57 protein-coding genes and 1 tRNA gene (1 of these 58 running past the window's edge) are annotated in these 57,671 nt (G+C 50.0%); 44 read left to right on the forward strand and 14 right to left on the reverse strand.

Features of this window, described 5'->3' with window-relative positions; all coding sequences use genetic code 11:
* Positions 1-32: 32 nt before the first annotated feature.
* From ACF8PK_RS02105 to nfsA, 4 genes are all read left to right on the forward strand, one after another.
* Positions 33-109: transfer RNA gene (locus ACF8PK_RS02105), tRNA-Trp, on the forward strand.
* Between the two features lie 176 nt (positions 110-285).
* Complete coding sequence (locus ACF8PK_RS02110) at positions 286-1,197, forward strand: dienelactone hydrolase family protein (RefSeq protein ID WP_238772257.1); 912 nt, start codon at positions 286-288, stop codon at positions 1,195-1,197.
* A 101-nt stretch (positions 1,198-1,298) separates the two neighbouring features.
* Positions 1,299-1,631: a DUF1904 domain-containing protein gene (locus ACF8PK_RS02115; RefSeq protein WP_004724990.1), complete on the forward strand. Its 333-nt coding sequence runs from the start codon at positions 1,299-1,301 to the stop codon at positions 1,629-1,631.
* A 16-nt stretch (positions 1,632-1,647) separates the two neighbouring features.
* Positions 1,648-2,370 (forward strand): oxygen-insensitive NADPH nitroreductase, encoded by a 723-nt coding sequence (gene nfsA / locus ACF8PK_RS02120; RefSeq protein WP_004724988.1) that lies wholly within the window; start codon positions 1,648-1,650, stop codon positions 2,368-2,370.
* Between the two features lie 39 nt (positions 2,371-2,409).
* Here nfsA and ACF8PK_RS02125 read toward each other — a convergent pair whose 3' ends face one another.
* From ACF8PK_RS02125 to ACF8PK_RS02140, 4 genes are read right to left on the reverse strand one after another with little or no spacing between them, the layout of a single operon-like run.
* Positions 2,410-3,795: an AmpG family muropeptide MFS transporter gene (locus ACF8PK_RS02125; protein ID WP_004724986.1), complete on the reverse strand. Its 1,386-nt coding sequence runs from the start codon at positions 3,793-3,795 to the stop codon at positions 2,410-2,412.
* A 52-nt stretch (positions 3,796-3,847) separates the two neighbouring features.
* Positions 3,848-4,393: a peptidylprolyl isomerase gene (locus ACF8PK_RS02130; RefSeq protein ID WP_004724984.1), complete on the reverse strand. Its 546-nt coding sequence runs from the start codon at positions 4,391-4,393 to the stop codon at positions 3,848-3,850.
* On the reverse strand, positions 4,386-4,961 hold the full coding sequence (locus ACF8PK_RS02135; protein ID WP_392439919.1) for a YajG family lipoprotein: 576 nt from the start codon (positions 4,959-4,961) through the stop codon (positions 4,386-4,388). Before ACF8PK_RS02135 ends, ACF8PK_RS02130 begins: the two co-directional genes overlap by 8 nt.
* 39 nt (positions 4,962-5,000) lie before the next feature.
* Positions 5,001-6,134: a class I SAM-dependent methyltransferase gene (locus ACF8PK_RS02140; protein WP_286279578.1), complete on the reverse strand. Its 1,134-nt coding sequence runs from the start codon at positions 6,132-6,134 to the stop codon at positions 5,001-5,003.
* Between the two features lie 153 nt (positions 6,135-6,287).
* Between ACF8PK_RS02140 and bolA the strand changes: the two genes are divergently transcribed.
* From bolA to ACF8PK_RS02210, 14 genes are all read left to right on the forward strand, one after another.
* Complete coding sequence (gene bolA, locus ACF8PK_RS02145) at positions 6,288-6,596, forward strand: transcriptional regulator BolA (RefSeq protein ID WP_004724973.1); 309 nt, start codon at positions 6,288-6,290, stop codon at positions 6,594-6,596.
* A gap of 495 nt (positions 6,597-7,091) precedes the next feature.
* Positions 7,092-8,432 carry a Na(+)-translocating NADH-quinone reductase subunit A gene (locus ACF8PK_RS02150; protein WP_081454213.1) on the forward strand — a complete coding sequence of 447 codons (1,341 nt, stop codon included), beginning with the start codon at positions 7,092-7,094 and terminating at the stop codon, positions 8,430-8,432.
* Between the two features lie 5 nt (positions 8,433-8,437).
* Complete coding sequence (locus tag ACF8PK_RS02155) at positions 8,438-9,682, forward strand: NADH:ubiquinone reductase (Na(+)-transporting) subunit B (RefSeq protein ID WP_004724969.1); 1,245 nt, start codon at positions 8,438-8,440, stop codon at positions 9,680-9,682.
* Entirely contained in the window at positions 9,672-10,439 is a 768-nt protein-coding gene (locus ACF8PK_RS02160) for a Na(+)-translocating NADH-quinone reductase subunit C (protein WP_004724967.1), read from the forward strand. The genes ACF8PK_RS02155 and ACF8PK_RS02160 overlap by 11 nt, the downstream gene beginning before the upstream one ends.
* Complete coding sequence (locus tag ACF8PK_RS02165; protein WP_004724965.1) at positions 10,439-11,071, forward strand: NADH:ubiquinone reductase (Na(+)-transporting) subunit D; 633 nt, start codon at positions 10,439-10,441, stop codon at positions 11,069-11,071. The genes ACF8PK_RS02160 and ACF8PK_RS02165 overlap by 1 nt, the downstream gene beginning before the upstream one ends.
* A 7-nt stretch (positions 11,072-11,078) precedes the next feature.
* Positions 11,079-11,675 (forward strand): NADH:ubiquinone reductase (Na(+)-transporting) subunit E, encoded by a 597-nt coding sequence (nqrE, locus tag ACF8PK_RS02170; RefSeq protein WP_004724963.1) that lies wholly within the window; start codon positions 11,079-11,081, stop codon positions 11,673-11,675.
* A 33-nt stretch (positions 11,676-11,708) separates the two neighbouring features.
* A complete protein-coding gene (nqrF, locus tag ACF8PK_RS02175; protein WP_004724962.1) occupies positions 11,709-12,932 on the forward strand; it encodes an NADH:ubiquinone reductase (Na(+)-transporting) subunit F in 1,224 nt (407 codons plus the stop codon).
* A gap of 155 nt (positions 12,933-13,087) precedes the next feature.
* The gene (locus ACF8PK_RS02180; protein ID WP_004724961.1) at positions 13,088-14,092 is read left to right on the forward strand and encodes an FAD:protein FMN transferase; all 1,005 of its coding nucleotides are present in this window, start codon (positions 13,088-13,090) and stop codon (positions 14,090-14,092) included.
* Positions 14,093-14,114: 22 nt separating this feature from the next.
* On the forward strand, positions 14,115-14,348 hold the full coding sequence (gene nqrM, locus ACF8PK_RS02185) for a (Na+)-NQR maturation NqrM (protein WP_004724959.1): 234 nt from the start codon (positions 14,115-14,117) through the stop codon (positions 14,346-14,348).
* Positions 14,349-14,469: 121 nt separating this feature from the next.
* Entirely contained in the window at positions 14,470-14,703 is a 234-nt protein-coding gene (locus ACF8PK_RS02190) for a DUF2789 domain-containing protein (RefSeq protein WP_004724957.1), read from the forward strand.
* A 75-nt stretch (positions 14,704-14,778) separates the two neighbouring features.
* Positions 14,779-15,843, forward strand: coding sequence for a DNA polymerase IV (gene dinB, locus ACF8PK_RS02195; RefSeq protein ID WP_041942489.1), 1,065 nt, complete (start codon positions 14,779-14,781; stop codon positions 15,841-15,843).
* A gap of 251 nt (positions 15,844-16,094) precedes the next feature.
* A complete protein-coding gene (locus ACF8PK_RS02200) occupies positions 16,095-16,841 on the forward strand; it encodes a YggN family protein (protein ID WP_038150868.1) in 747 nt (248 codons plus the stop codon).
* A gap of 57 nt (positions 16,842-16,898) precedes the next feature.
* Positions 16,899-18,416: a diguanylate cyclase domain-containing protein gene (locus ACF8PK_RS02205; RefSeq protein WP_392439926.1), complete on the forward strand. Its 1,518-nt coding sequence runs from the start codon at positions 16,899-16,901 to the stop codon at positions 18,414-18,416.
* Between the two features lie 157 nt (positions 18,417-18,573).
* Entirely contained in the window at positions 18,574-19,929 is a 1,356-nt protein-coding gene (locus tag ACF8PK_RS02210) for a sodium-dependent transporter (RefSeq protein ID WP_004724952.1), read from the forward strand.
* Positions 19,930-20,012: 83 nt separating this feature from the next.
* Here the strand turns inward: ACF8PK_RS02210 and ACF8PK_RS02215 are convergent, their stop codons facing one another.
* The 7 genes from ACF8PK_RS02215 to ACF8PK_RS02245 all read right to left on the reverse strand — a co-directional run bounded on the left by ACF8PK_RS02215 (position 20,013) and on the right by ACF8PK_RS02245 (position 29,464).
* Positions 20,013-21,113, reverse strand: a complete 1,101-nt coding sequence (locus ACF8PK_RS02215) for a succinylglutamate desuccinylase/aspartoacylase family protein (RefSeq protein ID WP_086027257.1) — start codon at positions 21,111-21,113, stop codon at positions 20,013-20,015.
* Positions 21,073-21,978: a 30S ribosomal protein S6--L-glutamate ligase gene (gene rimK / locus ACF8PK_RS02220; RefSeq protein WP_004724949.1), complete on the reverse strand. Its 906-nt coding sequence runs from the start codon at positions 21,976-21,978 to the stop codon at positions 21,073-21,075. Before rimK ends, ACF8PK_RS02215 begins: the two co-directional genes overlap by 41 nt.
* A complete protein-coding gene (locus ACF8PK_RS02225; RefSeq protein WP_014204542.1) occupies positions 21,978-22,418 on the reverse strand; it encodes an ATP-dependent zinc protease in 441 nt (146 codons plus the stop codon). The genes rimK and ACF8PK_RS02225 overlap by 1 nt, the downstream gene beginning before the upstream one ends.
* A gap of 260 nt (positions 22,419-22,678) precedes the next feature.
* A complete protein-coding gene (locus ACF8PK_RS02230) occupies positions 22,679-24,151 on the reverse strand; it encodes an aminoacyl-histidine dipeptidase (RefSeq protein ID WP_014204543.1) in 1,473 nt (490 codons plus the stop codon).
* A 696-nt stretch (positions 24,152-24,847) separates the two neighbouring features.
* The gene (locus ACF8PK_RS02235) at positions 24,848-26,632 is read right to left on the reverse strand and encodes a PLP-dependent aminotransferase family protein (protein ID WP_206980593.1); all 1,785 of its coding nucleotides are present in this window, start codon (positions 26,630-26,632) and stop codon (positions 24,848-24,850) included.
* 100 nt (positions 26,633-26,732) lie between these two features.
* Positions 26,733-28,004, reverse strand: coding sequence for a 4-aminobutyrate--2-oxoglutarate transaminase (gabT, locus tag ACF8PK_RS02240; RefSeq protein ID WP_392439930.1), 1,272 nt, complete (start codon positions 28,002-28,004; stop codon positions 26,733-26,735).
* A gap of 32 nt (positions 28,005-28,036) precedes the next feature.
* Positions 28,037-29,464 (reverse strand): NAD-dependent succinate-semialdehyde dehydrogenase, encoded by a 1,428-nt coding sequence (locus ACF8PK_RS02245; RefSeq protein WP_392439932.1) that lies wholly within the window; start codon positions 29,462-29,464, stop codon positions 28,037-28,039.
* Positions 29,465-29,683: 219 nt separating this feature from the next.
* Between ACF8PK_RS02245 and ACF8PK_RS02250 the strand changes: the two genes are divergently transcribed.
* The 17 genes from ACF8PK_RS02250 (at position 29,684) to pgpA (ending at position 45,281) form a co-directional block, all read left to right on the forward strand.
* Positions 29,684-30,700 carry a TRAP transporter substrate-binding protein gene (locus tag ACF8PK_RS02250; RefSeq protein ID WP_392439934.1) on the forward strand — a complete coding sequence of 339 codons (1,017 nt, stop codon included), beginning with the start codon at positions 29,684-29,686 and terminating at the stop codon, positions 30,698-30,700.
* 55 nt (positions 30,701-30,755) lie between these two features.
* Complete coding sequence (locus ACF8PK_RS02255) at positions 30,756-31,373, forward strand: TRAP transporter small permease subunit (protein WP_014204548.1); 618 nt, start codon at positions 30,756-30,758, stop codon at positions 31,371-31,373.
* On the forward strand, positions 31,363-32,685 hold the full coding sequence (locus ACF8PK_RS02260) for a TRAP transporter large permease subunit (protein ID WP_004724932.1): 1,323 nt from the start codon (positions 31,363-31,365) through the stop codon (positions 32,683-32,685). Before ACF8PK_RS02255 ends, ACF8PK_RS02260 begins: the two co-directional genes overlap by 11 nt.
* Before the next feature lie 270 nt (positions 32,686-32,955).
* Entirely contained in the window at positions 32,956-34,248 is a 1,293-nt protein-coding gene (locus tag ACF8PK_RS02265; protein WP_004724929.1) for an NCS2 family permease, read from the forward strand.
* A gap of 37 nt (positions 34,249-34,285) precedes the next feature.
* On the forward strand, positions 34,286-34,750 hold the full coding sequence (gpt, locus tag ACF8PK_RS02270) for a xanthine phosphoribosyltransferase (RefSeq protein ID WP_038150864.1): 465 nt from the start codon (positions 34,286-34,288) through the stop codon (positions 34,748-34,750).
* 90 nt (positions 34,751-34,840) lie between these two features.
* Positions 34,841-36,088: an esterase FrsA gene (frsA, locus tag ACF8PK_RS02275; protein ID WP_004724926.1), complete on the forward strand. Its 1,248-nt coding sequence runs from the start codon at positions 34,841-34,843 to the stop codon at positions 36,086-36,088.
* 100 nt (positions 36,089-36,188) lie between these two features.
* Positions 36,189-36,578 carry a sigma factor-binding protein Crl gene (gene crl, locus ACF8PK_RS02280; protein WP_392439938.1) on the forward strand — a complete coding sequence of 130 codons (390 nt, stop codon included), beginning with the start codon at positions 36,189-36,191 and terminating at the stop codon, positions 36,576-36,578.
* A gap of 98 nt (positions 36,579-36,676) precedes the next feature.
* Positions 36,677-37,834, forward strand: coding sequence for a glutamate 5-kinase (gene proB, locus ACF8PK_RS02285; protein ID WP_004724922.1), 1,158 nt, complete (start codon positions 36,677-36,679; stop codon positions 37,832-37,834).
* Between the two features lie 11 nt (positions 37,835-37,845).
* Positions 37,846-39,096, forward strand: a complete 1,251-nt coding sequence (locus ACF8PK_RS02290; RefSeq protein WP_392439940.1) for a glutamate-5-semialdehyde dehydrogenase — start codon at positions 37,846-37,848, stop codon at positions 39,094-39,096.
* Between the two features lie 102 nt (positions 39,097-39,198).
* Complete coding sequence (nrdR, locus tag ACF8PK_RS02295) at positions 39,199-39,648, forward strand: transcriptional regulator NrdR (protein ID WP_014204550.1); 450 nt, start codon at positions 39,199-39,201, stop codon at positions 39,646-39,648.
* Between the two features lie 13 nt (positions 39,649-39,661).
* Positions 39,662-40,771, forward strand: a complete 1,110-nt coding sequence (ribD, locus tag ACF8PK_RS02300; protein WP_143680673.1) for a bifunctional diaminohydroxyphosphoribosylaminopyrimidine deaminase/5-amino-6-(5-phosphoribosylamino)uracil reductase RibD — start codon at positions 39,662-39,664, stop codon at positions 40,769-40,771.
* A gap of 2 nt (positions 40,772-40,773) precedes the next feature.
* Positions 40,774-41,430: a riboflavin synthase gene (locus ACF8PK_RS02305; protein ID WP_014204552.1), complete on the forward strand. Its 657-nt coding sequence runs from the start codon at positions 40,774-40,776 to the stop codon at positions 41,428-41,430.
* Positions 41,431-41,471: 41 nt separating this feature from the next.
* Entirely contained in the window at positions 41,472-42,581 is a 1,110-nt protein-coding gene (gene ribBA / locus ACF8PK_RS02310) for a bifunctional 3,4-dihydroxy-2-butanone-4-phosphate synthase/GTP cyclohydrolase II (protein WP_004724911.1), read from the forward strand.
* A gap of 192 nt (positions 42,582-42,773) precedes the next feature.
* The gene (gene ribE / locus ACF8PK_RS02315; RefSeq protein ID WP_004724909.1) at positions 42,774-43,244 is read left to right on the forward strand and encodes a 6,7-dimethyl-8-ribityllumazine synthase; all 471 of its coding nucleotides are present in this window, start codon (positions 42,774-42,776) and stop codon (positions 43,242-43,244) included.
* Positions 43,244-43,714, forward strand: a complete 471-nt coding sequence (gene nusB / locus ACF8PK_RS02320; RefSeq protein WP_004724908.1) for a transcription antitermination factor NusB — start codon at positions 43,244-43,246, stop codon at positions 43,712-43,714. Before ribE ends, nusB begins: the two co-directional genes overlap by 1 nt.
* Before the next feature lie 89 nt (positions 43,715-43,803).
* Positions 43,804-44,778 carry a thiamine-phosphate kinase gene (thiL, locus tag ACF8PK_RS02325; protein WP_055466483.1) on the forward strand — a complete coding sequence of 325 codons (975 nt, stop codon included), beginning with the start codon at positions 43,804-43,806 and terminating at the stop codon, positions 44,776-44,778.
* Positions 44,775-45,281 carry a phosphatidylglycerophosphatase A gene (pgpA, locus tag ACF8PK_RS02330; protein ID WP_004724904.1) on the forward strand — a complete coding sequence of 169 codons (507 nt, stop codon included), beginning with the start codon at positions 44,775-44,777 and terminating at the stop codon, positions 45,279-45,281. Before thiL ends, pgpA begins: the two co-directional genes overlap by 4 nt.
* 45 nt (positions 45,282-45,326) lie before the next feature.
* Here the strand turns inward: pgpA and ACF8PK_RS02335 are convergent, their stop codons facing one another.
* The 3 genes from ACF8PK_RS02335 to map all read right to left on the reverse strand — a co-directional run bounded on the left by ACF8PK_RS02335 (position 45,327) and on the right by map (position 49,454).
* Positions 45,327-45,707, reverse strand: a complete 381-nt coding sequence (locus tag ACF8PK_RS02335; protein ID WP_004724902.1) for a DUF3461 family protein — start codon at positions 45,705-45,707, stop codon at positions 45,327-45,329.
* A 131-nt stretch (positions 45,708-45,838) separates the two neighbouring features.
* Positions 45,839-48,463, reverse strand: a complete 2,625-nt coding sequence (glnD, locus tag ACF8PK_RS02340) for a bifunctional uridylyltransferase/uridylyl-removing protein GlnD (RefSeq protein WP_158107709.1) — start codon at positions 48,461-48,463, stop codon at positions 45,839-45,841.
* A gap of 148 nt (positions 48,464-48,611) precedes the next feature.
* Positions 48,612-49,454 (reverse strand): type I methionyl aminopeptidase, encoded by an 843-nt coding sequence (map, locus tag ACF8PK_RS02345; RefSeq protein ID WP_014204556.1) that lies wholly within the window; start codon positions 49,452-49,454, stop codon positions 48,612-48,614.
* A 407-nt stretch (positions 49,455-49,861) separates the two neighbouring features.
* Here map and rpsB point away from each other — a divergent pair, with 407 nt between their 5' ends.
* The 9 genes from rpsB to bamA form a co-directional block, all read left to right on the forward strand.
* On the forward strand, positions 49,862-50,590 hold the full coding sequence (rpsB, locus tag ACF8PK_RS02350; RefSeq protein WP_004724897.1) for a 30S ribosomal protein S2: 729 nt from the start codon (positions 49,862-49,864) through the stop codon (positions 50,588-50,590).
* Between the two features lie 133 nt (positions 50,591-50,723).
* The gene (tsf, locus tag ACF8PK_RS02355) at positions 50,724-51,566 is read left to right on the forward strand and encodes a translation elongation factor Ts (protein WP_004724893.1); all 843 of its coding nucleotides are present in this window, start codon (positions 50,724-50,726) and stop codon (positions 51,564-51,566) included.
* 147 nt (positions 51,567-51,713) lie between these two features.
* Complete coding sequence (gene pyrH / locus ACF8PK_RS02360; RefSeq protein WP_004724892.1) at positions 51,714-52,445, forward strand: UMP kinase; 732 nt, start codon at positions 51,714-51,716, stop codon at positions 52,443-52,445.
* A gap of 36 nt (positions 52,446-52,481) precedes the next feature.
* The gene (gene frr / locus ACF8PK_RS02365; RefSeq protein ID WP_004724891.1) at positions 52,482-53,039 is read left to right on the forward strand and encodes a ribosome recycling factor; all 558 of its coding nucleotides are present in this window, start codon (positions 52,482-52,484) and stop codon (positions 53,037-53,039) included.
* A gap of 94 nt (positions 53,040-53,133) precedes the next feature.
* Positions 53,134-53,886 (forward strand): polyprenyl diphosphate synthase, encoded by a 753-nt coding sequence (gene uppS, locus ACF8PK_RS02370; RefSeq protein ID WP_004724890.1) that lies wholly within the window; start codon positions 53,134-53,136, stop codon positions 53,884-53,886.
* A gap of 16 nt (positions 53,887-53,902) precedes the next feature.
* Positions 53,903-54,745 (forward strand): phosphatidate cytidylyltransferase, encoded by an 843-nt coding sequence (locus ACF8PK_RS02375; protein WP_392439947.1) that lies wholly within the window; start codon positions 53,903-53,905, stop codon positions 54,743-54,745.
* Between the two features lie 51 nt (positions 54,746-54,796).
* Entirely contained in the window at positions 54,797-56,005 is a 1,209-nt protein-coding gene (gene ispC / locus ACF8PK_RS02380; RefSeq protein ID WP_154180326.1) for a 1-deoxy-D-xylulose-5-phosphate reductoisomerase, read from the forward strand.
* Positions 56,002-57,360, forward strand: coding sequence for a sigma E protease regulator RseP (rseP, locus tag ACF8PK_RS02385; RefSeq protein WP_004724884.1), 1,359 nt, complete (start codon positions 56,002-56,004; stop codon positions 57,358-57,360). Before ispC ends, rseP begins: the two co-directional genes overlap by 4 nt.
* Positions 57,361-57,408: 48 nt before the next feature.
* A protein-coding gene (gene bamA, locus ACF8PK_RS02390; protein WP_004724882.1) for an outer membrane protein assembly factor BamA crosses the window boundary here: on the forward strand, positions 57,409-57,671 show its 5' end (the start). The gene runs 2,146 nt beyond the window's last position; only the first 263 of its 2,409 coding nucleotides appear in the window; the start codon lies at positions 57,409-57,411; its stop codon lies beyond the right edge, outside the window.

Genomic DNA, 57,671 nt, shown 5'->3' on the forward strand with positions numbered 1-57,671 from the left:
ATTCGAGAGTCGTCTCATAAAATACGAACAACAGGGGTGTAGCTCCAATTGGCAGAGCAGCGGATTCCAAATCCGCGTGTTGGGAGTTCGAATCTCTCCACCCCTGCCATCTATTCTAAGCCTCAGTCGAAAGACTGAGGCTTTTTATTTATCTGCAATTCTTATTTCCACCGTTCTGATAGAAATCGTGACGAATTCTTCGTCGTTCAAGCATGCAACTTATCTGTGATCGCCTAAGCTTTTTGTGACCAAAGCACATTCGTTGCTGAACACAAGGATAGGGTTATGCAAACACAAATAGATCAGTCGTTGGAGCGGCAAGCACGAGAAATTCCTCAAGAAGCGTTTGATTGGTATGACGAATATGCTCACGGGGTGATAGACCGACGCGAATTTATGAAGCGGTTGTCCAGTTTAGTTGCGGTCGGTTTTACGATGTCGGTGTTGACGTCTGCGCTGCTCCCCAATTATGCATTTGCAGAGCAAGTGTCGTTCAATGATCCAAAAATCAAAGCCACGTATGTCGAGTTTGATTCCCCCAAAGGGCACGGTAAAGGACGAGGTTATTTGGTCGTGCCAACGCAAGTGCAAGGGAAACTCCCAGCCGTGTTGGTGGTGCACGAAAACCGAGGGTTAAATCCTTACATTGAAGATGTCGCCAGACGCTTGGCGATGAACGGATTTATCGCGTTTGCACCAGATGCGTTGTATCCATTAGGTGGGTATCCGGGCAATGATGATGAAGGACGCGCGTTGCAGAGCAGTATGGATAAAGCCAAGATTGAAGAAGATTTCATTGCTGCGGCACTGTTTCTGAAGTCCCATACTCAATGTTCTGGAAAACTTGGCGCAGTTGGTTTTTGCTTTGGTGGTTACATCGTCAATATGCTGGCCGCAACGATTCCCGAGCAGTTGGATGCAGGCGTGCCATTTTATGGAACACCGGCAGCGGAGAATTTGCGTCATCAGGTTAAAGGCCCATTACTCATTCACTTTGCTGAACTGGATCAGCGGGTCAATGCGACTTGGCCGGATTATGAAAAGGCCCTGCTTGCGAACAAAGTACCTTTTGAGACCGTGATCTATCCCGGCGTGAATCACGGATTCCATAATGATTCTACAGGGCGTTATAACGAAGAGGCAGCGGAATCGGCGTGGGGGAAAACGCTGATGTTCTTTGATTCTCATCTGATGTAGATGAGGGCGGTCCTCATGAATGAAGTAACAAATTGAGGGCCGTAAGGTCGAACCTCTTTTTTTAAGCTGTTATGATGCTTGGAAAAAGAGGAAGTCACGTTATGCCACATTTTCGTTTACGTGCGGTTGAGCCGCAGACCGTACAAGTTTTATCAAAAAGTCTCACTGACGAACTACAACCCTTAATGAAATCACCTCGTGAGGATTTCACGTTCGAGTACATTTACACCACGTTTTTCTTTGAGGGCGAAGTCTCTCCAGCGTACCCATTTGTGGAAGTGTTATGGTTTGACCGCGGTCAGGAGACTCAAGATCACGTTGCTGCCATCATTACGCGTCAGGTTCGAGAGGTGTTGGGTGAAGACGTGAACGTTGCTGTCATCTTTACCGCACTGAAACCAAACGAATATTACGATAACGGCGAACATTATTAAGTCAAAGGAAGTGTGAATGAACAGCGTCATCGACACCATTCAAGGACATCGCTCTATTCGAGCCTTTAAAGAAACACCGATCACGCCTGAGCAATTAGAAACGATCATTGCATCAGGGATCTCGGCATCGTCATCGAGTTTGCTACAAGTAGTCTCGATCATTCGCGTCACTGACAAGCAAAAGCGGGCTGAATTAGCCAAGTTGGCGGGCAATCAAGCATACGTCGAGAGTGCTGCGGAATTTTTGGTGTTCTGTATCGATTATCAACGTCACTATGCAATGAACCCCAACGTGAAGCCAGAGTTCATGGAATTGACGCTGATCGGTGCCGTGGATTCGGGAATTATGGCGCAAAACTGTTTACTGGCCGCTGAGTCTTTGGGGCTGGGCGGTGTGTATATTGGTGGTTTACGCAACTCACCGAACGAAGTGGACACGTTGCTGGGGCTTCCACCATATACAGCCATTTTGTTCGGTATGTGTTTAGGTCATCCGGATCAGGATCCGCAACTGAAACCACGTTTAAGCCCTCAAGTGATTGTGCATGAGAACCACTACCAACCGCTGGATTTAACCCTGATCGATCAATACGATCAAACCATGATGGACTATTATCAGAGTCGCTCCAGCAATGCCAAACAGCAAGGCTGGTCTGAGCAAATCACCGCTAAACTGAGCCAAGAATCTCGCCCATTTATGATGGGGTACTTGAATGGCAAAGGCCTAGCGAAGAAATAACAGTGAACCTTGAAAAAAAACCGCCTTTCGGCGGTTTTTTTATTCGCTTTGTTTGAGTGATGCCATTTCTTCATCATGCTTCTGATGGGCTCGCTGAAGCATGTCGGTGAAATAGTGCCGCAATGAATAGAGCATGATGAGGCTTGGAATCACCATCACGGCGGTCAAAATAAAGAAGAGTGACCAGTTATCCAAATACTCGGCTAAGTTGCCACTAAAGGAGGCCAAGACGGTTCGCCCGAAGTTGCCGAGTGAGGCCAGTAAGGCATATTGTGTGGCGGAAAACGCTTGGCCTGTGACGACCGTCAGGAAAGAGACAAAGGCGACGGTAGAGAAGGCAGTGGTGAAGTTGTCGACAAGAATCGTCGCCAACAACAAGTGCTCATTGGGGCCGACTTGAGCAATCCATGAAAACATCAAGTTACTGGCCGACATCGCGACGCCGCCGATCATCAAACCGCGAACAATACCAAAGCGGACGTTGAACATGCTGCCGACAAAGGTAAACAGCATGGTCATTCCCCAACCGATTAATTTGGAGTAATAGCCAATCTGTTCGTTGCTAAAGCCCACTTCTTTATAAAATGCAATCGACATACGGCCAAGAAATGCCTCGCCGATTTTAAATAGAAAGACAAACAGCAGCAACGTCAGGGCGACTTGCGTTCCGTTACGACGAAAGAAATCGAGAAACGGTTCAAACAGGGTGACGCTGAGCCAGCGCATCAAGCGCGAATGTACATAATGCTCATGACGCGCTTCGGCTTGTTTTTGCAATGTCTCACGTTGAGTGGACGGCTCGCCAACCCATAACGTAAAGCCCATCAAAAGCAGCACAATCGCCGCCATACCATAATAGACGTTATTCCAACCGATGGTATCGGCATTGATAAAAGCCAAGTAGCCCGGTAGCGAATAACCGGTCCACCAACCAATCACCGCCATGGCAGATGCTTGTGGCAGTTTCGATGGTTCGGACTTGGGGAATGAGTCGATACGAAAGGCGTCAATGGCGATGTCTTGCGTTGCTGAAGCGATCGCGATACCGAGCGCTAACATCGAGGTTACCATCAAGTTGTTGGCTGGGTTGACGCCGGCGATGAGCAATGTGCAAACCAGCACAATCGCTTGGCAAAGGAAAATCCAACTACGGCGCTGACCCATTAACGGGGTGAGTAGCGGCAGCTTCACGCGGTCCACTAAGGGCGCCCATAGAAAGTTAATCGCATAGACCGAAAATACACTGCCAAAATAACCAATTGCAGACAGGGTTAATCCGGCATCTTTGAGCCAACCGGACATATTGGAGCCAATCAATACCCAAGGAAAACCACTGGAACAGCCCAACATAAACACCCACAGTAAGCGGCGGTCAAAATAGCTGAGCACGGTCTCTTTCCAGGTTTGCACTTGGTCGTTCGGCATGGAATTATTCCTTCGGGAGCGAGCCCTGACGAATGCCAGAGCTCGAACTAGATTACTTGATGAGAGTTGCTTTGGTGATCACGATAGGAGTGACAGGCACATCGCCCATGCGGCCCAGCGTGTGTGTTGGCTGTTTGGCCATTTGCTGAATCACATCGAAACCTTGAATCACTTGACCAAACACCGCATAACCGGGTGGACGTTGGTCGTTGTTCAAGAAATCGTTATCGACTAAGTTGATAAAAAACTGGCGAGTGGCCGAATTTGGGTTCGCCGTTCGCGCCATGGCGATGGTCGCTGTGTCGTTTTTCAAACCATTACTGGCTTCATTTTTAATCGGTGCGTAGGTGTGAAGTTGATTCATGTTTTTGTCGAAACCACCCCCTTGCGCCATAAAACCAGGAATCACACGATGGAACTGGCTGCCGACATAGCTGCCATCTTCCACATATTTCAGGAAGTTTGCGCTGCTGATCGGGGCTTGTTCATCGTTCAGTTCGACGGTAAAAGAGCCCAGGGTGGTATCAAATTCCACTTTGGGACCCGCCCAAACACTGGTACTGAGCAGCGCTAGAGCGGTCAGCCAGACCTTAGTCATGGAAGCGATCCTTCATGTAAGTTTGCAGTTCAGAATCGTTGGCGATCTCTTTGAGCACCAAGTTCACCACGTCATTGAGCACCATTTCGATGTCTTCATCAGAAGCACTCAATGGCGCCGTGCGTTTCGCGCTGCCGTTGTAGCTTTTCACCAGTTTACCTTTAGGTGTTTCAGCCGTCAGTTCCAGAGTGACTTTCGCGTCCATTTCGTTTTCAAACACAGAGTGTTTCACATTCACCAAGGCTTCCTGAACTTCGAGTGTCAGCGTGTTTTCACTGTTCACGGTGAGACGGAAACCTTGCGAGCCAAACTGTTCAGACAACGCATTTTCCAGCGCAATACGTACGTTCTGTTTCGCATGCACAGGTTCGATATTATTGCGACCACTGTCAACCAGCGCGACATACTGCGCTGAGCGAACGTCTTTGCTGACAAAGGTAAATGTACTGCCTTTCACGATATCGCTTTTGCTCAGCACAGGCTGAGGCATAAAGTTAATTTGTTGCTGCTGAGGCGCGGTACAGGCAGTCAACAGTGCGATAGAAGCCGCGAGAACCAGTTTCTTCATGGTCAATTCCTTTCGTTGGGTGAGCATGTTGTAAAATGCTTATTGCTTAATAGCTTGTAAGATAACAAATTTCTGATTACTAGCGACAGTCTTTACTTGAGAACGGCCAAATAACCTCGTTAGTTTTACATCGTAGCCGAGGTGGCGATTACCGATCACCAATAATTTCCCTCCCTTGCGAAGAACATGCTTTGAATCACAGAACATTTGCCACGCAATGTGGTCCGTGATGGCTTGCTGCTGATGGAAAGGAGGATTACACACCACCATATCTGTGTGGGCCGCTTCAAAACCATCCAAACAGTTATTGGCGATGCATTCGATATTTCGCTCTTGACCTAAATTGGTCACGAGGTTCTGACGCGCAGATTCGACCGCCATAAAGCTCTCATCCACACAAGTGATATTCACCTGTGGGTTGAGCTGGCCCATACGAACCGACAACACACCATTGCCACAACCTAAATCGATCACGTGATTCAACGTGGTATCGCTTGGTAAGTGAGGCAACAAAAATCGCGTACCTTGGTCTAGGCTTTCGCCAGAATAGACATTCGGTAGGTTGTTCAGTTCAATCGACGTACCGTCGACGTGCCAGCGTGTATCGGAGGAGACGACGTCGGAGGGTAAACTGTCGGGTTGACTGAATACCAAGCGATGTTTTTTCCAAGCCAACGATGTGGTGGTGTGTCCCAAATACTTCTCAAACAACTTCAGCGTCGAACTGTGGATCTCTTTGGCTTTGTTGACGGCGATAACTGGGCAATCGGCTGAGAGATGTTGACGCAATTGACTCAATTGCCAAACCAAGTGACGGTTGTTACGAGGAATTTGCATCAACACCAGATCCACGTCTTCAGGTATAGCATCGAAAGTCCGTAGTAATGTCACCGCTGGGCAATGATTCTGTTCTAGGTTTCGTGTGGTGGCTTGATGGGCAATGAAGGAGTCACTCATCATGGTGACGCGATACTGATGCGAGAACCAGCAACTCAGAGCGCCAAAAGAGTCATTCAGAATGAGAATATGACGACCCGCTGGCAGGTGTTGTTCGGCGAGATGATTTATCAGGTATTCATCACCAGCATCCCAGGCCTGTAGTGTTTCGTTGCTGCGTATTGGGTAGCGATGCAGCGTGAGTGTTCGATCGTGAAGCGCAAGCTCAGTTTTCATATTTGGAATAAAATTAAATCATCAACTTGGCTATTGTCTCAAATGGGCGTGGATCATGAAACCAAAACCTTTCGCTTCCAGAACGGCGCGAGTACACTAATGCCATCTCCTAAATCAAGTTGTTCACTCATTGTCGTGTGACAAGGAAACCCTATGCTTCAAGAAGTGATTGAAACCAAATTGCACAACGCTTTTCAACCTGACTATCTTAAAGTCATCAACGAGAGTTATATGCACAACGTTGCCCCTGGCTCAGAGAGTCATTTCAAGGTCATTGTTGTGAGCGAACGCTTTGTCGGACAACGTTTGATTGCTCGTCATCGATTGGTGAATCAGGCGCTGATGGAAGAGTTGTCCAACCACATCCATGCTTTGGCGATTCACACCTATACGCCACAAGAATGGCATGAACTGGAGAGTGGCGCCCCCGATAGCCCGATGTGTCTCGGTGGTGGTCACTAATTCAACATTGCTGCAAAAATAGCGTTAAAATGCTGAAGTTTTGCGCAAACATTTAACACCGTTTCAACAAATGGAGGAAATGAAAGCGAATTGAGCTATTGTTTTAATCAATTAATCTGTGAGTTAAGACTCATATTCATGGGCCTTAACTAAGTGTGCGATGCATCAAATTTATGGTTAATACTTTGGCCTGTATCTCCATTTCTTCCTAAATAAAGCGGTCAATCAGGGGATTGGTCATGGCATCAAGTTCCCAAAAGATGCTAGACTATCGCACCTGATAAATCTCACTTCATATATGTGATGAGATTTTTAAAAGGATGTTGCGGTTTTGGCGTTTCAAACAGCCAAAAGCGGGCACTGAAAATGTCGTGTCTAGAGATAGTTAAACTCTGTTGTGGCTTCGGTTTTCGCATGAGCCAGCAGAGTTTAGTGCGTCTCGAATTTACGCAATGAAAGAATCTTTTTCCCGATAAAAAAGTAGTGCAAGTGCGTATGATTACAATAAAAAAGGGTTTGGACCTTCCTATCGCAGGAACTCCTTCCCAGGTGATTAATGATGGCAAAGCCATCAAAAAAGTCGCCTTGCTTGGCGAAGAGTACGTCGGCATGCGTCCTACAATGCATGTTCGCGTAGGTGACGAAGTAAAAAAAGCTCAAGTTCTTTTTGAAGACAAGAAGAACAAAGGCGTTCTATTTACTTCTCCAGTCAGCGGTAAAGTTGTTGAAGTGAACCGTGGTGCAAAACGTGTTCTTCAATCCGTTGTGATTGAAGTGGCAGGTGATGACCAGGTGACGTTCAACAAGTACGAAGCCAATCAGCTAGCGAGTCTTGACCGTGAAGCGGTGAAAACTCAATTGGTTGAATCTGGTCTTTGGACATCGCTGCGTACTCGTCCGTTCAGCAAGGTTCCAGCTGTTGATTCAACCACACAGGCTATTTTCGTAACGGCAATGGACACCAATCCATTGGCGGCGGAGCCGACTGTGATCATCAACGAGCAATCTGAAGCCTTCGTTGCTGGCTTGGATGTGTTGTCTGCTCTGACTGAAGGCAAAGTGTACGTTTGTAAAAAAGGTACCAGTCTGCCACGTTCTTCTCAGTCAAACGTAGAAGAGCATGTCTTTGACGGCCCACACCCTGCAGGCCTTCCTGGCACTCACATGCATTACCTTTACCCGGTCAATGCAAACACAGTGGCATGGAGCATCAACTACCAAGACGTGATTGCGGTTGGTCAGTTATTCCTGACGGGTGAACTTTACAACGAACGCGTTGTATCTCTGGCAGGTCCAGTGGTCAACAACCCTCGTCTGATTCGTACAGTACTAGGTGCCAGCCTAGATGAACTGACGAACAACGAAATTATGCCGGGCGAAGTTCGCGTGATTTCTGGCTCTGTACTGTCAGGAACAAAAGCAACGGGTCCACATGCATACTTGGGTCGTTACCATCTGCAAGTCTCTGTATTACGTGAAGGTCGCGAGAAAGAGTTCCTTGGCTGGGCATTGCCTGGTAAGAACAAGTTCTCGGTAACCCGCTCATTCCTAGGTCACCTGTTCAAAGGTCAATTGTTCAACATGACCACGACAACGAACGGTAGTGACCGCGCAATGGTACCGATTGGCAACTACGAAAAAGTGATGCCTCTGGATATGGAGCCAACCTTGTTGCTTCGTGATCTGTGTGCCGGTGATTCAGACAGTGCTCAAAGCCTTGGTGCTTTGGAACTGGATGAAGAAGATCTCGCACTGTGTACCTTTGTATGTCCTGGTAAATACGAGTACGGTCAGTTACTGCGTGAATGCCTCGACAAGATTGAGAAGGAAGGGTAATTTTCATGGGCCTCAAAAAGTTTCTTGAAGATATCGAGCATCACTTTGAGCCGGGTGGTAAACACGAGAAATGGTTTGCGCTTTACGAAGCTGCAGCGACTCTGTTTTACACGCCAGGTCTAGTGACCAAAAAAAGCTCACACGTTCGTGATAGCGTTGACCTTAAACGTATCATGATCATGGTTTGGCTAGCGGTGTTCCCAGCAATGTTCTGGGGTATGTACAACGCTGGTGGTCAGGCAATTGCAGCACTCAATCATATGTATGCTGGCGATCAACTTGCAGCAATCATTGGTGGAAACTGGCATTACTGGTTGACTCAAATGCTGGGTGGCACACTAGCCGCCGACGCAGGTTGGGGCAGCAAAATGCTTCTGGGTGCGACGTACTTCCTACCGATCTACGCCACGGTATTCATCGTGGGTGGTTTCTGGGAAGTGCTGTTCTGTATGGTGCGTAAACACGAAGTGAACGAAGGTTTCTTTGTGACTTCGATTCTTTTCGCACTGATCGTTCCGCCAACGCTACCACTTTGGCAAGCAGCACTGGGTATTACCTTCGGTGTTGTGGTTGCGAAAGAAGTCTTCGGTGGTACCGGTCGTAACTTCCTTAACCCTGCTTTGGCAGGCCGTGCCTTCCTATTCTTCGCATATCCAGCTCAAATTTCGGGTGACCTGGTTTGGACTGCTGCGGATGGTTTCTCTGGCGCAACGGCTCTGAGCCAATGGGCACAAGGCGGTAACGGTGCACTGGTCAATGCGGCAACTGGTCAAGCCATCACTTGGATGGACGCATTCATCGGTAACATTCCAGGTTCAATTGGTGAAGTTTCGACGCTTGCGCTTGCGATTGGTGCAGCATTCATCGTTTACATGGGTATCGCTTCATGGCGCATCATCGCGGGTGTGATGATCGGTATGATCGCGCTGTCTACTCTGTTCAACGTGATCGGTTCAGACACCAACCCAATGTTCAATATGCCTTGGCACTGGCACCTAGTTCTGGGTGGTTTTGCATTCGGTATGTTCTTCATGGCGACTGACCCAGTATCGGCTTCGTTTACCAACAAAGCGAAATGGGCATACGGTATCCTGATTGGCATCATGTGTGTTCTTATCCGTGTAGTGAACCCAGCTTACCCAGAAGGCATGATGCTAGCGATTCTGTTCGCTAACCTATTTGCACCTCTGTTCGACCACATCGTTGTGGAGAAAAACATCAAGCGGAGACAAGCGCGCTATGGCAAGTAATAACGACAGCATTAAAAAGACGCTGGCTGTTGTTGTCGGGTTGAGCCTTGTTTGTTCAATCATCGTATCGGCAGCGGCAGTTGGTCTGCGTGATAAGCAAAAACAAAATGCAGTGCTAGATAAGCAAAGCAAGATTGTTGAAGTTGCAGGTATCACGCAGAAAGGTGACGTTCAAGACTTGTACCGCAAGTTTATTGAACCTCGTCTGATTGACTTCAAAACCGGCGACTTTGTTGAAGGTGATGCAGCAACATTTGACCAACGTAAAGAAGCAAAAGATCCTGCGGATTCTATCAAGCTTCCTGCGAATGCAGACGTTGCGAAGATCATTCGTCGTGCAAACACCGGCATCGTTTACCTCGTAAAAGATGGCGACAAAGTGTCTAAAGTGATCCTGCCTGTTCACGGTAACGGTCTGTGGTCTATGATGTACGCTTTCGTAGCAGTTGAAACTGACGGCAACACCGTTTCAGGGATCACTTACTACGAGCAAGGCGAAACTCCGGGATTGGGTGGCGAAGTTGAGAACCCAGGTTGGCGTGCTCAGTGGGTTGGCAAGAAATTGTTCGACGAAAACCACAAGCCAGCGATCAAGGTCGTGAAAGGTGGTGCGCCACAAGGTTCTGAACACGGTGTTGATGCTCTGTCGGGTGCAACATTGACCAGTAACGGCGTTCAACACACATTCGACTTCTGGTTGGGTGACATGGGCTTTGGTCCATTCCTGACTAAAGTCCGTGACGGAGGTCTGAACTAATGTCTAGCGCAAAAGATCTGAAAAAGAGCGTGCTAGCGCCAGTATTGGACAACAACCCAATCGCGCTACAAGTTCTTGGTGTTTGTTCTGCACTTGCAGTGACCACCAAACTAGAAACGGCGTTTGTAATGACGTTGGCAGTAATGTTCGTTACTGCACTGTCTAACTTCTTCGTTTCCCTGATCCGTAACCACATTCCGAACAGCGTGCGTATCATCGTTCAGATGGCGATCATCGCATCTTTGGTTATCGTGGTTGACCAAATCCTGAAAGCGTACCTGTACGACATCTCGAAACAGCTGTCTGTATTCGTAGGTCTGATCATTACGAACTGTATCGTAATGGGCCGTGCAGAAGCGTTTGCGATGAAGTCTGCACCAATCCCATCGTTCATCGACGGTATTGGTAACGGTTTGGGCTATGGTTTTGTACTGATTTCTGTTGGTTTCTTCCGTGAACTGTTCGGTTCCGGCAAACTGTTTGGATTGGAAGTACTGCCTCTTGTCAGCAATGGTGGTTGGTATCAGCCAAATGGTCTGATGCTGCTAGCACCTTCTGCATTCTTCTTAATCGGTTTCATGATTTGGACGATTCGTACGTTCAAACCTGAACAAGTAGAAGCGAAGGAGTAAGGTTGTCATGGAACATTATATTAGTTTGCTGGTTAAATCGATTTTCATCGAGAACATGGCACTGTCTTTCTTCCTGGGTATGTGTACATTCCTAGCGGTTTCAAAGAAAGTTAAAACATCATTTGGTCTGGGTATCGCGGTCGTTGTTGTACTAACAATTGCTGTGCCAGTGAACAACTTGGTGTACAACTTGATCCTGAAACCCGATGCAATGGCTCCGGGTGTTGACCTAAGTTTTCTTAACTTTATTACCTTTATCGGTGTAATCGCGGCATTGGTACAGATTCTAGAAATGATCCTCGATCGTTTCTTCCCACCTCTGTACAACGCACTGGGCATCTTCCTACCGCTGATCACAGTAAACTGTGCAATCTTCGGTGGTGTATCGTTCATGGTCCAACGTGACTACAACTTCGCTGAATCCATCGTGTATGGTTTCGGTTCAGGTGTGGGCTGGATGCTAGCTATCGTCGCTCTTGCAGGTATCCGTGAGAAAATGAAGTACTCTGACGTACCTCCGGGTCTACGTGGTCTAGGTATTACCTTTATCACAGCAGGCTTGATGGCGCTTGGCTTTATGTCTTTCTCTGGTGTTCAACTGTAAGTCGGGTAAACCGCAACAATAAAGGAATAGTCAATGGACATTATTCTTGGTGTAGTGATGTTTACTCTGATTGTACTGGTTCTAGTGCTGGTGATTTTGTTCGCCAAATCTAAGCTGGTACCAACAGGTGACATTACAATCTCTATCAATGGCGATCCTGAGAAAGCGATCGTCACACAGCCAGGCGGTAAACTACTGACTGCGCTAGCAGGTGCTGGTGTATTCGTATCGTCTGCGTGTGGTGGTGGTGGCTCTTGTGGTCAGTGCCGCGTAAAAATTAAATCTGGCGGTGGCGACATTCTACCGACTGAGCTTGATCACATCACTAAAGGTGAAGCTCGTGAAGGTGAGCGTCTGGCTTGTCAGGTTGCTGTGAAGAACGATCTGGAACTTGAACTTCCAGAAGAAATCTTCGGCGTGAAGAAATGGGAATGTACCGTTATCTCGAATGATAACAAAGCGACATTCATCAAAGAGCTGAAACTGCAAATTCCTGATGGTGAATCTGTACCGTTCCGTGCGGGTGGTTACATTCAGATTGAAGCACCAGCTCACCATGTGAAATACGCTGATTTCGACGTTCCGGAAAAATTCCGTGAAGATTGGGACAAATTCAATCTGTTCCGCTACGAGTCTAAAGTGGATGAGCCAATCATTCGTGCATACTCGATGGCAAACTACCCAGAAGAATTTGGCATCATCATGCTGAACGTACGTATCGCGACGCCGCCGCCAAACAACCCAGACGTACCACCGGGTCAAATGTCTTCATACATTTGGTCGCTTAAAGAAGGTGATAAATGTACGATCTCTGGTCCATTTGGTGAGTTCTTCGCGAAAGATACTGATGCTGAAATGGTCTTCATCGGTGGTGGTGCAGGTATGGCTCCAATGCGTTCTCATATCTTCGACCAACTGAAACGTCTTGATTCTAAGCGTAAGATCTCATTCTGGTACGGTGCGCGTTCAACACGTGAAATGTTCTATGTGGAAGATTTCGACCAGCTGCAAGCTGAGCACGATAACTTTACATGGCACGTTGCACTGTCTGATCCGCTTCCAGAAGATAACTGGGATGGTTACACCGGCTTCATTCACAACGTTGTGTACGAAAACTACCTTCGTGATCATGACGCGCCAGAAGATTGTGAATACTACATGTGTGGTCCACCGATCATGAACGCATCGGTTATCAACATGCTTCATAACCTCGGTGTTGAAGACGAAAACATCCTGCTGGATGACTTCGGTGGTTAATCCACGATAATTTGCTAAATCTATGGCTGGCTCATTCGAGTCAGCCATTCTTTTTTTCAAGTGAGAGTAGCTATAGGTAAATAGGGCGAGGAGCCTTTTAGCCGTCAGGATTCGGATTTCCCTATATCTATTTCCATTGTCTGAGGAGTAAACAAGTGAGAACTTGGCTTGTTGCGTTAGCTTCTTTACTGTTGTTGGCCGGTTGTGAACAACCCCCACAGCAAGTGCATTTGAGTGGCCCAACCATGGGCACGAGCTACAACATCAAATACATTCAACAAGATGGCCTGCCATCGTCTGACGATCTCCATAAAGAGATCGACCGTTTGCTGGAAGAAGTGAACGACCAGATGTCGACTTACCGTCAAGATTCAGAGCTGAGCCGTTTCAACCAATATCAGGGCACTGACGCATTTGAAGTGTCGACTCAGACCGCAACAGTGGTGAAAGAAGCCATGCGTTTGAGCACACTGACTGAAGGCGCGTTGGATGTCACCGTCGGCCCGTTGGTCAACCTATGGGGCTTTGGCCCAGAGGCGCGTCCTGAGGTGGTGCCAACCGATGCCGAGCTAGCGGATCGTAAAGCCAACACAGGGATTCATCACCTGACCGTCAATGGTAACTCACTGAGCAAAGATCTGCCGCATCTGTACGTCGACTTATCGACCATTGCAAAAGGATGGGGCGTGGATGTGGTGGCGAACTACATCGAATCGCAAGGCATTCACAACTACATGGTGGAAGTGGGCGGCGAGATTCGTTTGAAGGGGCTGAACCGCGACAACGTGCCTTGGCGCATTGCGGTTGAGAAGCCCACAGTTGATGAGCGTAGCATTCAGGAAATCATTGAACCGGGTGACATGGCGATCGCTACCTCGGGAGATTACCGCAATTACTTTGAGCGAGATGGTGTTCGTTATTCGCACATTATTAACCCTCAGACTGGGCGTCCCATCCATAACCGTGTAGTATCGGTAACGGTACTGGATAAATCGTGCATGACGGCTGATGGCTTGGCAACGGGTCTGATGGTCTTGGGCGATGAAAAAGGGATTGAGATTGCGGAGCAGAATCATATTCCGGTGTTCATGATCGTGAAAACCGATGACGGATTCAAAGAAATCGCATCAAGTGCGTTTAAGCCTTATCTCAACCGATAAATAACTGAGTGAGCTTGGAATTATGAATACTTTTCTGATTACTTTCGGTGTATTTCTGGTGGTTATCGCTGCAATGGCAGTCGGTTATATCTTCCAGAAAAAAGTGGTCAAAGGCAGCTGTGGCGGCTTAGGTGCCGTTGGCATTGAAAAAGTGTGCAACTGCCCAGAACCGTGCGATGCACGTAAAAAACGTGAAGCGCGAGAAGCGGCACGTGCTGAACGTCTCGCTGCGTGGGAAAAAGATCGCATCGCGTAATCTCACCCATTTGAATTGACATAACCCAGCTTCGGCTGGGTTATTTTTTCCTGTCAGATTGAACGTGCCGAGAACGCTGAGGCGCTATACTCAAAAGAGCGTAGCGACATCAGGAGGCAGCATGGAACTTCATCAACATGGAATGACGGAGTTATTTGAGCAATTGGGGCTCGGCAGTTCATCACACGACATTGAGCACTTCATTCAATCCCATCGTCATCATCGCGACACCACCCCGCTACATAAAGCCAGCTTTTGGAACAAAGCGCAGGCAAGTTTTCTGCGTCAAGCGATTGAAGACGATGCTGATTGGGCGGAGCTGGTGGATCAGCTCGATGCCATGCTGCGTAAGTGACCTTGTCAGGCTGGACTATGCAAAATCGCGATTCGCTTATATACTGTTTTTTTAAACAGTGGTTGAGTGGCGGCGATGTCAGAGCCGATCAGAAAGATTATCCATATTGATATGGACTGCTTTTATGCGGCCGTAGAGATGCGCGATCATCCCGAATATCGCAACCGACCGTTGGCGGTTGGGGGACATGAAAAACAACGTGGCGTGCTCAGCACGTGCAACTACGAGGCGCGCAAGTTTGGGATTCATTCGGCCATGCCAACCGCGCAAGCCATCAAATTGTGCCCCAACTTACTGGTTGTGCCGGGCCGGATGTCTGTTTATAAATCTATATCACGTCAGATCCACGCTATTTTCCAGCGCTACACCGACATCATTGAGCCGCTATCGCTGGACGAAGCCTTTCTCGATGTCACCGAAGCGACCGCGTGTCATGGCAGTGCGACACTGATTGCGGAGGCGATTCGCCGCGACATCTGGCATGAACTGCATTTGACCGCGTCGGCCGGTGTGGCGCCGGTCAAGTTTCTTGCCAAGGTGGCCTCTGATGTCAATAAACCCAATGGCATGTATGTGGTTACCCCCGAGGAAGTGCAGGGCGTGGTCGACAAATTACCGTTAGGGAAAATTCCTGGTGTTGGCAAAGTCAGCCTCGAAAAGCTCAATCAAGCAGGGTTCTTTGTATGCGAAGACATCAAAAACAGCGACTATCGCGAGCTACTGCGCCGCTTTGGTCGTTTAGGCGCATCGCTGTGGAAGAAAAGCCATGGCATTGATCCTCGTGAGGTGATCACGGAACGCGAACGTAAATCGGTCGGGGTCGAACGCACCTTCAGCGAAAACATCGTCACTTATGATGAATGTTGGCAAGTGATCGAGCAGCGTCTTTACCCTGAACTGGATGAACGCTTAACGCGCGCTTCGCCGGAACGTGCGATCATCAAACAGGGGATTAAAGTGAAATTTGCCGATTTTCAGCAAACCACGATTGAACATATTCATCCCGAGTTAGAACTGGAAGATTTCAAAACCTTGTTGGCCGAAGTGCTGAAACGCCAGAAAGGACGGGAAATTCGCCTGCTTGGCCTCAATGTGATGCTAAAGCCCGAAGCGCAGATTCGACAGTTGAGCTTTTTCTAAACACTTGCGATCTGAGCGTTCTCTCTCTATCCTGCGCATCCATCGGCTAAATGGTCGCTAAACCATCAATAACTGACAAACCGCTAACCGATGGACGTGCAGTTTTGGGTATGGTTAGCCCGTCCATGCGTACAATCGGATAGGGCCGTCATGTTACTGTCGATGGGTAACAGCGGCGCGAATGAACTCAACGCTTGACCACATGTGCGACTTGGTTTGGTGCAAGCGCCATATCACAGACCGGAATGATGATGAAAAAAATAGTATTAGTAACCTCTTTACTGTGCAGCACGTCGTTATGGGCCGCACAATGCCATCAGGTGGACGTGAAGAATGAAGTTCATCTCAGTGGCAAGGATGTGGAAATCCATACTGCCAGCGGTCAGACCGCGGTGATGGACCACAACAATAATCTGTATTTGGCGGGAGAGAAGCAGTCGCTGACGCCGCAACAGCAACAGGCTGTGGAATCCTATCGTGAAAGCATTGCCAACGCGCTACCGAAGGCGCGCCAAGTGGCCAGTGATGGCCTTGCGATGGCGAATGATATTTTAGATGACGTGGCGAATAGTATCGATGCGCCAGAAGCGTTCAATAACGTGAAGCAATCGATGAAAGCGTTTGTGGATGATATTGAAGCGCGCTACAACAAAGATGGCGACTGGGTGTTGCCAGCCGATACATTTGAGTCGATGAGCCAACAATGGCAGCAAGATTTCGACAAAGCGCGAGCGCTATTTACCCAAGAGTTTCTAACCGGCGCCTTTGACGCGATCGCGAGCAAAATGAAGCAAGATGGCGGCATCAATCTGACGGAGCTGGGAAATACCATGGCAGACTTGAAAGCGCGCCTAGAACAGCGCTTTAATGAGCATTCCCAGACGATCGAAAAAGAGCGACGTGAATTGTGTGATTCACTCGACGATGTGGTTGAACAAGAGCAGCAACTGCATCAAAAAATACCTGAACTAAAGAACTACCAAGTTTTTACCATCTAAACTGAAAAGAGCGCTAAGGCGCTCTTTTTCATCCTCTCTCAAAACAAATAAGGTGCCATGACTCTGAGCAATATCAGTCTACGTTCGTTAACTGCACTGACAGCATTGGCGGTGGTGGCGTGTTTTGTCCTTTTTTATCTCGCGTTTAAATACTTTTGGTCGTTTGACCGCGAGCTGGAGCATGCCCGCCAACTGCAACAAGCTGAAACCACTCGCGTCCAAACCATCATTGCGCTGGAGAAACAGGAAATGGGAGCGTCCATGGCCGACTATGCGGCTTGGAACGATCTGGCGGAATACATCGCCGATCCCGATCCCGAATTCATCGAAGACAGCATCGGGATTCATGCATTTCAGTCGAAAGCGTTGGATGGCATCTTCATTTTCACGCCGGATGAACAACTGGTGTGGGGGATGAAATACGATTTTGAGCAACACAAAGTTGGTGACTATCAATCGTTTTTGCCCTATTTCCCGATCATTCTCAGTGAACCCAAACGTGCCAGCCGTGACTACGTTGAAGCGAAAGTGCGCTTTGTGGTGGTAGGGCAAGAGCCGTTTTTGGCGGCCACGTCCCGTGTGTGCAATAGCGAAGGCACGGCATGTGACAAAGGTTATCTGATCTTTGTGAAGAAAGTGCGCAGCCAGTTTGCGAACGTGATCGAGCTAGCCACGGGGATTGATATTGATGTGTTGAGCCGCGCTCCGTATGCCGAGATGCCCAAAGCACAACCCAATGTGAGCTATTTGGAGAAACTCGATTTCAGCGGTAATTCCAGCGTGGTGATCAAACTGACGCATCAGGTGAAGCTGCCGACGTTTATCCGCAATGATGAAATCGTCGCGCTGATGGCATTCTCGGTGCTGATGTATTTCATCAACCTGTTGGTGGTCGATTCACTGGTGCGGCCCATCACGAACGCCAATCGCGTGCTGGAGCGGTTTAAGTCCAAAGGGGGCAAGATCCCCGATGAAAGCTTTTTTGTTTCGCGTGAAATGAAAGCCTTTGCGCGCACCATCAATCAGATTTTCAATGAACTCGACAAAAGCCGCGAAGAGTTGCGCTGGCAGTCAGAACACGATCCGCTGACGCGTATTTCGAATCGCCGCAAATTAGAACGCGAGCTGACGAGTTTCATCTGCGAACAACGCTATCCTTGGGTGCTGCTCTACCTCATCGATGTGGATTATTTCAAGCTCTACAATGATCGCTACGGTCATTTGCAAGGGGACAACGCGCTCAAACAGATCGCGCATGCGTTGGAAGAGATTCCGTTTGATGGCGCAAAAGTCGTGGCACGCTTTGGCGGAGAAGAGTTTTGTGTCGTCCTTGCAAGCGATACGGAATTGGAGCCCGGTCACTTTGCGCATCAAATGCTAAATCAAGTGGCTGCGCTTGCGATTGAGCACGAGGCATCGCCCGTGAAGGGCCATTTGAGCATCAGTATCGGCGGGGTGCGTATCTTTGAGCCGAATCGCGACCAATATCAGGTACTGTTCCATGAAGCGGATCAAGCCTTGTATCAAGCCAAAGATCAAGGTCGCTGCCAGTCGGTTGTGAAAGATATTCGCTGAATAAATGAACAATTCAACCGTAGCAGTCAAAATTTACAAAATAAGTGCGACAGATTGTGTAATTTACCTAGCAAACAATTCTATTACTGATTGAGTATTTTGTCGGTTTGTATTAGTGTACTAGTCAACTAGTTTGATGATGTATGTGTGAGTGGTAATGGCACAGAATAATTCCCGTGAAACGTTTGGCTCTCGCCTTGGGTTCATTTTAGCCGCAGCGGGTGCGGCAGTTGGCCTTGGTAACATCTGGGGCTTTCCAACACAAGCGGCCAGCAATGGTGGTGGCGCGTTCCTGTTGGTCTATCTGGTTCTGATCTTTGTGGTTGCGTTTCCTATGCTGGTGGTCGAAATGGCGATCGGCCGTTATGGTCAGGCAAACCCGGTGGATAGTATGCGTTCACTGACGGGGAACCCGTTGGCGAAGCGTGTCGGTGGTTTGGTGGGCTGGGTTGGCCTGAGCGTACCAAGTGCCGTACTTGCGTTTTACAGCATTGTGGGTGGCTGGATCATCTGTTTCATGCTGGGAGCGGTGACCGATATTCTCGGAATGGAAACGGCGACAGCGTGGTTAAAAGGCTTTTCAGTTGAACGTAACCTTCTTGGTACTCTCATTTTTTACGTTCTGACGATCCTCATCGTGCAAGGCGGCGTGAAACAGGGCATCGAAAAGTGGTCCACGCGTTTGATGCCAGCTCTGTTTGTGCTGTTTGCGGTGCTGTTTGTTTACATCATGATGCAGCAAGGCGCGATGGAAGGCTTGCAGCACTACCTGATTCCTGACTTTGAAAAAGTGTGGGACCGTAAACTGATTTTGGCGGCCATGGGGCAAGGCTTCTTCTCGCTGACGATTGGTGGCTGTTCGATGCTGATCTATGGTTCGTACTTGAGCAAGAAAGAGAACCTGCCCAAGATGGCGATGAACGTCACTTTGGTGGATACCGGCGTCGCGTTCATTGCTGGTTTGGTGGTGATGCCTGCGATGTTTGTCGCGATGCACAAAGGCGTACAAATCTATGCCGAGGATGGTTCATTGCTAAGCTCTGACACGCTGGTGTTTACCGTGCTGCCATTGATGTTTGATAGCTTGGGCCTGTTTGGCCAACTGTTTGCGATTGTGTTCTTCCTGCTACTGACCATTGCCGCGCTGACCTCATCGATTTCGATGTTGGAGTGTCCGGTGGCCTTGGTCGGTGAGCGCTTTAACACCAAACGCACCCCAACCAGTTGGGTGCTGGGTGGCATTTTGGCGCTATTTAGTGTGGTGATCGTGTATAACTTTGGCGCGCTGTTTGGCTTGGTGGCCACCACAGCTACGCAATACCTGCAACCGACTGCTGCACTGATGTTCTGTCTGTTTGGGGGTTGGGTATGGAATCGCAATGCCAAGTTTAAAGAGCTGGAGCAAGGTTTCCCGGAATTCACCCAGAGTCTGTTTGGTAAAGTGTGGCCTTGGTATGTGCGCTTCGTGTGCCCATTGTTGGTGGCCGCAGTGATCTGGGCTTCATTTGGTTAAGCGTCAGTTGGTTAAGCGTCAGTTCAGTTCGTGACACAAAAAAGCCCCGATGAATCGGGGCTTTTTGCTATCGGGCAACCGGACTAAGCGGGAGATGGTGGCATCAACTGGCCGGTCGTCAGTGGTTCAAGATCGGTGTCGATGACCTCTTCAATAAAGTCGCCTACCACCTGTTCCACCATGTGATCACGCTGAGTGAAGTAGGCCAGATGGAATACTGCATCCCCTTCGTTCACCAATGGCAACGTTTGTTGGCCAATCACAATGCCGCCTTTATTGGCTTTGATCTCTACTTCAACATTGCCCAGCGGCGAGTTGATGTAAGCCAGCACTTGGCCACGTTCAACGCGATCGCCCAGTGATACCACGGTACGTAAAATGCCATCCGCTTCGGCACGTAGCCAGCTGGTGGATTTGGCAATCACCGAGGTGGGTAACTTTTTACGGCTCATGCGCATCATCCCAACAGCTTGCATCACGCGTTTAATGCCGACGATGCCAGCGCTGATGGCGATCGGCTCAAAGCGCAATGCTTCGCCCGCTTCGTACGTCAGCACGGTAATGCCAGATTTTTCCGCTTCACTGCGCAGCGATCCGTTGCGCAGGGGTGAATCGAGGATCACCGGGGTTGCAAATGCTTGCGCAATCCGCAGGGTTTCTGGGTTGCTTAAATCGGCGCGGATTTGAGGCAAGTTGGTGCGATGAATCGCACCGGTGTGCAGATCGATGATGTAGTCGCAGTTCTGTGCCACTTGAGAGAAAAAGGTGTGCGCCATACGCGAGGCCAGCGAGCCTTTTTCACTGCCGGGAAAGCAGCGGTTGAGATCGCGACGGTCAGGGAGATAACGAGATTTATGAATGAAGCCGAATACGTTGACGATCGGGACGGCGATTAAGGTGCCTTTCAGTTTGGTGGGGTCAATGGCGTTGATGAGTTGGCGAACGATTTCGACGCCGTTGAGTTCGTCGCCATGAATGGCGGCATTGACCATTAAAACCGGGCCGGGAGCGGCACCATGAATGATTTCAACGGGAATCGAAAGCGGGGAGTGGGTGTAAAGTTTCGCAGCTTCCAGCTCAATGACTTGTTTACTTCCTGGGGGAATGGACTCCCCCAGAAACTGATACGGTTTATTTCTTCTATTAACCTTTGCCACGGGTTCGAGTCCTTTTACTTGCCGCATTCTTCTCAATAAATTCGACAATCATTCCAGCGATGTCTTTACCGGTCGCTGCCTCGATACCTTCTAAACCCGGTGAGGAGTTGACTTCCATCACCAGCGGGCCACGTTCTGAACGCAGCAGGTCAACCCCTGCGACATTCAAGCCCATGATCTTGGCAGCGTCGATTGCAGTTTTGCGTTCTTGTGGAGTAATTTTTACCAGCGAGGCTGTTCCGCCACGGTGAAGGTTCGAACGGAATTCGCCTTCAGCACCTTGACGTTTCATCGCGGCAATCACTTTATCACCAATCACAAAACAGCGAATATCTGCGCCGCCCGCTTCTTTGATGTATTCCTGAACCATGATGTTGGCTTTCAGGCCCATAAACGCTTCGATGACGCTTTCCGCTGCTTTGCGGGTTTCCGCTAACACTACACCGATGCCTTGGGTGCCTTCAAGCAATTTAATCACCACCGGTGCGCCACCCACCATGTCGAGTAAGTCTTTGACATCGTCAGGTTTACTGGCAAATCCGGTGATCGGCATGCCGATGCCTTTGCGTGACAACAATTGCATAGAACGAAGTTTGTCACGTGAGCGGCTAATTGCCACGGATTCGTTGACTGGATACACGCCCATCATTTCGAACTGACGCAGCACGGCGGTGCCGTAAAACGTCACCGAAGCACCGATACGCGGGATCACGGCGTCAAAGCCCGACAGTTCTTCACCTTTAAAATGAATCTCGGGCTTTTCCGAATTGATATTCATATAGCAGCGCAATGCATCGATCACTTTGACTTCGTGGCCGCGTTGCTTGCATGCTTCAATCAAACGCTTGGTTGAATACAGCGACGAATTACGCGACAGAATACCAATTTTCATTATCTAGGCTCCTCGAAAGGGATTAAAAACGACTCAGTTGGGTCGACAACAATTCTGTGGTGCATGGCTGTTCGGCCTAATAGCATACGAAACGCCATGTTTTCACGGTTGGTGAGCGTGATCTCGGCGGGCCAGGTTTCGCCACCAAGAGACAGATCGGATCGGATCACAAATCGCGTCTCTTCATGGCCACCGGAATCGCGTACCGTGCGCTCGTCCACCACTTCTGCTTCACACACAGTGACTTCTTCTTCATTATGTTGCAAGGGATGGATCCAAAAACGAACCCAGAGCGCTTCATCTTTCATAAAGCTCTCGACCTTGAATGCGTGCAAGCAAGACGTGCGGGCTCCGGTATCGATTTTTGCATTAATTTGATCAATACCTAACCCTGGAAGGCTGAGTGTTTCTCGCCATCCGACAATCATTTTTTCTTTCATCGCAATGTCATTAGTTTGAGAATTTCAGATACTGCTCAGGAATTTACCCGAAAGTGTGGGGGTTAAGCAGCATCCCCGATACAACTTCATAATGGAGTTATCGCTTGAATAGAGTTTGGTGAATAACTCTGGGAACTTCAAGGACGCGAACTCTAGCAGCGAACAATAAATTCAATCTAATGAATTAAATTTTTCGTGTCGACAAAAATTATTGATAGTTTACCAAAACAAAGCCGGGGTTTTTGACCCCGGCTTTCTGGTTAGGCTTTGGCTGGAATATTTTCCAACAAAGCAATCATTTGTTCCCAGAACAGGCCGACTGTATCGATCTTCACTTTCTCATCAGGAGAGTGTGGGAATTTGATGGTTGGACCGAATGACACCATGTCCATCGTTGGATAGGGTTTCTTAAACAGGCCACATTCAAGGCCTGCGTGGATCACCATGATGTTCGGTTTATGGCCGTAAATGCCTTCATACATGTCACGGAAGATGTGCATGATTTCGGAATCAGCATCCGGTTTCCAGCCCGGGTAAGCACCAGAGAACGCAATGTTTGCGCCAGCGAGTTCTGCCACGGAAGTCAGCATGCTTTCGACTTGGCTGCGGCCTGAGTCGATCAACGAGCGGATCAGGCACAATACTTTCACTTGGTCGCCTTCGGTGGTGACGACGCCGACGTTGAGTGAGGTTTCAACCACGCCTTCGATGTCATCGCTCATGCGAATCACGCCGTTCGGACATGCATTTAGCGCTGCGATCACGCGTTGTTGATCCGCGAGCGTAAAGACACCTTGGGCCACGTCTTTCGCTTCATTAAAGGTCACGATGCCGGTTTCGATGCGGCCGAGTTCTTCCTTCAGTAAGTCGGTGTAGGTGGTGAACAGTGCGTCAAGCTTGCTTTGATTCTCTGCAGGTACGGCGACGGTCACAAACGCTTCACGAGGAATGGCGTTGCGCAGGCTACCGCCACGAAATTCGATCAAACGCAGATCCAATGCTTGCGCGTGGCCGGCAAGAAAACGGGCAATCAGTTTGTTGGCGTTGCCGCGACCGGTATGAATATCACAACCAGAGTGGCCGCCTTTGAGCCCTTTCAGGGTTAATTGACGAGTCACGTAACCTGCTGGCAGCGCGTCGCGTTGAATATCAAAGCTCAATGCTCCGTCCACGCCACCTGCGCAGCCCATGTACACTTCGCCTTCTTGTTCGGAATCGGTGTTGAGCAGGATCTCTCCCTCCAACCAGCCCGCTTCTAGGCCGAACGCCCCCGTCATGCCCGCTTCTTCATCGATGGTCAGCAGCACTTCCAGTGGGCCGTGTTTGATCGTTGTCGATGCCAAGACGGCTAAACATGTTGCCATGCCGATGCCGTTGTCTGCGCCCAATGTGGTGCCTTTCGCGGTAACCCACTCGCCATCGACATAAGGTTGGATCGGATCTTTGGCGAAGTCATGATCGGTGTCTTCGTTCTTTTGGGGAACCATGTCGATGTGCGCTTGCAGCACAACCGCTTTTTTATGTTCCATCCCCGCAGTGGCTGGTTTCTTAATGAAGACGTTGCCTGTTGGATCGCGACGCACGTCCAGACCTTGTCCTTTGGCCCAGCCAATAATGTATTGCGCCAGCGCTTCTTCATGTTTTGACGGGTGAGGAATTGAGCAAATCTTATCGAAAAACTGCCACACAGGGGCAGGTGATAACTTGCTGATTTCAGAATGGAATTCAGACACAGATAACTCCTTTTGTGTAAATTTTCCCGATCATTGATAGGTTTTTGACGCTATTTTTAGACAAATAGACTGGAATCGGGCTGCGACATAGTGACGACCAACAGCATACCACTATGCGCGGATCGGGAGTAGCGCAATTGCGGATCGATTGTTTTTCATCGGTCACACTTTGGTGATGGTGGCAGGAATGCGAATGTGATGAAATGCAATTGATTGCGCTCTATTGGTAATTTTATTAAAAAACAAAATGAGGTTTTTGTAATTTAATTACCAAATATGCATGACGTAGATCAATTAATCGAATTTATGTGATTTTTGTCACCAAAAGTATTGTAATAAAATTTCTTGGTGGTATATTTGTAACCAACTTCGGAAACGAAGACAAAATGCTCAAAGGATGAGTCCGATTTGTCGCCTCCAAGGAACCGAGAAATCAATCAAGAATGTATGGTTTTAATGGTGATAGTTATGAATAAAGGTTTATCTTCTGTAATGTTCTGGAAAAACAAATCTGTGTTTACCGGCAGCTTTACATACCCGTCAAGCTTTGGCTACTAAGCGATAGCTTGCAACTCGAACAGTTTTGTTCACCCCTATATTAGAATTTATTTTTAATCAAATTTGGTTAATATGATTCACCGCCACCTGCGATCAGGTGGCGTTTTTTTATGCCTGCGATCCGGCCAATTGCGATGATCAAGCGCTGATCGTCGCCTCACCAATAAAGTAGCCGTCTTCATCAAACCGTTTGATCTCACCGTGTTCGCACACGATCGTGATGTAACGGATGTCCGAAAATTGCCAGTTACGCCACTGATAGACAAATTTGTCGTTCTCAACCCACCAGTAGCCTTCATCCACGTCGTTCGGACGTTCGGAAATGCCAATCAACTTGCCATCAGCTTGCAGTGTGATGCGATAGGGGATGTTGAAGCAATCTTTGGTGAGCAATGTTTTTTGGGTCAACAGCGCGCGAATTTGCTGGCTGGTGAGCGGCGGGGATTCACAATCTGCCAAACGTTCGTTGGGTAAGATCTGTTTGGCGATGCGCGCCAGTTGTTGGATGCCCTCGCGAATGTTCTCGGTGCGAATCGACTGAAAGCTAAGCCGAAAACTGTTGTTCTTGTGGTCGCAACAGTAATACTTGGCGCCATTGTTGATCAGAATACCTTGCGCCTCGGCCAGCCGTTCAAAGCGTTCTGCATCAAAGCCCTGTTTGTATTCGATCCAAAATGCCGTGCCTGCCAACGAAGCCACCGCCCCCGATTGCGGGAAATAATAGTTCATCGCTTTTTCCATCGTCAGCCACTTGTCGCGGTAGCGCTTGAGCAGCTTTTGCGCCAGCACATCGTAGTAGCCGAGGCTGAGAAACAGTGCCAACGTTTGGCAGTTGCTTTTCGGCGGCAGACTGTGGGTGCGTACCTGAAGCGATTTGATTTGTGCGATGAGCGGCTCGGCGGCGACGATGAAACCGATGCGCAGCCCCGGCGCAATGCTGGCCGTAAAACTGGAGATATAGATGATGCGTTCGCTGTGGTATTCGCAGCGCAGCGGTGGACAACTGTTCTCCATAAAGCTGACGTCGTGCTCAAAATCATCTTCAATGATCAGAAAGTCGTGCCGATCAGCTTGTGTCATCAACGCTTGGCGCCGTTCGGGCGACATACGCACGGTGGTCGGAAATTGGTTACTCGGTGTGGTGTACACCAGGTGGCAATCGGCCAGACGTTCATCAACAACCAAACCGTGCGAGTCGACTTCGATCGGCAACACATGGGCACGTCGTGCCTGAAATTGATGGCGCGCTTCTGGGTAGCCGGGGTTTTCCATCGCCACCGTACTCTGTTTGCTGACCAGCAATTTACTCAAATAATAGAGGCTGTTTTGGCTGCCTAGCGTAATGGCGATGTTGTCTTTGGCGACAAAAATGCCGCGCTTGGTCAGCACGCGAGTGCGGATTTGTTCGATCAGTTCTTCGTAGTCGTGATCATTGGACGTCCAACTGCGGTGGTTGCTTTTGTTGAGCGATTGAATGCTGCACTTACGCCATTCTGACACCGGAAATAGGTCTTCATCGACGAGTCCATTGACGAATACATACGGATAATCGTTGAGATCGTTCGCTTCGACATCCGCACGGGTGTGCTCGGCATTGAGGTAATTAAACCAATCCAAACCCGCGCTGGTGGCTGGGGCTGGGGTGTCGGAGTGGGGCGCTGGCGCGCTCAATTCTAACTGCGGATTGACGTAATAGCCTTTGCGTTCAATCGGCACCAACACGCCCTCTTCGGCGAGCTGTTCGTAGACCCGCAAAATGGTATTGCGCGATACGTTGAGTTTTTCCGCCAAACGGCGGGATGACATGATGCTGGTTTGCTTGGGCACAAATCCGGCAAAGATGGCTTTCGCGATGTCGCTTTTGATTTGATCTTGTAGCGTGCGCGAATCCTGGGGGTCGATATGAATCAATTGATACAGCATAGCTTTCCTGCACATCAAGCAGTGCGTGTGACGCGTATCAACGAAGGGGAGAGAAAACAGACGCGCATGGCTGCGCATCTGTTTGAGGTCTCGTTGACGGTCAGATTAACGACTGCAGTTCCGTTTTTATAATATCCAAGCCTTGAGTGATCAGTGCTGACTCGATGGTCAGTGGCGGAAGGAAACGAATCACGTTTGCCTTCACCCCACACGAGAGCAAGATCACGCCTTGGTGATGACACTTTAATACCAATTGTTTGGTCAGGTCTGCAAGTGGCAAGCCAGTGGTTGGATCATTGAGTTCCATCGCAATCATGGCGCCGACCTGACGAATATCCCCGATGTGCGGGATCGTTTTCTGCATTTCGAGCAAGCTTTCTTGAAATTGCAGACCGACGTGCTGCGCACGCTCACACAGGTTTTCATCTTTGATGATCTGAATCACTTCCAGCGCAGCGCAGCAGGCCAGTGGCGACCCAGCGTATGTGCCACCAATGCCGCCCGGCGTGGCGGCGTCCATGATCTCCGCTTTGCCGACCACACCCGACAGCGGGAAGCCGCCAGCAATCCCTTTCGCCATGGTGATCAGGTCCGGTTTGGCATCGAAGTATTCACACGCAAACAGTTTACCAGTGCGGGCAAACCCGGTTTGAATTTCATCACAGATCATCACAATGCCGTGTTGGTCACACAGGTCGCGGATCGCGCTGACCCAAGCGTTTGGCGCTTGGTAGAAACCGCCTTCACCTTGAATAGGTTCAAAAATGATCGCGGCAACGCGTGATGGTTCGATATCGCAAGCAAACAGATCCTGAATTGCGCTAAGGCTCTGCGCTTCGCTGACGCCATGATACGCATTTGGGTAAGGCACGTGGTAGATGTCGTTCGGGAACGGACCAAAGCCAGTTTTGTATGGGGCCACTTTGCCAGTCAGTCCCATGCATAGGTTGGTACGGCCATGGAAACCGCCTTTAAAGGCAATCACGCCGCTACGGCCAGTGTATGCGCGCGCAAACTTGATCGCGTTTTCGACCGCTTCTGCGCCTGTGGTGACAAATGCAGCTTTCTTGTCGAACTCTCCCGGCGCGATGTCGACCACACGTTCGGCCAGTTCAACAAAGCTGGTGTAAGGCGTCACCATGGAACAGGTGTGGCTGAATTGATCGAGCTGCTCTTTGACTGCCGCGACGATGCGTGGGTGTGAGTGACCGGTGTTATTCACCGCGATACCTGCGGCGAAATCGATGTACTGCTTGCCCTCAATATCGGTGATCAGCGCGTTTTCTGCTTTCGCTGCGTAAATGGGGGCGAGGTTCGCCATGCCTTTCGCGACGACTTTTTCCTTGCGATTTTGCCATTCCGTATTTGTCATGTTTGCGTGTCCTTGTGATGATGTTCAGCGGCTTAAAAGCCACCGAAGCAGAGGTATTTGATATTGAGGTATTCGTCGATGCCCTGTTTGGCGCCTTCGCGGCCAAAGCCGGATTGCTTCACGCCGCCAAAGGGCGCGACTTCGTTGGAAATCAGTCCTTCGTTAATGCCCACCATGCCGTATTCCAGCTTTTCGGCGATGTGAAACGCGCGGTGAATATTGGTGGTGTAGAAGTAGCTGGCGAGGCCGTAAATGGTGTCGTTGGCGCTGCGCACCAGTTCGTCGTCGTGGGAGAAACGCACGATCGGCGCGACCGGGCCAAACAGTTCGGTTTGCACGATGTCCATCGCTTGTGTCACGTTGGTCAATACGGTCGGTTCGATAAACAGCCCGCCCGCAGACTGACCGCCCAGCGCAATGCTGGCACCTTGTTCGACCGCCGTGTCGATGTAGCTGAGCACGCTGTTTTTCGCTTTGATATCAATCAGCGGACCGATGTTGACGCCCGCTTCAAGACCGTTGCCCATTTTCAGCTCGGCCACGGCCGCGACAAATTTCGTTACGAACTCGTCATACACTGCATCCTGCACATAGAAGCGGTTGGCGCACACGCAGGTTTGACCGGCGTTGCGGAATTTCGAGGCAATGGCCCCTTGCACCGCGGCATCGATGTCGGCGTCATCAAACACGATGAACGGCGCGTTGCCGCCCAGTTCCATCGATGTACGTTTGATGGTGCCCGCACATTGGGTAATCAGGTGGCGACCCACTTGAGTCGACCCAGTGAATGACAGCTTTTTGATGTCCTCGTGAGTACAGAAAATATCGCCCACGGCGACCGATGAATGGTTGTTGAGCACAATCAACAAGTCTTGAGGCAGACCCGCCTGATAGGCCAGCTCCGCCGTGGCATAGGCTGACAGCGGCGTTTGGTTGGCGGGTTTAACGATGAAGCTACAACCGGCGGCCAGCGCAGGCGCGGCCTTACGGGTGATCATCGCAATCGGAAAATTCCAAGGCGTGATGGCGGCGGCAACACCAATCGGCTGCTTGACCGTCATCAGGCGCTTGTTGCCTGCCGGTGACGGAATGGTCTCGCCATAGGTGCGTTTGCCTTCTTCGGCGAACCATTGAATGAAGGATGCGCCGTACATCACTTCCCCTTTGGCTTCGGCCAGCGGTTTGCCCTGTTCCAAGGTCATGATGCGCGCGAGGTCGTCGGCGTTTTCCACCATTAGATCGTACCAACGCTTAAGAATTACCGCGCGCTCGGCGGCAGTTTTGTCTTGCCAGCGCTGCTGCGCCTGTTTTGAACGGGCGATCAGCGTGTGGATGGTTTGCGTATCGACAGATGGAATGTAGGCCAGAATGTCATCGGTGGCGGGGTTGAGGACCGCAATCGCGTCGTCACTGGCTGCGCAGGTCGCATTCAGTAGCGCCTTGTTAACAATGTGCTCCATATTTGTATCTCTTTTGTAGGCTGATGATGGCATGTTAGACACAAAACGCGGTGCGTACTGAGTACCAGTTGCTCACAAACGTTGGTACCAGAACGGTGAATTGAGCTGGTACCATAACAACTTCGCCACTGGCTCTATCGCATTCCTTTTCCGTTCTTCATATTGAGTTGGGAAACAAATCAATAACAAAAGTGTAACGATGCAGGAAGAGGAATTTCTATGTTAAGTGTAAAGGGAACCAAGCTGGCGAAAGCTGTTCTGGCCGCGGCGGTTGGGGTGAGTGCTTTGATGTGTTCGACCGCAACCCTAGCGGCGCAGTACAACTGGCGTTTTGCGAACTTATACGGCCGTGGCACTGCGTTTGGCGAGGTGTATGAAGACCTGGCCAAGAACATCGAAACCATGTCGAATGGTCGCATCGCCGTGCAAGTGCTTTACTCCGGTGAGGGCGTTGGAACCAGCGGCATTCTGAGCGCGGTGAAATCGGGTTTGATCACCATGGGCGCACCCTTTCAACCGATGCATGCTGGGGAATTCCCGGCGGGCGTTGTGGAAGTGGGCTTGCCGGGTGGCACGTCGGATGTCGCGGCACTGACCACGCTGTTCCATGACAAAGGTTGGGGCAAAATTCTTAAACAAGCGTACGGTTCGCAAGGCTTGGAATGGCTCGATCCTTACATTCAACCACCGGTGTACATCATCACCAAACAGCCCATCAATTCGATTGCCGATTTCAAAGGCTTGAAGATTCGTGCGCCAGGTGCGTACGGCAAGTTCCTGCGTAATTTGGGCGCTTCGCCGGTTTCTCTGGCATGGAGCGAAATCTACACCTCGCTGGCAACGGGTGTGATCGACGGCTCGATCGGCTCAAACATGATTGATCACCGCGATGGCAACCACGTTGAAGTGGCGAAATACATGTACCCCGTGCCACTAGCGGGCGCGCAAGTGCTCCCCATCGTCGTCAATCAGAAAGCGTGGAACAAACTACCGGCTGATTTGCAGGCGATTGTGAAAGCGGCAACGGCAGCGCACGCGCAGGAACAGATGTCGAAATCCAAACTGTGGGAATCGCAAGCGGTAGCCGATATGGAAGCCAAAGGCCTGCAATGGAGCCCGCAGCCTTCAGAGGCGGATCTGAAAGCGTGGAAAGACGCGGGGATGTCGCTGGCAAAAGAGTATGCCGCGGAAGACCAGTATTCCAAGCAGCTGGTGGATATTCTTGAGCAACAATAATGGACGACGCAGGTGAACCCGTTTGGGTTCGCCTGTTTTTTATAGGGAGATTTCTATGCTTGAAGCCATTTTACTGAGGTATTGCCAGTTCACGAAATACGTCGTCAGTCTGATTGGACGCTCAGTGTCGTACTTGCTTCCCGTACTTGCCGTGATTGTGTTTTACGAGGTGTTTGCTCGTTACGTGTTGAACCGCCCAACCATTTGGGGTTACGACACGTCCTTATTCTTGTTTGGCTACATTGCGGCATTAGGCGGCGCGTATGCTCAGCAACGCGAAGCGCACATCAACGTCGATATCATTCACGCCAAAGTGTCGGAAAAAACCAGACGCCTGTTTGATGTGCTGACGGGGATTTTGGCGATGGGGTTTCTGGCGGTTATGGTCAAAACCTGCGGTGGTATGTTTATCGAAAGTCTCGAATTCAATTACAAAACTCAGAGTGAATGGGCACCCGCCATGCATCACTTTTGGTTGATGATGACGGTTTCGGCAGGCGTGTTCATCGCCGAATATTCGACGGAGTTGATTGCCAATCTGTTCTTCTTGATCAAAGGCCGCGAATTGAATGGTGAGGTTCATCAGCACGTCAATCTGGATGAGCAGCCATTTAAGGTCGATAACGACCAGTTGGATTCCGTTTTTGACAAGGAGAGCCCAAATGGGAATTGAGATGTTAACCCTGGTGTTGTTGGGTTGTATTCTGACCGCGTTCGTTCTTGGCGCACAGGTTGGGCTAGCGCTCGGCGGGATCGCGATGGGCGTCGGGTATCTGGTGTGGGGCGAGTCGCTGTTTAACATCATTCCGACCACGGTCGAAAGCACCTTCTTCAACTTTATTCTGCTGGCGATTCCGCTGTACATCTACATGGGGCAGATCCTGACGCGCTCTGGGATCGGCGATGCGATGTTTAACGCCAGCCAACTGGCGATCGGCCGTGTGCGCGGATCGCTGGCGATCAGCGTGATCGGCGTGTGTTCAATGATCGGCGCGATGGTGGGGATCATCGGCGCTGGCATCATGACCTCCAGTTCGATTGCGCTCAAACCGATGCTTGAGCGCGGCTACGACAAGAAGCTGGCACTCGGGGTGATCATGGCTGGCGGTTCGCTGGGCATTTTGATTCCGCCGAGCATTCCGATGATCATGTTCGCATCCTCGACTCAGAACTCGGTCGGCAAGATGTTTCTTGGCGCGATGGTCCCGGCGCTGATTACGATCGTGCTGCTCATCAGCTACGTGGTGATCAGCTGTAAAATGCGTCCGGAACGTGCGCCGATGGACATCGACAACGACATCGAAATTCCCAAAGGCTATGAGCTGTTTAAAACCATTCGTGACGGCGCCTCTTCGTTTGCGCTGATTGTGGTCGTCCTTGGTAGCATCATTGCCGGGATTGCGACGCCAACGGAATCGGGCGCGCTGGGCGTGATGGGCGCGATTCTGCTCTCGATTCTGTTCAAGCGGTTTAAACCGGAACTCTTGATGCGTTCGGGCATGCAAACCGCGATGCTGGTCAGTGTCGCGATGTGGATTATTCTCGGCGCGTCGGTGTTTAGTAACTTCCATCTGCTGATGGGCATTCAAGGCATGGTGGCGGGGTTTACTCAAAATCTCGACCTGCCGCCGATTGTCATCATCATGATGTTTCAAGTCATCATGTTGCTGCTCGGTTTCATCATCGATGAATTTATCATTGTGTTGATGTGCGCGCCGATATTTACTCCAGTTGCCGTGGCACTTGGATATGACCCGATTTGGTTTGGCGTGTTGATGATTCTCAACATTGTGATTGCGGTACAGACGCCGCCGTATGGGTTTGCACTGTTCTACCTCAAAGGCATTGCGCCGAAAGGGGTGACCATGATGGATCTGTACAAATCGGTCACGCCATTCATTCTGGTGCAGTTTGTGGTGCTGGTGATCTGCATGCTGTTTCCAGACCTCGTTACTTGGTTACCGAACAAGGTGATGAATTCCTAGTCCCATCGGGTGGATGCTGCTGATATTCACAACCTCTCTCTGATGTGCAGCCAAGCAAAAGGGAGAGGTTGTTCTCATTTCTGAACTGCCATTCTGGTGATGATTTTTTGGCCGAAAAGCCTGCTGTTTATGTGTAGCTGTGCATAAATGTTTCTGAGTTTCTAAAAAATCGATGCAAATTCCATCTGGAATTTGTGATTTGATAACTTTATAATCTGCGCCCAATCGATTACGCAACCGTTTACTTTTTACCTTTATTAGGACTCGAACATGCTGGAAAGGCTATTTAAACTCAGTGAACATGGCACAAACGTGCGCACTGAGATCATTGCAGGGGTCACCACCTTCCTGACCATGGCATACATTATCTTCGTGAACCCAGCGATTCTTTCAGATGCCGGAATGGATCGTGGTGCCGTTTTTGTTGCTACCTGTCTGGCGGCAGCGGTTGGCTGTTTCATCATGGGTCTCGTCGCGAACTATCCGATTGCACAAGCACCGGGCATGGGCCTGAACGCGTTCTTTACCTACGTGGTCGTGCTGGGTATGGGTTACTCTTGGCAGGTTGCGCTTGCAGCCGTGTTCTGTTCAGGCGTGCTGTTTATTCTGCTGAGCTTGTTTAAGATTCGAGAGTGGATCATCAACTCGATTCCGATGTCACTGCGAACCGGTATCTCGGCGGGTATTGGTCTGTTTTTGGCGTTCATTGCGCTGAAAAATGCCGGTATCGTGGTTGATAACCCAGCAACACTGGTTTCTATGGGGGCCATCACGTCGCTGCCTGCAGTACTCGGCGCGCTTGGTTTCTTCTTCACCATCGCGCTGGTTCACCGTGGTGTGAAAGGTGCCGTGATGATTGCGATTTTATCCATCACCGTCTTGGGTCTGATCTTCGGTGATGTGCAGTGGGGCGGTGTGATGTCTGCGCCACCAAGCTTGGCACCAACCTTCATGCAACTCGACTTCTCACACGTTTTTGAAGTGGGCATGATCTCCGTTGTGTTTGCATTCCTGTTTGTCGACCTGTTTGACACTGCGGGCACATTGGTTGGCGTTGCGACCAAAGCGGGCCTGATTGGTGACGACGGCAAGATTCCTCGTCTGAATCGCGCGCTGCTGGCGGACTCAACGGCCACATCAGTGGGTGCACTGCTGGGGACGTCTAATACCACTTCTTTTGTCGAGAGTGTCTCGGGTGTTGCAGCAGGTGGCCGTACCGGTCTGACCGCAGTTGTCGTTGGTATTTTGTTCCTACTTGCATTATTCTTCTCGCCATTAGCGGGTATGATCCCAGCCTACGCGACGTCAGGTGCGCTGTTTTACGTTGCCATTCTGATGCTTTCAGGACTGGTAAGCATTGACTGGCGCGATCTGACCGAAGCGGCGCCAACCGTGGTGACCTGTCTTTTGATGCCACTGACTTTCTCAATTGCAGAAGGTATTTCAATGGGCTTTATCGCGTACGCGCTGATTAAGCTGTTGAGTGGGAAAGGCCGCAGCGTGTCACTCAGTGTCTGGGTGATGGCGATCATCTTTGCTGTCAAATACATTCTTGCTGCGTAAGCGCGGCAAAACATTTCCAAACTTTAGGTCAATAACAATGAGTAGAAAATTCGTTATCACTTGGGACAATATGCAGAAGTACTGCCGTGAACTGGCTGAACTTCAAATGCCTGCAGAACAATGGAAAGGTATCCTGGGTGTAAGCCGTGGTGGCTTGGTACCAGCAGCTATCCTGGCTCGCGAACTGGGTATTCGTTACGTCGATACCGTATGTATCTCGAGCTACGACCACGATCACCAACGTGACATGAGCGTGCTAAAAGCACCCGATCACGATGGCGAAGGTTTCCTGATTGTTGATGACCTAGTCGACAGTGGCGATACAGCGCGTAAGATCCGTGAAATGTATCCAAAAGCGAAATTTGTGACTGTATGCGCGAAGCCTGCAGGTCGTGAATTGGTGGATCAATACGTGGTGGACATTCCACAAGACACGTGGATTGAACAGCCTTGGGACATGGTTTTGTCGTTTGTTGAACCGGTAAACCGTAAACAAAAATAAACTGTGATTCTCAACTTTATTTGATAATGGCCCTGTTTAGGGCCATTTTTTTTATTACTATTAGGCCACTATTCTCAACAGAGACGCGTTATGTCCGAAGAAATCAGCAAAAACCTTTCTGAGACTTTGTTCCAAAAGCATAAACAAGCCAAAGAAACGTCCTCTCTTATTCAGTACATGCCAAGTAGCCAACAATTTCTTGAACAGAAAAAAGAGCAAGAGGACAACGCTTGGTACCGAAACCTGCGTCGTTTGCAATGGGCTTGGCAGGGCATCGATCCGGTTGAACAAGAAGAAGTACTAGCGCGTATCGCCTCATCCAAACATTCCCGTACCGAAGATCGCTGGCTGGATACGGTGATGGGGTATCGTGGTGGCAACTGGGCCTATGAATGGACCAAGCTGGGCATGCAGCATCAGGCGCGCGCTGGGTCAAAAGCAGGCGAAAAAGCCGCTGATGAAATGTTTGCCGCGTCGCTCTGCTTCAGCATTGCCGGTTACCCACATCTGAGAAACGATAATCTCGCGCTGCAAGCGCAAATTCTGGCCAACAACGCTTACATGGAAGCAGCCAACCTCACCAAATACGTGGTGAAACGCTTAGAGTTCCCATACAAAAACAAAAAAATCGTCGGCCACCTGCATCTCTCCAATACTGAAAAACCGCAGCCGGTGGTGATCGTCAGTGCCGGGCTTGATAGCTTACAAACGGACATGTGGCGTTTGTTCCGTGACTTTTTGGTCAAGCGGGATATCGCGATGTTGACCATCGACATGCCTTCGGTGGGCCACAGCTCGCACTGGGCGCTCACAGAAGATTCGTCATGTTTGCATCAGGCCGTGCTCAACCAACTGGATACGCTGCCTTGGGTGGATCACTTCCGTGTCGGCCTCGTTGGATTCCGCTTTGGCGGCAATGCGATGGTGCGCCTGTCGTTCCTTGAGCCAGAGCGTGTGAAAGCGTGTGTCTCTCTCGGCGCGCCGATTCACGATGTGTTGGTCTCGCCGAAAAAAATGAAGATGATGACCAAAATGTACTTAGATGTGCTGGCATCGCGTTTGGGCAAATCGGCGGTGGATATCGACAGCTTGTCTGGGCAGTTGATGGCGTGGTCGTTGAAAATGCAAGGCTTCCTTAGCAGTCGTCGCACCAAAGTGCCGATTCTCGCCATGGGGTTGGAAGGCGATCCGGTATCACCGTACAGCGATAACCAGTTGGTGGCGCTCTTTAGTCAAGGTGGTAAAGCTAAGCAAATAAAAAGTAAGACAATTACACAAGGATATGAGCAATCCCTCGATTTAGCGATAAATTGGCTGGAAGACGAACTCAACAGATGACTTTTGCCCTAAATTAGTTAAGAGTGATGAATATATATTGCTTAAATATATAATTATCAAATATTAAAGGTCATTCTTAACATTGCAACGGAGAGTCAATATGTCAGAGGTGACGAAGAGTCCGACCCATTATCGTTTGTTGGCGGCACTGAAAGCCATTGGTCCTTATTTGCGCGAAGGACAGTGCAAAGATGGTTTTTATCTGTTTGATTGTTTAGCGTTTTGTGTCAACGATAAAAAGTCCCCAGAGAAACGTGAATTCTGGGGCTGGTGGATGGAGCTGAGCCCAACATCCGACGGGTTTGAAGCGAAATATCATATCGGGCGTTACAATCTGGCGGGTGAATGGCACACCGACGCGGTGCCGAAAACGGCATTGCCGGAGGTGAATCGCACGCAGGAAGACTTTCATCAAAAGTTAGAGAAAACGTTACAAGAACGTTTCGCGCTCACGCTATCTTTGCATGAGCAATCAACTGAATTCGTTTAGTTTTACCCGTCTGACATATCTGTCAATCAAAAAGGTGCTTTTTAGCACCTTTTCTGCTTGTGCATTCCGCTGTTGATTGCTAAAACATCTTCTCTTAAATGTTTTTCATTACAGAAGAAATCATGAAAACGAATCATCAAAGCGGAAATGTTTCACAAACTGTCATCGTGAAACTAGGAACCAGTGTTCTGACCGGTGGTACGTTGGCGCTCGACCGTGCGCATATGGTCGAATTGGCGCGTCAATGTGCTGAACTGAAAAAACAAGGTCACTCAGTCGTGATCGTGTCGTCTGGTGCAATTGCAGCAGGCCGTGAACATCTTGGTTACCCCGCACTGCCCAACGCGATCTCAAGCAAACAGTTGCTGGCCGCGGTGGGACAGAGTCAGTTGATTCAAGCTTGGGAATCTCTATTTTCGATTTATGGCATCAAAATCGGCCAGATTCTGCTGACGCGTGCCGATCTTGACGACCGTGAACGTTTCCTCAACGCACGTGACACCATCAACGCGTTGGTGGCTCACGACATCATTCCGATCGTCAATGAAAACGATGCGGTAGCGACCAACGAAATCAAAGTGGGCGATAACGACAACCTGTCAGCGTTGGTCGGTATTTTGTGCGGCGCTGATAAATTGCTGCTGCTGACTGACCAAAAAGGGCTGTTCACTGCCGACCCGCGCAAAGACCCCAATGCCGAGCTGATCAAAGAAGTCAAAACCATTGACGACACGCTGCGTAAAATCGCAGGCGGCAGTGGCACCACCTTAGGCACTGGCGGTATGGCGACCAAACTGCAAGCGGCAGATATTGCTCGCCGTGCGGGCATTGAGGTGATCATTGCGGCTGGTCGTGCGCCGAACGTCATTTTCGATTCCCTGAGCGACGCGCCGCAAGGCACGCGCTTCCTACCGTTGGAAGAAGCGCTCGAAAACCGCAAACGCTGGATTTTGGCTGGGCCAGCTGCATCCGGTGACATCTTCATCGATGATGGCGCAGTGCGCGCAGTCTTGAACAAAGGCAGCAGCTTGCTGGCGAAAGGTGTGGTGCGCGTTCAAGGTGAATTCTCGCGTGGCGAAGTGGTACGGGTGACCAACGGCCATGGCCATTTGGTGGCGCGTGGCATCGCGAAATACTCCAGCCGCGACATGGCAAAAATTGCCGGCAAACACAGTAAAATGATTATCGAAACACTCGGCTATGATTATGGCTCAGAAGTGATTCACCGCGACGACATGGTCGTGATTCAGGAATAGGGAGAGAGACAGTGGACTTAACACTCATGGGGAAAGCGGCCAAAGACGCGTCGTTTCAACTCGCCACCGCCTCGACGGCACAAAAAAATCACGCACTGGCCATCATTGCTGATGAACTAGAAGCCAATGCGGCGCAAATTCTTGCGGCCAATGCCAAAGATATCCAATTGGGCCGCGATGCCGGTTTAAGTGATGCGCTGCTGGATCGCTTGCTGCTGAATGAATCGCGTCTGAATGCGATTGCCAATGACGTGCGTAACGTGATTAGCCTTCATGATCCGGTGGGCAGCGAAATCGACAGCAAAGTGCTCGAAAATGGCATGTCGTTGTCGCGTCGTCGCGTGCCTCTGGGCGTCGTCGGGGTGATTTATGAAGCGCGTCCGAATGTGACCATCGATATCGCCGCGCTGTGTCTAAAGACCGGTAACGCCTCGATTCTACGTGGCGGCAAAGAGACGTTTTTCTCCAATGTGGAGCTGGTCAAAGTGATTCAGTCTGCGCTGAAAAAAGCGCAGTTGCCTGCCGCTTCTGTGCAATACATTGAAAAACCAGACCGTGAGCTGGTGACTCAGCTGCTCAAACTTGACGATTACGTGGACATGATTATTCCGCGTGGCGGCGCGGGCTTGCACAAAATGTGTAAAGAAAACAGCACGATTCCGGTCATCATTGGTGGGTTTGGTATCAGCCATATTTTTGTCGATGACAGTGCTGATTTGGATAAATCGGTGGATGTGATTGAAAACGCCAAAGTGCAGCGTCCATCAGCGTGTAACTCGCTTGATACCTTACTGGTGCATGAAGCCATTGCGCAGCCTCTGCTGGAAAAACTGGTTGCAAAACTCAACGACAAAGTGACGTTTGTTGTGGAGCCCAAAGCCAAAGCGCTGATGAGTTCGGCAACACAGCTTCGTGACGCGCAAGCGGGCGATTTTGACACCGAATGGCTGAGCTACACACTGGGCGTGAAAGTGGTGCGAGATGTTCATGAAGCGATTGATCACATGCGTGAGCACAACGCGAGCCACTCGGATGCCATCATGACCAACAGCTTGTGCAACGCGGAGCTGTTCATCAATGCTGCGGGTTCAGCTGCGGTGTATGTCAATGCGTCAACCCGCTTTACGGACGGTGCGCAATTTGGGTTGGGCGCGGAAGTGGCGGTCTCCACTCAGAAACTGCACGCGCGCGGTCCAATGGGCTTGGAAGAGCTCACCAGCTACAAGTGGGTGGGCAAAGCGAACTACTTGTCACGTAGTTAACAAAATAAGCGTAAGTTGTAGACAAAAGGGGCGATTTCGCCCCTTTTCCTTTTCTTCGCCAAACTAATTCCGGTACACTGAAAGCCTTGTTATGGAGGTGATATGCATTGTCCTTTTTGTTCTGAGAACGATACAAAAGTGATCGACTCACGTTTGGTAGCCGATGGCCATCAAGTGCGCCGCCGCCGCCAATGTCTGGCTTGTAATGAGCGCTTTACCACCTTTGAGACCGCCGAACTGGTGATGCCTCGGGTGATCAAATCCAATGGCAACCGTGAACCGTTTGATGAAGACAAAATGGTGGGTGGGTTGCAACGCGCATTAGAGAAGCGCCCGGTCAGTGCCGATGCCATTGAATTGGCAATCAGTACCATCAAATCGAAGCTGCGTGCGACGGGGGAACGTGAAGTCCCAAGCAAATTGATCGGTAATTTAGTGATGGAACAGCTCAAAGAGTTGGATAAAGTCGCTTATATTCGTTTCGCCTCGGTGTACCGCAGCTTTGAAGATGTGCGGGAATTTGGCGAAGAGATTGCTAAACTCGAAGACTGAGCATTTCCAGACTATGCCTACATTTACCTCTTTTGATTATCAAATGATGTCCCGTGCGATCAAACTGGCGCAGCGTGGACGTTTTACCACTGCCCCCAATCCCAATGTCGGTTGCGTGATCACGCAAGGCGAGTCCATTGTTGGAGAAGGGTTCCACTTTCGCGCTGGCGAACCGCATGCAGAAGTACATGCCTTGCGTATGGCGGGCGAGCAATCGGTGGGCGCCACCGCATATGTGACGCTTGAGCCGTGCTCTCATTACGGGCGCACCCCGCCGTGTGCCGAAGGCTTGATTAAAGCCGGTGTCGCGCGCGTGATCTGCGCGATGCAAGACCCAAATCCACAGGTGGCCGGGCGGGGCATTGACATGCTGCGCGAAGCGGGCATTGAGGTGCAGGTCGGTTTATTGGAAGCCGATGCATTAGCGCTCAATCCGGCGTTTATCAAACGCATGAAAACCGGCATGCCATGGGTGCAACTGAAAATGGCGGCAAGTCTTGATGGTCAAACGGCATTGGCCAATGGCCGCAGCCAATGGATTACATCACCACAGGCGCGTCAAGATGTGCAGGCTTATCGCGCGCAAGCTGGCGCGGTGCTATCAACCAGCCAAACGGTGTTAGCCGACAACGCCTCTTTGACGGTGCGTTGGCAGGACTTACCTGCGCATGTTCAAGCAAAATACGCTGAACAACATCTGCGCCAACCGGTGCGCGCCATTCTCGATCGTCAGCATCAATTGCACCGCGAACTGGCTCTGTATGCAACGGACAGTGCTGTGCTCCGAGTGGCGAATCAGGATGCCGATGTGTGCGTCGCGCTTGATGAACACGGCCAGTTGAATTTGCGCGAAGTCTTGGGCGCGTTAGCCAAACACCACAATATCAACCATATTTGGGTCGAAGCGGGCGCCACTTTGGCGAAGTCGCTGCTGGAACAAGACTTGGTGGATGAACTGGTTATGTACCTGGCACCCAAAATCATGGGCAGCGACGGACGCGGCCTGTTTGGGGCGTTGGGGCTGACGGACATGCAACAGGTTTTGGCGTTGAACATTCAAGATTGCCGAATGGTTGGCCCGGATATTCGCGTCGTGGCGACGCTTGAACGGAAAGATAACTGATTATGTTTACTGGAATTGTCGAAGCGGTCGGTACGCTGACTGCGATTACGCCCAAAGGTGAAGACATCACCATCTCGGTGAATGCGGGCAAACTGGATATGAGCGATGTTAAACTGGGTGACAGCATTGCGACCAACGGCGTGTGTTTGACCGTCGTGGCGTTTGACTCGCACAGCTATAGCGCTGATTTATCGCTGGAAACATTGAAAAAATCCGGCTTTGCTGACTACAAAGTGGGCGATAAAGTGAATCTAGAAAAAGCGATGTTGCCGACCACGCGTTTTGGTGGCCACATTGTGTCGGGTCACGTGGATGGGGTGGGCGAAATCGTTGAGCGCAATCAAGTCGGCCGCGCCATTGAATTTTGGGTGGCCATGCCCGCGGAGCTGAGCAAATACGTCGCGGAGAAAGGGTCGATGACGGTGGATGGCATCAGCCTGACGGTCAATGACTTACGCAAAAACGCGTTCAAGCTGACCATCGTGCCACACACCACGCAAGAGACCACGATTGATCACTTCCAGGTCGGTCGTAAAGTGAATCTGGAAGTGGATGTTCTTGCTCGTTATCTGGAGCGTTTGCTGCATGGTGGCCGTGAAGAGCAGCCAGCAGAATCGCGCATTACAATGGAATTCTTACAACAAAATGGTTTCGCGTAATTCGGGTTTCCGATTGCGCACCTGACAATAGGACGAGAATCATGCCAATTAGTACGCCTCAAGAAATTATCGACGATATTCGCCTGGGTAAAATGGTCATTCTGATGGATGATGAAGACCGTGAAAACGAAGGCGACCTGATCATGGCGGCCGAGCATATTACGCCGGCAGCGATTAACTTTATGGCGACTCATGGTCGTGGTTTGATTTGTCTCACCATGACCAAAGCGCGTTGCCATAGTTTGGGCTTGCCTCCGATGGTGCAGGACAACAATGCGCAATACACCACCAACTTCACGGTGTCGATTGAAGCGGCAGAAGGCGTGACCACCGGCATTTCAGCGGCTGACCGTGCGCGCACCGTGCAAGCGGCTGTGGCGAAAGATGCCAAAGCGTCAGACCTAGTTCAACCGGGCCACATTTTTCCGTTGGCCGCGCAAGACGGCGGCGTGCTGATCCGCGCAGGACACACCGAAGCAGGTTGTGACTTGGCGCGTTTGGCAGGGTTGGAACCGGCATCGGTGATTGTTGAGATCCTCAATGAAGATGGCACCATGGCGCGTCGTCCGGATCTGGAACTGTTTGCGGAAAAACACGATATCAAACTGGGCACCATTGCTGACTTGATTGAATACCGAAACAACACCGAAACCACCATTGAACGTGTAGCGCAATGCAAATTGCCGACCGAATACGGTGAATTTGACTTGGTGACGTTCCGCGATGTGATCGACAATCAGATTCACTTTGCGCTGAAAAAAGAGACCGCCACCGATCAAGTGCCGCTGGTGCGTGTGCATCTGCAAGACACCTTTACCGATTTGCTGCGCAGCGACCGCAACGCGGAACGCAGCTGGACGCTGGACAAAGCGATGCAACGCATTGGGCAAGAAGGGGGTGTGCTGGTGATTCTGGGCAATGAAGAGTCCTCTGAACTGCTGCTGCACCGCGTGAAAATGTTTGAACAACAAGACAAAGGCGATGCACCAACGCTTGCAAAAAAGCAAGGCACATCCCGCCGCGTTGGGGTTGGTTCGCAAATTCTGGCGGATCTGGGCATCAGTGACATGCGTTTACTGTCATCCGCGAACAAGAAATACCATGCGCTGGGCGGTTTTGGCCTCAATGTGGTCGAATACGTCTGCGAATAACTCGAAACAGGCTGCCGCTCGCATGAGCGGCAAGTCGCTGTGCTTTATTAATAATTCAGATTCAATCCCGTTCTCAGGTGGCGCCGTTCGTTGCTCGGCAAATTGCGTGTCAAATTACCATTAGATATCGCTCACAAATTTGTGCTAGAATCCGGCGATTCTCACTTGATGAACAGAGTTAAAGGAAAGCTTATGAAAGTGATCGAAGGTGGTTTCCCAGCACCAAATGCAAAAGTTGCGATTGTGATTTCTCGTTTCAACAGTTTTATTAACGAAAGTCTGCTGTCTGGAGCCATCGACACTCTGAAACGTCACGGCCAAGTTAGCGACGAGAACATTACTGTCGTTCGTTGCCCAGGTGCAGTCGAGCTGCCGCTAACTGCACAACGTGTTGCGAAAACCGGTAAATTCGACGCGATCGTGTCGCTAGGTTCAGTAATCCGTGGTGGCACGCCTCACTTTGACTATGTTTGTAGTGAAATGAATAAAGGTCTGGCACAAGTGTCGATGGAATTCAGTATTCCAGTGGCATTTGGTGTTCTGACTGTCGATACAATCGATCAAGCTATTGAACGCGCAGGAACCAAGGCTGGTAATAAAGGTGCAGAAGCTGCACTGAGCGCACTTGAGATGATTAACGTTCTTTCTGAAATTGATTCCTAATGGGGGCCAGTGTGAAACCAGCCGCACGTCGTAATGCACGTCAATTTGCGCTACAAGCTATTTATTCGTGGCAAATTACTAAAGATAATGTTGCGACTATTGAAGAGCAATTCTTATCCGGTGGTAAGTATGATGAAGAAGAGCATCATGCGTCTGAACCAGCACTTGCTGCTCCAGAGACTGACGTTGCATACTTCCGTGATCTTTTAGCGGGTGTTGTGCTTAACCACACAGAGCTAGACAGTAAATTACGTCCGTTCGTGTCTCGTCCAATGCAAGATCTCGACATGATGGAGCTTGCTCTGCTTCGTCTTGCGATGTACGAAATGACACGTCGTGAAGACGTACCATACAAAGTTGTGATTAACGAAGCGATTGAACTGGCTAAAGTTTTCGCTGCAGAAGATAGCCACAAATTTGTGAACGGGGTACTGGATAAAGCCGCACCTCATGTACGCAAAAAATCGTAATTCGCTTTACAATAAAGAGGTCAGCATCAGCTGACCTTTTTTATTTCGCTGCTACACTCTTTTCTGTTCAGAAAGACTTGGAATTTCCGATGTTTGGTGAATTTAACCTAATCGATAAATACTTTTCTTCACGCCAACCACAACGTAAAGACGTGCATCTTGCCTTGGGCGATGATTGCGCGGTCGTCAAAGCGCCCGACAATGTGCGCATCGCGATCAGCACCGACACGATGGTGGCGGGGATTCATTTTCTTCCTCACGCCAACCCTGCTTGGGTTGCGCACAAAGCGCTGGTGTCCAATCTCAGCGACTTGGCCGCCATGGGTGCGACGCCCGCTTGGGTATCGATGGCACTGACGTTGCCTGAAATCGATGAAACCTGGCTCGAACCGTTTTGTACCGCCTTCTTTGACTTGGCCAATTATTACAACATTCAGCTTATTGGTGGCGATACCACCAAAGGCCCGCTCAGCATCACGTTGACCGTCCAAGGCTTTGTGCCACAAGACAAAGTGCTGCTGCGTAGTACCGCCAAAGTGGGGGATTGGGTCTACGTGACAGGTGAGTTGGGAGATAGCAAAGCTGGTCTGGACGTGATTCTGGATGACGCCAAACGTCATGAGCCGTTTGCAGACGAGCTGGAAAAACGCCATTACTTGTCCACGCCTCGAATTCTCGCAGGTCAGGCCTTGCTCAATTTGGCTTCTTCAGCGATCGATATTTCGGATGGCTTGATTTCAGATCTCGGCCACATTCTGCATCAGTCGCAGGTGGGCGTGAGTTTGGATGTGAGTGCGTTGCCGATGTCACAAGCGCTGCGCCAGTTCACCGGACACATTCAGCTTGCACAACAATACGCGCTGACCAGCGGTGAAGAGTATGAACTGTGCTTTACCGTCTCAGAGCAGAACAAAGGCTCACTCGACAGTGCACTGGCTCATTGTGGTACCAAGGTCACCTGCATTGGTCAGATTCGGCCCCAGGGAACGTTTGAGCTACATAACCATGGCGAAACGTTGGATTGGGATCTGCGCGGTTACGATCACTTTAAGGACACGATATGACCAATCCAAAATCTCGACTCTCGATGACCAACCCATGGCACCTGTTGGCCACTGGATTTGGTAGTGGCTTATCACCGGTTGTGCCGGGCACCATGGGCACGCTCGCCTCTGTGCCTGTGTATCTGCTGTTGGCGCATTTGCCGTTGACGGCTTATGTGGTGGTGGTGATCGCGGCCAGCTTGATTGGCATTAAGATCTGTCAGGTCACCTCGAATGACATGCAAGTGCACGATCACGGTTCAATTGTGTGGGATGAATTCGCGGGTTTTTGGATCACCATGTTGATTGTGCCCGCGTTGCAACTGCCGGTCTTTGACTGGAAATGGGTCGTGACAGGGTTTGTGCTGTTCCGCTTTTTTGACATGGTGAAGCCGTGGCCGATTGGCTGGCTCGATAAACGTGTGCACGGCGGGCTCGGAATCATGATTGATGATTTGGTCGCAGGTGTGATGTCTGCCATTGTCCTCGCCGCCATCGGCCATTGGGCAGGCTGGCTTAGCTAACAAAAAAGGTTCCCCGTGGGGAACCTTTTTCAATTGAATCGGGAGTTAAAGCTTCTCGAGATCGGATTCAATTTCCGCGATTTTACTCGCCACCACTTTTTCAAGATGGCGCAAGTCGCTGAGGATTTTCTGCTTCACATCGACTTGAGAAATCTGCACGTTCTTGGTGATTTTGTTCAGCTCATCGATGATCAACGTCAGATTGCGATTGATTTCCGTGACCTCTTTGTATTGATGACTGCCACTGTCAACCAACACATTCTTTACTTGCCTTGGGTATTTAAACTTCACACTCTTGGCAAACAGTTCACCTTTCTGCTTTTTGAAATAGATTTTTAAGACATCTTTGTGCGCTTCCTGACGCAATGAATAGCGTTCAATCTGCGTTGGATCTGTAATCCCTAAACCCGTGAGGTGTGGAAACATAAGCGACCTCTATATTATTTTTGTTACATCAATGACCTGAATTCAATGTAGCAGTCTAATCCTGTGGTAGATAGCTTAGTTGCTACCCATACGCTTAAGTTGTGGACAAGATCGCTATTCCTTTGTGCCACTTAGCTTGGCGCTAATTCAGACACGTTTTCAATCAGCCTTTCTCGCAGTGCCAACTCTTCTTCCTCACTCAAGCGGGCGCCGTGTGCACCAGTCAGGATGAACAAGTCTTCTGCGCGCTCGCCGATGGTGGTGATTTTCGCTGCATGTAAGTCGAGATGCAGCTCAGCAAATGTCGCGCCAACGGTGGCCAGAAGCCCCGGCGTATCCAAAGCGACGAACTCCATCAATGTGCGTTTCTTGCTCTTGGTCGGCAGAAAGTCGACCTGAGTTTTAACCTTAAAGTGTTGTAGGTTACGCGGGATGCGACGGGTTTTAATCTTGGTCGGGCGGCCATCTTCCAGCACATGCACCAGATGTTTACTGAGTGCTTTGTGACGCGATTCTTCTATCGCCTGACCGTTTTGATCCAGCACCATAAAGGTATCGAGCACGTAGCCATCTTTGCTGGTCATGATCTGCGCGTCGTGAACGTTGAGGTTGCGGCGGTCAAGCTCTGCCACCACGGTGGCAAACAGCGCCGGTTGGTCCTTGGTGTAGACAAAAATTTCAGTGCCGCCGCGAGTGGCTTTTTTGCTCACCATCACCAAGGGTTGGGTCGGGTCTTCATGGCGTAGCAAGTGTGTGCAGTGCCACGCGATCTGTTTGTGCGTATGGCGCAGGAAGTAATCGGCTTTAAAGCGTTGCCACAGCAGTTCGATTTCGCGGCTGCTAAAGCCCTCTTTGCGCAGCAGTGCGGAGGCGAGTTGTTGGTTGTGACGAATGCGATCGCGCACATCAACCGGGTTTTCCAGCCCGCGGCGCAGCGCGCGTTGCGTTGAGTAAAACAGTTCGGCCAGCAGCGTGCGTTTCCAACTGTTCCACAACTCCGGGTTGGTCGCGCAAATGTCGGCGACGGTCAAACACACCAAGTATTCAAGGTACTCCTCGTCGCGTACTTTTTTCGCGAACTCAATGATGACATCCGGGTCGTAAATATCCCGGCGCTGCGCGGTGACCGACATCAGGAGGTGGTTTTGTACCAACCAAGCCACCAGTTTGGCTTCGGGTTTGGATAAGCCGTGTTCGATGCAGAAATCATAGGCTTCCACGGCACCAATTTCGGAGTGATCGCCGCCGCGACCTTTGCCGATGTCGTGGAAGATGGCAGCGAGGATGAGTAGTTCTTTCTTCTGAATTTTTGGGTAGACTTCGCAACAAATCGGGTGTTTTTCATGGTTTTTCATATCCGAAAAAACATGAATGTGTTTTAACAAACGAATGCTGTGTTCATCGACGGTGTAGACATGGAACAGGTCGAATTGCATCTGGCCGACGATGTGACTCCATTGGGGCAGATAGGCTGCCAATACGCCGAGTTTGTGCATCTGACTGAAGGCTTTATGTAGCGCATTGGGATGGCGAACCAATTCCATGAACTTCTCGCGCGCTGCCGGAATGGTGTGCAGGAATTTGTTGAGGCGGCGGCGAGCGGTGCGTAATTGACGCATGGTTGATGGCGATACCCCTTCGATGGTGGAATCGTTCGCCATGTGCAAAAACATATCGAGAATGGTTTCCGGACGCGCCTGAAACAGGGCCGGTTTGCGCGCTTCAATCAAGTTGCCACGACGCTGGAAATCCTCGTCGATGATGTCGGGTTCGCTCTCTTCGCCGTTATTTAAAATCGCCTGATCAAACAGTTTGAGTAGCATTTTGTTGAGTTCGGCCACGCGGCGCAGCGTGCGGTAGAACTCCTTCATCATCATTTCAACGGGGCGGTTGCCCTCGCCAGTAAAGCCAAGGTTTTCGGCCACTTGCGCTTGGTGAGCAAACGTCAGGCGGTTGTCGTATCGTTTGAGCTCTAAATGCAACGCAAAGCGCACGCGCCACAAAAAGTCCTGACACTCAACCAACTCGCGAAATTCGGCATCGGTTAAAAAGCCATAACGGCTCATTTCATACAATGTGGTGGCGCCAAAATGGCGTCGCGCGACCCAACCGAGGGTGTGAATGTCTCGCAGGCCACCCGGCGTGGATTTGATGTCCGGTTCGAGATTGTAAGTGGTGTCGTGATAGCGGGCGTGTCGTTCTCGCTGCTCTTGAATCTTGGCGCGATAAAAGGTTTCGCTCGGCCAGAAGCTTTCGGAATGAATCACCAGTTTGAGGCGGTGGAAGGTTTCTTCACTGCCGCACAAGAGGCGCGCTTCTTGTAGGTTGGTGGCGACCGTTAAATCTTCTCGCCCAATATCGGCACACTCGGCGACAGTGCGCACGGCGTGGCCGACTTCCAAGCGTAAATCCCATAAAAAGGTAATGAACTGGCTGATCTTTGCGGCGATCTCGTCGTTTAGTTTGTTGTGTGACACCACCAGAATGTCGATATCCGACAGCGGGTGCAGTTCACCACGGCCGTAGCCCCCCACCGCGACCAAGCTCAAATCGTGTATCTCGGCAAAGCCAAAATGTTGCCACAGTCGACGCAGTAACAGATCCATGTACTCTGCGCGACCAAGCACCAAATCGGTGACCGGATTATGGTTGAGGAATTCGTCTCTCTGATATTGAGCGAAGTGTTCAAGCTGTTGTTTCAGCTCACTGATGGTCAGTTGTTCTTCGTTGAAACTCAGCGGCGATAAATAGGGCATACAATGCGGTCCGTGCAAGTCTTTCATACAATAATGAGATTGAATCTATCAGATAACCCCAAGGCGGCTCAAGCAACGTTGCTGCAATTGGCTGGCTGGAGAAAGTGGATAAAAAAAATCCCTGCCGAAGCAGGGATGAGTATGTGGGTTATGCGTTGTGGAACACGCGAGGAATGCTTTCCTCTTTGCGTAGGGTGAGGATTTCACAGCCGTCTTTGGTCACCAGAATGGTGTGTTCCCATTGCGCAGAGTTTTTGCCATCGGCGGTGTAGACGGTCCACCCATCTTCATCGTCCAAACGACAGCCGAATTTACCGGCGTTGATCATCGGTTCGATGGTGAAAATCATGCCTTCACGCAGCACTGTGCGATCGCTATTTTTGTAGTGAACCACTTGCGGTTCTTCATGGAATTCGGCACCGATACCGTGACCACAGTAATCGCGCACGATCGAGAATTTCGCACGTGGGTTGTTTTTGTTGTTGGTCTTGATGTGTTTTTCAATCGTGGTGCCGATTTCACCCAGTTGGACACCCGGCTTCACTTTTTTCAGTGACAGGTACAGACACTCTTGTGCCACCAAGCACAGACGTTTGTCTGCTGGCGCTACTTCGCCCACTTGGAACATTTTCGACGTGTCACCGTGGTAGCCATCTTTGATAACGGTGATGTCGATGTTCAGGATGTCACCATCTTTCAGGACGCCCGGACGCAGCAATTGACCGAAGTGACTATCGGCTGTGGCTGGAATACCGTGGCACACGATGTGGTTGATTGAGGTACAAATTGATTTCGGAAAACCGTGGTAGTTGAGAGGTGCTGGAATTGCGCCTTGAACGTCGGTGATGTACTGATGACAGATCTGGTCCAGTTCTTCGGTCGTGACGCCCGCTTTCACATGAGGTTCGATCATTTCTAGAACCTCAGCCGCCAAACGGCCCGCTACGCGCATCTTTTCAATTTCTTCAGCATTCTTAATTTTTACAGACATCGGCTTTCTCTATTAACGCTAGGCACAGGGTGTGCTAATGGCGTTATTGTAACAGTGGAAGAGGGAAGCGCAAGAAGTGAGGCGAGTAAGAATGAGAATTAGAGTCGCTTCACTTAGGGAACGAACAGGCGGATTTGGGCGTGATTCAGGCTCGAAAAGCGCGGGGCAGAACAGGGCGTTTTGCCAATTAAAAGGCATTTTTTTCTAGCCACTGAAGGGGCAAATATGATATAAAGCGCGCCGGAATCTCGGTCTGTTTTCTTCATTATGGCGAAGCAGTGTCGAGTCCACTAACATTTAACTTTAAATCACACACATTCCGACACGTGTTCCGGGGTGCTTCCAGCGAGGCTGAGAAGTCGGAGACATGGGGGATGTGGAGGCCTAACCCCATAGAGGATTATATAATGGCAACTGTATCAATGCGCGATATGCTGAAAGCTGGTGTTCACTTCGGTCACCAGACTCGTTACTGGAACCCAAAAATGAAGCCATTCATCTTTGGCGCTCGTAACAAAGTTCATATCATCAACCTAGAAAAAACTGTACCAATGTTCAACGAAGCACTAGCTGAGCTGGCTAAAGTTGGCGAGAAAAAAGGTAAAGTTCTTTTCGTTGGTACTAAGCGCGCTGCGTCTGAAGCTGTTAAAGAAGCTGCTATTGCAAGCAACCAGTACTACGTAAACAACCGCTGGTTGGGCGGTATGCTGACTAACTGGAAAACTGTTCGTCAATCAATCAAGCGTCTGAAAGATCTAGAGACTCAGTCTACTGACGGTACTTTCGACAAGCTGACTAAGAAAGAAGCTCTAATGCGCACTCGTGAAATGGAGAAGCTAGAGAAATCTCTTGGTGGTATTAAAGATATGGGCGGCCTACCAGACGCTCTATTCGTAATCGACGCTGATCACGAGCACATCGCTATCAAAGAAGCTAACAACCTGGGCATTCCAGTGTTTGCGGTTGTTGATACTAACTCTAACCCAGACGGCGTTGATTTCGTTATCCCAGGTAACGACGACGCAATCCGTGCAGTTCAACTATACCTGAACGCAGTTGCTGAATCAGTAAACGAAGGCCGCAACAAAGACGTTGCAGCAGTTGCTGACAAAGACGGTTTCGTAGAAGCTGAATAATAGCGGCTCTGAGTTACACTTAGCTCTATGTGCCACAACGCTGAAGCATAAGCTAAGTTATAGTTAGCATTGGGGGCCGAAAATGTAGGCCCCCAATTTTTACCATATCCAGAATCAAACTGAGGAATAGAGAATGGCTGTTACTGCTGCTCTAGTAAAAGAACTGCGCGAACGTACTGGCGCAGGTATGATGGAATGTAAGAAAGCACTTGTTGAAACTGACGGTGACATCGAGCTAGCGATCGAAAACATGCGTAAATCTGGCGCTGCAAAAGCTGCTAAAAAAGCAGGTAACGTTGCTGCTGAAGGTACAATCGCAATTAAAGACGCTAACGGTGTAGCTGTACTTCTTGAAGTGAACTGCCAAACAGACTTCGTTGCTAAAGACGGTAACTTTACTGCATTCGTTAACCAAGTAGCTGAAGAAGCTCTGGCAACTAAAGCAACAGTTGAAGAACTGCAAGCTAAGTTCGAAGAGACTCGCGTTGCTCTAGTAGCAAAAATCGGCGAAAACGTAACTATCCGTCGCGTACAATACGTTGAAGGTACTGCTCTGGCTTCTTACCGTCACGGCGAGAAAATCGGTGTAGTGGTTGCTGGTGAAGGCGACGCAGAAACTCTGAAACACATCGCAATGCACGTTGCAGCATCACGTCCTGAGTACGTAAACCCAGAAGACGTACCAGCTGACGTTGTAGCAAAAGAGCGTGAAGTTCAAGTTGAAATCGCGATGAACGAAGGCAAGCCTAAAGAAATCGCAGAGAAAATGGTTGAAGGCCGCATGAAGAAATTCACCGGCGAAGTTTCTCTGACTGGTCAGCCTTTCGTGATGGAACCTAAGAAATCTGTTGGCGAAGTCCTGAAAGAAAAAGGTGCGTCAGTTTCTACATTCGTTCGCCTAGAAGTGGGTGAAGGTATCGAGAAAGCTGAAGGCCTAAGCTTCGCTGAAGAAGTAGCTCTAGCTCAAAAAGGTTAATCCTTAGCGAGAAGGCTCAGAAAAAGACCGTGGCCATGGCTACGGTCTTTTTACGACCAAGGCGAGATTAGTCGTGATGAATGTGCTCACACTTTGAGTGCATCCATGACTGTTAATCAACAACTCTCTTTGTGAAGGTAAAAGTCCATGACAACGAACCCTAAACCAGCATATCAACGTATCCTGTTAAAACTGAGCGGTGAAGCGCTTCAAGGTGAAGAAGGTTTTGGTATTGATCCAGCCGTACTTGACCGTATGGCTCAAGAAGTGAAAGAACTGGTGGAACTGGGTGTTCAGGTGGGCGTTGTTATCGGTGGTGGTAACTTGTTCCGTGGCGCAGGCCTAGCCGCTGCTGGTATGAACCGTGTTGTGGGTGACCACATGGGGATGTTGGCAACAGTAATGAATGGCTTGGCAATGCGTGATGCACTGCACCGTGCTTACGTGAACGCACGTGTGATGTCTGCCATTCCTCTCAAAGGTGTGTGTGACGATTACAATTGGGCCGATGCGATTAGCCAACTACGCCAAGGCCGTGTGGTCATTTTCTCGGCGGGTACAGGCAACCCATTCTTTACCACCGATTCAGCAGCTTGTCTGCGCGGTATCGAAATTGAAGCGGACGTAGTTCTCAAAGCGACAAAAGTAGACGGCGTTTACAGTGCTGACCCGGTAGCCAACCCTGACGCACAACTGTATGATAAGCTCGCATACAACGATGTACTTGATAAAGAATTGAAAGTGATGGATTTGGCAGCGTTCACGCTGGCTCGTGACCACAAAATGCCAATCCGTGTCTTCAACATGAACAAACCAGGCGCACTACGTCGCGTGGTGATGGGTGAAGCGGAAGGCACGTTGATTAGCTCCGCAGTATAATCACTCTCAAGATGAAATAAGAATTAAGGTGAAATTGTGATTAATGAGATCAAAAAAGACGCTCAAGAGCGTATGGACAAAAGTGTTGAAGCACTGAAGAACAACCTGCAAAAGGTTCGTACTGGTCGTGCGCACCCAAGCCTGCTATCTGGCCTCTCTGTTGAGTACTACGGTGCAGCAACACCTCTTAACCAAATCGCGAACGTAGTGGCTGAAGATGCTCGTACTCTTGCGATCACCGTGTTTGATAAAGAACTGACACCAAAAGTTGAAAAAGCAATTCTGATGTCAGATCTGGGCCTGAACCCAATGTCTGCAGGTACAGTAATTCGCGTGCCACTGCCACCGCTGACGGAAGAGCGTCGTAAAGACCTTGTTAAAATCGTACGTGGTGAAGCTGAAGGCGGCCGTGTTGCGGTTCGTAACATTCGTCGTGATGCGAACAGCGATCTGAAAGCGCTGCTGAAAGACAAAGAAATCTCTGAAGATGATGATCGTAAAGCTCAAGAAGAAATTCAAAAGCTGACCGACATCGCAGTGAAGCGTATCGATGATGTGCTTGCTGCTAAAGAAAAAGAGCTGATGGAAGTTTAATTCCCTCCTCTCGCCAGTGTAAAAAACGCTGTGCTCGCAGCACAGCGTTTTTTTATGCTACTCTTCGTCATCTTTTTGTCGTCATTACGTTTCTATGCAAAATTCGCAACTCTCTTCAGATGTTTTACCTCAGCACATCGCAATCATTATGGATGGCAATGGCCGCTGGGCGAAAGCACAAGGCAAACCCCGAGTCTTCGGCCATAAAAATGGCGTTGCCGCTGTCCGAAAAACCATCTCTACCGCTGCGAAATTAGGGATCAAAGCTGTCACACTGTTTGCCTTTAGCAGTGAAAATTGGCGTCGTCCTGAAGAAGAAGTCGGTGTGTTAATGGAGCTGTTTATCACAGTTCTTTCGACCGAAGTCAAAAAATTGCACAAGAACAACCTACGTCTTCGTATTATTGGTGATAAGAGCCGTTTCAGTGAGCGTTTACAAGCTAAGATCGCTCATGCGGAAGCATTGACGGCCAACAACACCGGTCTCGTGGTGAACATCGCCGCGAACTATGGTGGAAAATGGGACATTACGCAGGCAGCCCGTGACATTGCGGTTAAAGTGGCGCGTGGTGAAATTAGCCCAACTGATATCGACGAAGCGTTGATCACCGAACACCTCACCATGGCGGATATTCCGGAAGTCGATCTGCTGATCCGCACCAGTGGTGAATGCCGCATTAGCAACTTTATGTTGTGGCAACTGGCTTACGCAGAAATGTATTTTACGCCCGTGTACTGGCCAGAATTCGGTGAAGACAGTTTAATTGAAGCAGTGACTTGGTTTGTGAATCGTGAGCGCCGATTTGGTTGTACCGGTGAGCAAGTTAAGGCATTGATGGAATCATAAAATAGGATTTCTAAGTTTGAAGCAACGAATTATTACAGCGCTCATACTTGCACCTTTGGTCATTTTAGGCATTTTTTTCTTGCCATTGCCTTGGTTCATTCTCGCCTTGGGCGTTGTGACTCTATTGGGATTTTGGGAATGGACCCAGTTTGTTAATGACTCATCGCGTTATGTGGCCTTACTGCCTGCTGTTGTGGTCGGTGGGGCAAGCTTTTTCCTGATTTCCCCTTGGACGGAGTCGCTGAGTCAGATTACGGGCATTCATTATGTGGTGCTCGCACTCGGCACACTTTGGTGGCTGTATTCCAGTTTTCTCGCTATCACCTTTCCTCGTTCACGCCGCTGGTGGGAATCGTCTAATCCTGCGCGCCATCTGTTTGGTTTACTGACGCTATTACCCTTTTTCTGGAGTGTGATCTTCCTGCGTGCAGAAGGCATTGAGGGCGATTTCTTTCACGGTGCGAAGCTGGTGATGTTTGTTTGCTTCATCGTATGGGCTGCAGATAGTGGTGCGTACTTTACCGGTAAGAGCCTAGGGAAACACAAAATGGCCCCTGCGGTCAGTCCGAACAAAACCATTGAAGGCCTGATTGGTGGTGTGATTGCCGCCATGGTGGTGGGGTGGTTGTTCGCCGATTGGTTTGCGATTGAGTTTTCATCGCTGGGTGCAATGTTTATCACTATTTTGCTGACCGTTGTGATTTCGGTGTTGGGCGATTTGGTGGAAAGCATGTTCAAACGTGTCTCTGGCATCAAAGACAGCAGCAACATTATTCCTGGTCACGGCGGCATTCTTGACCGCGTCGATAGCCTGACTGCTGCGTTCCCTGTGTTCGCTCTTCTCTATTTCTTGTTCTAACGTCTGGGCAGCCCTATGGGCTGCTCACACTCAACCACGACGGTTTTTGCTATGCGTAAATTAACGATTCTGGGAGCGACAGGTTCAATTGGAGCCAGTACGCTTAAAGTAGTTGCAGAGAATCCTGAACAATTTACTGTGGTCGCGCTCGCGGCAGGTGGCAATGTAGATAAAATGCGCGAGCTGTGTGCTCGTTGGCGACCGAAATACGCGGTCATGGCAACATCAGACGCCGCATTGCGTTTAGCTGACGAACTGCGCGCCCTCAAATTGCCAACCGAAGTGCTGTATGGCGAAGAGGCCATGTGCCAAGTGGCAGCGTGTGATGAGGTCGATACCGTGATGGCGGCGATCGTTGGTGCGGCGGGTTTATTGCCGACCATGGCGGCGGTGAAAGCAGGCAAGCGTGTGCTGCTGGCGAATAAAGAAGCCTTGGTGATGTCTGGCCAACTGTTTATCGATGCCGTGGAACAGTACGGCGCAGAACTGATGCCGGTTGATAGCGAACACAATGCAATTTTCCAATGCCTGCCGGCGGAGATTCAAACCCGTCTGGGGCGCTGCGATCTCAAGCAAGGCGGCATTTCTCACATTCTATTGACTGGCTCGGGTGGTCCGTTCCGTTACAGTGACATCAACACACTCAAAGACGTGACGCCTGAACAGGCCATTGCCCACCCGAACTGGTCGATGGGGCCAAAAATTTCAGTCGATTCGGCGACGATGATGAATAAAGGCCTCGAGTTTATCGAAGCCAAGTGGCTGTTTAACGCTGCGCCAGAGCAATTGAAAGTGCTGATTCATCCGCAGTCGGTGATTCACTCCATGGTGCAGTATTTGGATGGCTCGGTGATTGCTCAACTGGGTGAGCAAGACATGGCGACGCCGATTTCGCTCACCATGGCTTACCCGCAGCGTGTGGTGTCTGGTGTGAAAGCGCTTGATTTTACGCGCTTGAGTGAGTTGACCTTCCTTGAGGTGGATTACGCGCGCTACCCGTGCTTGAAGTTGGCCATTGATGCCTGCTACGAAGGGCAGCATGCGACCACATCCTTGAACGCGGCAAATGAAATTGCGGTACAAGCCTTTTTGCGTGGTCAGATTCGCTTTACTGACATTGCAACCATCAATGAACGCGTGTTGTCTAACGTGTGTGGGACAAATAGTCCGTTACATTCCTATACCTTGGAAAGCCTGATTGAGCTCGATACAATGGCGCGTAGTTTGGCATCTCAAGAGTTGAAAGAGCGATTGTTATGAGTGGCATTTTATGGAACCTCGTGTCATTTATTGTTGCACTGGGGATTCTGGTCGCCGTGCACGAATTTGGCCATTTCTGGGTGGCGAGAAAGTGTGGCGTCAAGGTTGAAAAGTTTTCGATTGGCTTTGGTAAGTCGCTGTGGAAACGGGTTGGAAAAGATGGCACCGAATACAGCATCTCGGTGATTCCCCTCGGCGGCTACGTCAAAATGCTGGATGGCCGAGTCGACGACGTGACACCGGATCAACAAGCCTTCGCATTTGATAAAAAGCCGCTGTGGAAACGAGCTGCGATTGTCAGTGCAGGGCCTGCGTTTAACTTCTTCTTTGCGGTGTTTGCGTACTGGCTGGTGTTTATGATTGGCGTGCCCGCGGTTAAACCCGTGGTGGGCCACGTTGCGCCGTATTCGATTGCCGCCAATGCGGGCCTTGAATCGGGTATGGAAATCAAAGCCGTTTCAGGGACACAAACACCAGATTGGGAATCCGTCAATATGGGGCTGATCTCCCATATCGGGGATCAACGCATGACGTTGACGGTTTCTTCGCCGAATGGTGTCGGCGTCGACGAAATCAAAACTTTTGACCTGAACGGGTGGAACTTTGATCCTGAAACAGAGTCTGCTATGGGAGCGCTTGGCTTTAAGCCGTATACGCCGGAAATCTCTTCGGAGCTGACCAGCGTATCGCAAGACGGCGCCGGTGCACGTGCTGGGTTATTAGAAGGCGATGTGTTGACGCATATTAATGGTCAACCGATCACCGATTGGCAACAAGTGATTGATGCGATTCAAACCCATCCGAACCAAGCATTAGTGATTGATATCGAACGTCAGCACGAGTCGCTGTCGTTGTCGCTCACTCCGGATGCGCGAACACTATCTCAAGGAAAAGTCATTGGTTTTGCGGGAATCGCACCTAAAGTCGCAGATTGGCCGCAAAGTTATCGATTTGAGCTGCAATTTGGTGTATTTGAATCGTTCGGTAAAGCATTTGAGAAAACCGGCCAGGTGATTGACCTGACCATCAGCATGCTGAAGAAGCTGGTGGTGGGCGATGTTGGGCTGAACAATCTCAGTGGCCCAATTTCTATCGCGAAAGGCGCGGGAGCAACCGCCGACTACGGCTTGGTTTACTTCCTTGGCTTTTTGGCGCTGATCAGTGTCAACTTGGGCATCATCAACTTGGTGCCGCTGCCGATGCTCGATGGGGGGCACCTGTTGTTTTTTGCAATTGAAGCCATTACTCGTCGTCCGGTTCCGGAAAAAGTGCAGGAAATGGGCTATCGCATTGGCGGTGTGATCATCTTCTCTCTAATGGCCGTGGCAATATTTAACGATTTTACTCGCCTGTGATTGATAAGCATTAGGCAAAGGTTGTAGTAAGGAATAACTAGAACAAATATGGCAATGAAAAAAATCCTTTTCGCGACACTGCTCGCAACAAGCGTGTCGGCGAATAGTGCCGAAAATTTTGTGGTGCAGGACATTCAAATTCAGGGGTTGCAACGTGTCGCTCTGGGTGCTGCATTATTGAAAATGCCGGTACGTATTGGCGATACGGTGGATTCTCAGGACGTTGCTGCCATCATCAAAGCGTTGTATGCCTCGGGCAACTTTGAAAACGTCAAAGTGTTGCGCGATGGCAATGCGTTGGTGGTTGAAGT

It is taken from the genome of Vibrio sp. CJQ_6 (assembly GCF_043106745.1).
In the GTDB taxonomy this organism is placed as follows: Bacteria; Pseudomonadota; Gammaproteobacteria; order Enterobacterales; family Vibrionaceae; genus Vibrio; species Vibrio furnissii.

Bases quoted from the DNA above. Each gene is read 5' to 3' on its own strand.
- ACF8PK_RS02110 (WP_238772257.1), top strand. From the start codon at position 286: ATGCAAACACAAATAGATCAGTCGTTGGAGCGGCAAGCACGAGAAATT.
- ACF8PK_RS02115 (WP_004724990.1), top strand. From the start codon at position 1,299: ATGCCACATTTTCGTTTACGTGCGGTTGAGCCGCAGACCGTACAAGTT.
- nfsA (WP_004724988.1), top strand. From the start codon at position 1,648: ATGAACAGCGTCATCGACACCATTCAAGGACATCGCTCTATTCGAGCC.
- ACF8PK_RS02125 (WP_004724986.1), bottom strand. From the start codon at position 3,795: ATGCCGAACGACCAAGTGCAAACCTGGAAAGAGACCGTGCTCAGCTAT.
- ACF8PK_RS02130 (WP_004724984.1), bottom strand. From the start codon at position 4,393: ATGACTAAGGTCTGGCTGACCGCTCTAGCGCTGCTCAGTACCAGTGTT.
- ACF8PK_RS02135 (WP_392439919.1), bottom strand. From the start codon at position 4,961: ATGAAGAAACTGGTTCTCGCGGCTTCTATCGCACTGTTGACTGCCTGT.
- ACF8PK_RS02140 (WP_286279578.1), bottom strand. From the start codon at position 6,134: ATGAAAACTGAGCTTGCGCTTCACGATCGAACACTCACGCTGCATCGC.
- bolA (WP_004724973.1), top strand. From the start codon at position 6,288: ATGCTTCAAGAAGTGATTGAAACCAAATTGCACAACGCTTTTCAACCT.
- ACF8PK_RS02150 (WP_081454213.1), top strand. From the start codon at position 7,092: ATGATTACAATAAAAAAGGGTTTGGACCTTCCTATCGCAGGAACTCCT.
- ACF8PK_RS02155 (WP_004724969.1), top strand. From the start codon at position 8,438: ATGGGCCTCAAAAAGTTTCTTGAAGATATCGAGCATCACTTTGAGCCG.
- ACF8PK_RS02160 (WP_004724967.1), top strand. From the start codon at position 9,672: ATGGCAAGTAATAACGACAGCATTAAAAAGACGCTGGCTGTTGTTGTC.
- ACF8PK_RS02165 (WP_004724965.1), top strand. From the start codon at position 10,439: ATGTCTAGCGCAAAAGATCTGAAAAAGAGCGTGCTAGCGCCAGTATTG.
- nqrE (WP_004724963.1), top strand. From the start codon at position 11,079: ATGGAACATTATATTAGTTTGCTGGTTAAATCGATTTTCATCGAGAAC.
- nqrF (WP_004724962.1), top strand. From the start codon at position 11,709: ATGGACATTATTCTTGGTGTAGTGATGTTTACTCTGATTGTACTGGTT.
- nqrM (WP_004724959.1), top strand. From the start codon at position 14,115: ATGAATACTTTTCTGATTACTTTCGGTGTATTTCTGGTGGTTATCGCT.
- ACF8PK_RS02190 (WP_004724957.1), top strand. From the start codon at position 14,470: ATGGAACTTCATCAACATGGAATGACGGAGTTATTTGAGCAATTGGGG.
- dinB (WP_041942489.1), top strand. From the start codon at position 14,779: ATGTCAGAGCCGATCAGAAAGATTATCCATATTGATATGGACTGCTTT.
- ACF8PK_RS02200 (WP_038150868.1), top strand. From the start codon at position 16,095: ATGAAAAAAATAGTATTAGTAACCTCTTTACTGTGCAGCACGTCGTTA.
- ACF8PK_RS02205 (WP_392439926.1), top strand. From the start codon at position 16,899: ATGACTCTGAGCAATATCAGTCTACGTTCGTTAACTGCACTGACAGCA.
- ACF8PK_RS02210 (WP_004724952.1), top strand. From the start codon at position 18,574: ATGGCACAGAATAATTCCCGTGAAACGTTTGGCTCTCGCCTTGGGTTC.
- ACF8PK_RS02215 (WP_086027257.1), bottom strand. From the start codon at position 21,113: ATGCGGCAAGTAAAAGGACTCGAACCCGTGGCAAAGGTTAATAGAAGA.
- rimK (WP_004724949.1), bottom strand. From the start codon at position 21,978: ATGAAAATTGGTATTCTGTCGCGTAATTCGTCGCTGTATTCAACCAAG.
- ACF8PK_RS02225 (WP_014204542.1), bottom strand. From the start codon at position 22,418: ATGAAAGAAAAAATGATTGTCGGATGGCGAGAAACACTCAGCCTTCCA.
- ACF8PK_RS02235 (WP_206980593.1), bottom strand. From the start codon at position 26,632: ATGCTGTATCAATTGATTCATATCGACCCCCAGGATTCGCGCACGCTA.
- gabT (WP_392439930.1), bottom strand. From the start codon at position 28,004: ATGACAAATACGGAATGGCAAAATCGCAAGGAAAAAGTCGTCGCGAAA.
- ACF8PK_RS02245 (WP_392439932.1), bottom strand. From the start codon at position 29,464: ATGGAGCACATTGTTAACAAGGCGCTACTGAATGCGACCTGCGCAGCC.
- ACF8PK_RS02250 (WP_392439934.1), top strand. From the start codon at position 29,684: ATGTTAAGTGTAAAGGGAACCAAGCTGGCGAAAGCTGTTCTGGCCGCG.
- ACF8PK_RS02255 (WP_014204548.1), top strand. From the start codon at position 30,756: ATGCTTGAAGCCATTTTACTGAGGTATTGCCAGTTCACGAAATACGTC.
- ACF8PK_RS02260 (WP_004724932.1), top strand. From the start codon at position 31,363: ATGGGAATTGAGATGTTAACCCTGGTGTTGTTGGGTTGTATTCTGACC.
- ACF8PK_RS02265 (WP_004724929.1), top strand. From the start codon at position 32,956: ATGCTGGAAAGGCTATTTAAACTCAGTGAACATGGCACAAACGTGCGC.
- gpt (WP_038150864.1), top strand. From the start codon at position 34,286: ATGAGTAGAAAATTCGTTATCACTTGGGACAATATGCAGAAGTACTGC.
- frsA (WP_004724926.1), top strand. From the start codon at position 34,841: ATGTCCGAAGAAATCAGCAAAAACCTTTCTGAGACTTTGTTCCAAAAG.
- crl (WP_392439938.1), top strand. From the start codon at position 36,189: ATGTCAGAGGTGACGAAGAGTCCGACCCATTATCGTTTGTTGGCGGCA.
- proB (WP_004724922.1), top strand. From the start codon at position 36,677: ATGTTTTTCATTACAGAAGAAATCATGAAAACGAATCATCAAAGCGGA.
- nrdR (WP_014204550.1), top strand. From the start codon at position 39,199: ATGCATTGTCCTTTTTGTTCTGAGAACGATACAAAAGTGATCGACTCA.
- ribD (WP_143680673.1), top strand. From the start codon at position 39,662: ATGCCTACATTTACCTCTTTTGATTATCAAATGATGTCCCGTGCGATC.
- ACF8PK_RS02305 (WP_014204552.1), top strand. From the start codon at position 40,774: ATGTTTACTGGAATTGTCGAAGCGGTCGGTACGCTGACTGCGATTACG.
- ribBA (WP_004724911.1), top strand. From the start codon at position 41,472: ATGCCAATTAGTACGCCTCAAGAAATTATCGACGATATTCGCCTGGGT.
- ribE (WP_004724909.1), top strand. From the start codon at position 42,774: ATGAAAGTGATCGAAGGTGGTTTCCCAGCACCAAATGCAAAAGTTGCG.
- nusB (WP_004724908.1), top strand. From the start codon at position 43,244: ATGGGGGCCAGTGTGAAACCAGCCGCACGTCGTAATGCACGTCAATTT.
- thiL (WP_055466483.1), top strand. From the start codon at position 43,804: ATGTTTGGTGAATTTAACCTAATCGATAAATACTTTTCTTCACGCCAA.
- pgpA (WP_004724904.1), top strand. From the start codon at position 44,775: ATGACCAATCCAAAATCTCGACTCTCGATGACCAACCCATGGCACCTG.
- ACF8PK_RS02335 (WP_004724902.1), bottom strand. From the start codon at position 45,707: ATGTTTCCACACCTCACGGGTTTAGGGATTACAGATCCAACGCAGATT.
- glnD (WP_158107709.1), bottom strand. From the start codon at position 48,463: ATGCCCTATTTATCGCCGCTGAGTTTCAACGAAGAACAACTGACCATC.
- map (WP_014204556.1), bottom strand. From the start codon at position 49,454: ATGTCTGTAAAAATTAAGAATGCTGAAGAAATTGAAAAGATGCGCGTA.
- rpsB (WP_004724897.1), top strand. From the start codon at position 49,862: ATGGCAACTGTATCAATGCGCGATATGCTGAAAGCTGGTGTTCACTTC.
- tsf (WP_004724893.1), top strand. From the start codon at position 50,724: ATGGCTGTTACTGCTGCTCTAGTAAAAGAACTGCGCGAACGTACTGGC.
- pyrH (WP_004724892.1), top strand. From the start codon at position 51,714: ATGACAACGAACCCTAAACCAGCATATCAACGTATCCTGTTAAAACTG.
- uppS (WP_004724890.1), top strand. From the start codon at position 53,134: ATGCAAAATTCGCAACTCTCTTCAGATGTTTTACCTCAGCACATCGCA.
- ispC (WP_154180326.1), top strand. From the start codon at position 54,797: ATGCGTAAATTAACGATTCTGGGAGCGACAGGTTCAATTGGAGCCAGT.
- rseP (WP_004724884.1), top strand. From the start codon at position 56,002: ATGAGTGGCATTTTATGGAACCTCGTGTCATTTATTGTTGCACTGGGG.